57 protein-coding genes, 2 tRNA genes, 3 pseudogenes and 1 other annotated feature (1 of these 63 cut by a window edge) are annotated in these 57671 nt (G+C 36.3%); of the genes and pseudogenes, 53 read left to right on the plus strand and 9 right to left on the minus strand.

What is annotated here, in order from left to right; genetic code table 11:
* The 4 genes in view from CN288_RS12225 to CN288_RS12240 are tightly spaced (at most 51 nt apart) and all read left to right on the plus strand, a layout consistent with a single transcriptional unit that may run on beyond the window.
* Positions 1-853: the 3' portion of a carbohydrate ABC transporter permease gene (locus CN288_RS12225; protein ID WP_098302324.1), read on the plus strand. Its footprint begins 92 nt before the window's first position; the window shows 853 of its 945 coding nt (coding positions 93-945); its start codon lies beyond the left edge, outside the window; it ends in the stop codon at positions 851-853.
* A 23-nt stretch (positions 854-876) separates the two neighbouring features.
* Positions 877-1704 carry a carbohydrate ABC transporter permease gene (locus CN288_RS12230; RefSeq protein ID WP_026593553.1) on the plus strand — a complete coding sequence of 276 codons (828 nt, stop codon included), beginning with the start codon at positions 877-879 and terminating at the stop codon, positions 1702-1704.
* A 49-nt stretch (positions 1705-1753) separates the two neighbouring features.
* Positions 1754-4840 (plus strand): glycoside hydrolase family 2 TIM barrel-domain containing protein, encoded by a 3087-nt coding sequence (locus tag CN288_RS12235; protein ID WP_098302325.1) that lies wholly within the window; start codon positions 1754-1756, stop codon positions 4838-4840.
* Positions 4841-4891: 51 nt separating this feature from the next.
* Positions 4892-6613, plus strand: coding sequence for an amylo-alpha-1,6-glucosidase (locus CN288_RS12240; RefSeq protein ID WP_026593551.1), 1722 nt, complete (start codon positions 4892-4894; stop codon positions 6611-6613).
* A 32-nt stretch (positions 6614-6645) separates the two neighbouring features.
* Here CN288_RS12240 and CN288_RS12245 read toward each other — a convergent pair whose 3' ends face one another.
* Positions 6646-6831: a PspC domain-containing protein gene (locus CN288_RS12245; RefSeq protein ID WP_026593550.1), complete on the minus strand. Its 186-nt coding sequence runs from the start codon at positions 6829-6831 to the stop codon at positions 6646-6648.
* 209 nt (positions 6832-7040) lie between these two features.
* Positions 7041-8864, minus strand: coding sequence for an APC family permease (locus CN288_RS12250; RefSeq protein WP_026593549.1), 1824 nt, complete (start codon positions 8862-8864; stop codon positions 7041-7043).
* Between the two features lie 722 nt (positions 8865-9586).
* Here CN288_RS12250 and gerE point away from each other — a divergent pair.
* The 11 genes and pseudogenes from gerE (at position 9587) to CN288_RS12310 (ending at position 15877) form a co-directional block, all read left to right on the plus strand.
* A complete protein-coding gene (gene gerE / locus CN288_RS12255; RefSeq protein ID WP_000659494.1) occupies positions 9587-9811 on the plus strand; it encodes a spore germination transcription factor GerE in 225 nt (74 codons plus the stop codon).
* 206 nt (positions 9812-10017) lie between these two features.
* On the plus strand, positions 10018-10815 hold the full coding sequence (gene racE, locus CN288_RS12260) for a glutamate racemase (protein WP_243765168.1): 798 nt from the start codon (positions 10018-10020) through the stop codon (positions 10813-10815).
* Between the two features lie 151 nt (positions 10816-10966).
* Positions 10967-12013 (plus strand): GerMN domain-containing protein, encoded by a 1047-nt coding sequence (locus tag CN288_RS12265; protein ID WP_026593547.1) that lies wholly within the window; start codon positions 10967-10969, stop codon positions 12011-12013.
* Positions 12014-12142: 129 nt separating this feature from the next.
* A complete protein-coding gene (gene rph, locus CN288_RS12270) occupies positions 12143-12880 on the plus strand; it encodes a ribonuclease PH (RefSeq protein WP_098302326.1) in 738 nt (245 codons plus the stop codon).
* A gap of 10 nt (positions 12881-12890) precedes the next feature.
* On the plus strand, positions 12891-13502 hold the full coding sequence (locus CN288_RS12275) for an XTP/dITP diphosphatase (protein ID WP_026593545.1): 612 nt from the start codon (positions 12891-12893) through the stop codon (positions 13500-13502).
* A 13-nt stretch (positions 13503-13515) separates the two neighbouring features.
* Positions 13516-14022, plus strand: coding sequence for a metallophosphoesterase (locus tag CN288_RS12280; protein WP_026593544.1), 507 nt, complete (start codon positions 13516-13518; stop codon positions 14020-14022).
* A 101-nt stretch (positions 14023-14123) separates the two neighbouring features.
* A tRNA-Gly gene (locus CN288_RS12285) sits at positions 14124-14197 on the plus strand.
* A 1-nt stretch (position 14198) separates the two neighbouring features.
* Positions 14199-14272, plus strand: a tRNA-Arg gene (locus tag CN288_RS12290).
* A 109-nt stretch (positions 14273-14381) separates the two neighbouring features.
* Positions 14382-14993, plus strand: a pseudogene (locus CN288_RS12295) (tyrosine-type recombinase/integrase); the annotation flags it as partial.
* Positions 14994-15106: 113 nt separating this feature from the next.
* Positions 15107-15643 (plus strand): annotated as a pseudogene (locus CN288_RS30010) (hypothetical protein).
* A gap of 33 nt (positions 15644-15676) precedes the next feature.
* The gene (locus tag CN288_RS12310; RefSeq protein WP_090687702.1) at positions 15677-15877 is read left to right on the plus strand and encodes a cytoplasmic protein; all 201 of its coding nucleotides are present in this window, start codon (positions 15677-15679) and stop codon (positions 15875-15877) included.
* 482 nt (positions 15878-16359) lie between these two features.
* On the opposite strand, the gene CN288_RS12315 is transcribed toward CN288_RS12310, so the two are convergent.
* The 3 genes from CN288_RS12315 to CN288_RS12325 all read right to left on the minus strand — a co-directional run bounded on the left by CN288_RS12315 (position 16360) and on the right by CN288_RS12325 (position 19870).
* The gene (locus CN288_RS12315) at positions 16360-17748 is read right to left on the minus strand and encodes an MFS transporter (protein ID WP_098302328.1); all 1389 of its coding nucleotides are present in this window, start codon (positions 17746-17748) and stop codon (positions 16360-16362) included.
* 634 nt (positions 17749-18382) lie between these two features.
* Entirely contained in the window at positions 18383-19123 is a 741-nt protein-coding gene (locus CN288_RS12320) for a GntR family transcriptional regulator (RefSeq protein WP_098302329.1), read from the minus strand.
* Between the two features lie 132 nt (positions 19124-19255).
* Positions 19256-19870, minus strand: a complete 615-nt coding sequence (locus CN288_RS12325) for a PH domain-containing protein (RefSeq protein ID WP_026593541.1) — start codon at positions 19868-19870, stop codon at positions 19256-19258.
* 325 nt (positions 19871-20195) lie between these two features.
* Between CN288_RS12325 and CN288_RS12335 the strand changes: the two genes are divergently transcribed.
* The 15 genes from CN288_RS12335 to ysxE all read left to right on the plus strand — a co-directional run bounded on the left by CN288_RS12335 (position 20196) and on the right by ysxE (position 39149).
* Positions 20196-20444, plus strand: a complete 249-nt coding sequence (locus tag CN288_RS12335; protein WP_026593540.1) for a hypothetical protein — start codon at positions 20196-20198, stop codon at positions 20442-20444.
* Between the two features lie 195 nt (positions 20445-20639).
* Complete coding sequence (locus CN288_RS12340) at positions 20640-21638, plus strand: hypothetical protein (protein ID WP_026593539.1); 999 nt, start codon at positions 20640-20642, stop codon at positions 21636-21638.
* A gap of 335 nt (positions 21639-21973) precedes the next feature.
* Positions 21974-23257, plus strand: a complete 1284-nt coding sequence (gene tig / locus CN288_RS12345; RefSeq protein ID WP_026593538.1) for a trigger factor — start codon at positions 21974-21976, stop codon at positions 23255-23257.
* A gap of 270 nt (positions 23258-23527) precedes the next feature.
* On the plus strand, positions 23528-24787 hold the full coding sequence (gene clpX, locus CN288_RS12350; RefSeq protein WP_098302330.1) for an ATP-dependent protease ATP-binding subunit ClpX: 1260 nt from the start codon (positions 23528-23530) through the stop codon (positions 24785-24787).
* Positions 24788-24893: 106 nt separating this feature from the next.
* Complete coding sequence (lonB, locus tag CN288_RS12355; protein WP_141527957.1) at positions 24894-26564, plus strand: ATP-dependent protease LonB; 1671 nt, start codon at positions 24894-24896, stop codon at positions 26562-26564.
* Between the two features lie 227 nt (positions 26565-26791).
* The gene (gene lon / locus CN288_RS12360; RefSeq protein ID WP_026593535.1) at positions 26792-29122 is read left to right on the plus strand and encodes an endopeptidase La; all 2331 of its coding nucleotides are present in this window, start codon (positions 26792-26794) and stop codon (positions 29120-29122) included.
* Positions 29119-29715, plus strand: a complete 597-nt coding sequence (gene ysxC / locus CN288_RS12365) for a ribosome biogenesis GTP-binding protein YsxC (RefSeq protein WP_026593534.1) — start codon at positions 29119-29121, stop codon at positions 29713-29715. The genes lon and ysxC overlap by 4 nt, the downstream gene beginning before the upstream one ends.
* 690 nt (positions 29716-30405) lie before the next feature.
* A complete protein-coding gene (hemA, locus tag CN288_RS12375; protein ID WP_098302332.1) occupies positions 30406-31743 on the plus strand; it encodes a glutamyl-tRNA reductase in 1338 nt (445 codons plus the stop codon).
* A 16-nt stretch (positions 31744-31759) separates the two neighbouring features.
* Positions 31760-32593 (plus strand): cytochrome c biogenesis protein, encoded by an 834-nt coding sequence (locus CN288_RS12380; RefSeq protein ID WP_026593532.1) that lies wholly within the window; start codon positions 31760-31762, stop codon positions 32591-32593.
* 15 nt (positions 32594-32608) lie between these two features.
* Positions 32609-33538, plus strand: coding sequence for a hydroxymethylbilane synthase (gene hemC / locus CN288_RS12385; RefSeq protein WP_098302333.1), 930 nt, complete (start codon positions 32609-32611; stop codon positions 33536-33538).
* Positions 33539-33540: 2 nt separating this feature from the next.
* On the plus strand, positions 33541-34299 hold the full coding sequence (gene hemD, locus CN288_RS12390; protein ID WP_026593530.1) for a uroporphyrinogen-III synthase: 759 nt from the start codon (positions 33541-33543) through the stop codon (positions 34297-34299).
* Positions 34300-34329: 30 nt separating this feature from the next.
* Complete coding sequence (gene hemB, locus CN288_RS12395; protein WP_026593529.1) at positions 34330-35319, plus strand: porphobilinogen synthase; 990 nt, start codon at positions 34330-34332, stop codon at positions 35317-35319.
* Positions 35319-36608: a glutamate-1-semialdehyde 2,1-aminomutase gene (gene hemL, locus CN288_RS12400; protein WP_026593528.1), complete on the plus strand. Its 1290-nt coding sequence runs from the start codon at positions 35319-35321 to the stop codon at positions 36606-36608. Before hemB ends, hemL begins: the two co-directional genes overlap by 1 nt.
* Before the next feature lie 168 nt (positions 36609-36776).
* Entirely contained in the window at positions 36777-37799 is a 1023-nt protein-coding gene (gene spoVID / locus CN288_RS12405; protein WP_026593527.1) for a stage VI sporulation protein D, read from the plus strand.
* 324 nt (positions 37800-38123) lie between these two features.
* Complete coding sequence (gene ysxE / locus CN288_RS12410) at positions 38124-39149, plus strand: spore coat protein YsxE (protein WP_098302334.1); 1026 nt, start codon at positions 38124-38126, stop codon at positions 39147-39149.
* A 26-nt stretch (positions 39150-39175) separates the two neighbouring features.
* Here ysxE and CN288_RS12415 read toward each other — a convergent pair whose 3' ends face one another.
* Positions 39176-39370: a hypothetical protein gene (locus tag CN288_RS12415; RefSeq protein ID WP_081811105.1), complete on the minus strand. Its 195-nt coding sequence runs from the start codon at positions 39368-39370 to the stop codon at positions 39176-39178.
* Between the two features lie 278 nt (positions 39371-39648).
* Positions 39649-39880: a binding site (T-box leader), on the plus strand.
* Between the two features lie 38 nt (positions 39881-39918).
* Between CN288_RS12415 and CN288_RS12420 the strand changes: the two genes are divergently transcribed.
* From CN288_RS12420 to CN288_RS12440, 5 genes and pseudogenes are all read left to right on the plus strand, one after another.
* The gene (locus CN288_RS12420) at positions 39919-42564 is read left to right on the plus strand and encodes a valine--tRNA ligase (RefSeq protein ID WP_098302335.1); all 2646 of its coding nucleotides are present in this window, start codon (positions 39919-39921) and stop codon (positions 42562-42564) included.
* 114 nt (positions 42565-42678) lie between these two features.
* A complete protein-coding gene (locus CN288_RS12425; protein WP_098302368.1) occupies positions 42679-43980 on the plus strand; it encodes a bifunctional folylpolyglutamate synthase/dihydrofolate synthase in 1302 nt (433 codons plus the stop codon).
* A gap of 164 nt (positions 43981-44144) precedes the next feature.
* A complete protein-coding gene (locus CN288_RS12430) occupies positions 44145-45104 on the plus strand; it encodes a stage II sporulation protein B (protein ID WP_098302336.1) in 960 nt (319 codons plus the stop codon).
* Between the two features lie 223 nt (positions 45105-45327).
* On the plus strand, positions 45328-45903 hold the full coding sequence (locus tag CN288_RS12435; protein WP_026593522.1) for a Maf family protein: 576 nt from the start codon (positions 45328-45330) through the stop codon (positions 45901-45903).
* 47 nt (positions 45904-45950) lie between these two features.
* Positions 45951-46337, plus strand: a pseudogene (locus CN288_RS12440) (UPF0758 domain-containing protein); the annotation flags it as partial.
* 15 nt (positions 46338-46352) lie between these two features.
* On the opposite strand, the gene CN288_RS12445 reads toward CN288_RS12440, so the two are convergent.
* Complete coding sequence (locus CN288_RS12445; protein WP_098302338.1) at positions 46353-47744, minus strand: recombinase family protein; 1392 nt, start codon at positions 47742-47744, stop codon at positions 46353-46355.
* A 73-nt stretch (positions 47745-47817) separates the two neighbouring features.
* Positions 47818-48504 (minus strand): helix-turn-helix domain-containing protein, encoded by a 687-nt coding sequence (locus CN288_RS12450; RefSeq protein WP_098302339.1) that lies wholly within the window; start codon positions 48502-48504, stop codon positions 47818-47820.
* Positions 48505-48646: 142 nt separating this feature from the next.
* Here CN288_RS12450 and CN288_RS12455 point away from each other — a divergent pair, with 142 nt between their 5' ends.
* Genes CN288_RS12455 through CN288_RS12460 form a run of 4 tightly spaced genes read left to right on the plus strand, consistent with a single transcriptional unit; the run spans position 48647 to position 49423 of the window.
* Positions 48647-48901, plus strand: coding sequence for a helix-turn-helix transcriptional regulator (locus CN288_RS12455; RefSeq protein ID WP_098302340.1), 255 nt, complete (start codon positions 48647-48649; stop codon positions 48899-48901).
* Positions 48879-49022: a hypothetical protein gene (locus CN288_RS28755; protein WP_176527666.1), complete on the plus strand. Its 144-nt coding sequence runs from the start codon at positions 48879-48881 to the stop codon at positions 49020-49022. The genes CN288_RS12455 and CN288_RS28755 overlap by 23 nt, the downstream gene beginning before the upstream one ends.
* The gene (locus tag CN288_RS28760; RefSeq protein WP_176527667.1) at positions 49019-49186 is read left to right on the plus strand and encodes a hypothetical protein; all 168 of its coding nucleotides are present in this window, start codon (positions 49019-49021) and stop codon (positions 49184-49186) included. The genes CN288_RS28755 and CN288_RS28760 overlap by 4 nt, the downstream gene beginning before the upstream one ends.
* Positions 49187-49423 carry a hypothetical protein gene (locus tag CN288_RS12460; protein WP_098302341.1) on the plus strand — a complete coding sequence of 79 codons (237 nt, stop codon included), beginning with the start codon at positions 49187-49189 and terminating at the stop codon, positions 49421-49423.
* A 10-nt stretch (positions 49424-49433) separates the two neighbouring features.
* Here the strand turns inward: CN288_RS12460 and CN288_RS12465 are convergent, their stop codons facing one another.
* Positions 49434-49811 (minus strand): DUF2513 domain-containing protein, encoded by a 378-nt coding sequence (locus CN288_RS12465; protein WP_098302342.1) that lies wholly within the window; start codon positions 49809-49811, stop codon positions 49434-49436.
* A gap of 58 nt (positions 49812-49869) precedes the next feature.
* On the opposite strand from CN288_RS12465, the gene CN288_RS12470 reads away from it, so the two are divergent.
* The 14 genes from CN288_RS12470 (at position 49870) to CN288_RS12535 (ending at position 57468) form a co-directional block, all read left to right on the plus strand.
* Entirely contained in the window at positions 49870-50220 is a 351-nt protein-coding gene (locus tag CN288_RS12470; protein ID WP_098302343.1) for a YqaI family protein, read from the plus strand.
* An 89-nt stretch (positions 50221-50309) separates the two neighbouring features.
* Entirely contained in the window at positions 50310-50519 is a 210-nt protein-coding gene (locus CN288_RS12475; protein WP_098302344.1) for a hypothetical protein, read from the plus strand.
* Positions 50516-50866 (plus strand): hypothetical protein, encoded by a 351-nt coding sequence (locus tag CN288_RS12480; RefSeq protein WP_098125247.1) that lies wholly within the window; start codon positions 50516-50518, stop codon positions 50864-50866. Before CN288_RS12475 ends, CN288_RS12480 begins: the two co-directional genes overlap by 4 nt.
* Before the next feature lie 11 nt (positions 50867-50877).
* A complete protein-coding gene (locus CN288_RS12485; RefSeq protein ID WP_441296555.1) occupies positions 50878-51063 on the plus strand; it encodes a hypothetical protein in 186 nt (61 codons plus the stop codon).
* Entirely contained in the window at positions 51056-51256 is a 201-nt protein-coding gene (locus CN288_RS12490) for a hypothetical protein (protein ID WP_141527959.1), read from the plus strand. Before CN288_RS12485 ends, CN288_RS12490 begins: the two co-directional genes overlap by 8 nt.
* On the plus strand, positions 51253-51444 hold the full coding sequence (locus CN288_RS12495) for a hypothetical protein (RefSeq protein WP_098302346.1): 192 nt from the start codon (positions 51253-51255) through the stop codon (positions 51442-51444). Before CN288_RS12490 ends, CN288_RS12495 begins: the two co-directional genes overlap by 4 nt.
* A gap of 5 nt (positions 51445-51449) precedes the next feature.
* Entirely contained in the window at positions 51450-52151 is a 702-nt protein-coding gene (locus tag CN288_RS12500; RefSeq protein WP_098125249.1) for an AAA family ATPase, read from the plus strand.
* Complete coding sequence (locus CN288_RS12505; RefSeq protein ID WP_098302347.1) at positions 52151-52630, plus strand: DUF669 domain-containing protein; 480 nt, start codon at positions 52151-52153, stop codon at positions 52628-52630. Before CN288_RS12500 ends, CN288_RS12505 begins: the two co-directional genes overlap by 1 nt.
* A 73-nt stretch (positions 52631-52703) precedes the next feature.
* Positions 52704-55046, plus strand: coding sequence for a phage/plasmid primase, P4 family (locus tag CN288_RS12510; RefSeq protein WP_098302348.1), 2343 nt, complete (start codon positions 52704-52706; stop codon positions 55044-55046).
* A gap of 320 nt (positions 55047-55366) precedes the next feature.
* Positions 55367-55795 carry a hypothetical protein gene (locus CN288_RS12515; protein WP_098302349.1) on the plus strand — a complete coding sequence of 143 codons (429 nt, stop codon included), beginning with the start codon at positions 55367-55369 and terminating at the stop codon, positions 55793-55795.
* A gap of 2 nt (positions 55796-55797) precedes the next feature.
* On the plus strand, positions 55798-56169 hold the full coding sequence (locus tag CN288_RS12520) for a YopX family protein (protein ID WP_098302350.1): 372 nt from the start codon (positions 55798-55800) through the stop codon (positions 56167-56169).
* Complete coding sequence (locus CN288_RS12525; protein ID WP_098302351.1) at positions 56166-56705, plus strand: ERCC4 domain-containing protein; 540 nt, start codon at positions 56166-56168, stop codon at positions 56703-56705. Before CN288_RS12520 ends, CN288_RS12525 begins: the two co-directional genes overlap by 4 nt.
* Position 56706: 1 nt before the next feature.
* Positions 56707-56979 carry a hypothetical protein gene (locus CN288_RS12530; protein ID WP_098302352.1) on the plus strand — a complete coding sequence of 91 codons (273 nt, stop codon included), beginning with the start codon at positions 56707-56709 and terminating at the stop codon, positions 56977-56979.
* Positions 56980-57030: 51 nt separating this feature from the next.
* Positions 57031-57468 (plus strand): hypothetical protein, encoded by a 438-nt coding sequence (locus tag CN288_RS12535; RefSeq protein WP_098302353.1) that lies wholly within the window; start codon positions 57031-57033, stop codon positions 57466-57468.
* Positions 57469-57671: the final 203 nt, after the last annotated feature.

Raw genomic sequence — 57671 nt, forward strand, 5'->3', positions numbered from 1 at the left:
TATATTTCCGTGGGTATTTGGCTTTATAGCCTTTACCCTTGGTCCTCTTTTATTTTCACTGTTTATTAGTTTTTTTGACTGGCCGCTTATTGGAGAAGTTCAATTTATTGGATTAAAAAACTATCAAGATATGTTTCTAAATGATCCGATGTTTTGGAATTCGCTATGGATTACAGTGAAATTTGCAGCATTATTTGTTCCATTTAATTTAATCATTGCTCTATTTTTAGCGATTTTGCTGAATCAAAAGGTAAAAGGACATGCGTTTTTTCGAACATTTTTCTATTTGCCAAGCGTTATTTCTGGTGTGGCTTTAGCGATGATTTGGGCATGGGTATATAACGGAGAGTATGGTATTTTGAATTATTTTCTATCGCTTGTGGGTATAAAAGGACCAAATTGGTTAAGTGATCCGAACTGGTCACTCATTGCGATGGTAATTGCTAGTTTATGGGGACAAGGCACGCTTATGCTCATCTTTTTAGCTGGATTAAAAAATATTCCGCAAAACTTGTATGAGGCTGCTTCCATTGATGGAGCTGGAAAAGTGCAGCAATTTTTCAAAATTACATTGCCGATGTTAACGCCGACAATTTTATTTAATTTAATTACAACAATTATCGGTGCGTTTCAACAATTAACATTAGCGCTTGTATTAACCGGCGGAGGTCCATTAAAGTCCACCTATTTTTACGCGATGTATGTATATGAAAATGCATTTAAGTATTTTAAAATGGGCTATTCATCAGCGAATGCTTGGTTTATGTTTTTAATCATTTTAGGGTTAACATTACTTGTTTTTAAATCATCAGCAGCGTGGGTTTATTACGAAAATGAGATGAAGTCAAAGTAGAAAATGAATAAGGAGGATACGGTGTGAGAACGAAGAAGCGCATATATCGAATTGTAGTGTACGCACTATTAATAGGCTTTTCTATTTTATTTTTATTGCCCTTCTTTTGGATGATTACAACATCTGTGAAATCACCAGAAGAATTATATTTATATCCACCAAAGTGGATTCCATCTGAGTTTAAATTTAGTAATTTTGCAAAGGCGTGGACAAGTCAACCATTTAATACTTTTTTATGGAATTCAATTGTTGTAACAGTGCTTTCTACAATCGGGCAGTTAATATCATCTTCTTTAGTAGCGTATGGTTTTGCGCGTTTTAAATTTAAAGGGCGGGATATTTTGTTCATGATTGTACTAGCAACGATGATGATTCCGTGGGAAGTAACGATGATTCCGCTTTATATGGAATTTAATGCTCTAGGCTGGATTAATACGTTAAAACCTTTAATTATTCCATCTTGGTTTGGCGGTGCGTTTTTTATCTTTTTAATGAGACAATTTATTATGTCTGTTCCGAAGGAGCTAGATGAGGCTGCAAGGATGGATGGTGCGAACGCATTTCAAGTTTACTACCGTATTTATTTACCGATTATGAAACCGATTTTAATTCTAGTTGCTGTTTTTAATATTTTAGGATGTTGGAACGATTATCTAGGACCGCTTATTTTCCTAAATGATCAAAGCAAATATACATTAACGCTAGGCTTAGCGCAGTTTAAAGGTATGTTTGGCGTTGATATGGAAGGGATTATGGCGGTGACATTGTTAATTAGTATTGTACCTCTTGCGCTCTTCTTTTTTGCACAGCGATATATTGTGGAAGAGTCGGGACATACAGGTCTTAAATGATAGAGTGTAGAAATGGTGAGACAAAGTGAAAGCAAAAAGGAGGATCGATATGGAACGTAACATGTTAGCGGACTTAGGAAATGTTCAAGTAACAGGGCGAAATCGTATGGAGGGAAGGGCGCATTTTATTCCATTTCAAACGGAACAAGCGGCTCTATCTTTCACGCGTGAAAGCTCTTCTTATTACAAGTTGCTGAATGGAATGTGGAAGTTTTTGTACTTAGAATCCCCAAAGCAACTTCCAGAAAATTTTTTCTTAAGTGAATTTGATTGTAGTGAATGGGATACGATTCATGTACCTGGGCATTGGCAATTGCAAGGATACGGAAAGCCTCATTATACCGATTTATATTATCCGTTTCCGCTTCAGCCACCCCATGTTCCATTTGAAAATCAAGTCGGTTGTTATAAAAATGAATTTTATATACCGGAAAGTTGGAACGGTGGATGTATTCGTATTCGATTTGAAGGTGTGGATAGTGCCTTTCATTTATGGATAAATGGAGAAGAAGTGGGATATAGCCAAGGAAGTCGTTTGACGGCAGAGTTTGATATTACATCGTTTGTTCATATGGGAAAAAATACGATGACAGTATGTGTGTATAGATGGTGTGATGGATCTTATATAGAAGATCAAGATATGTGGTGGTTAAGTGGCATCTTTCGTGATGTGTACATTGTGCATGAACCTGCTGTGCATATTTATGATATGACGCTATGTACAACACTAGATGAAAATTATGAAAATGGTGTGTTACAACTAAGTACAAAGATTTGCAATGAACAATTACTGAATACAAATTATGTACTAGAGTATAAATTTTGTAATGAGCATGGGGAAGTATTAGATCAACATATATCGTATCTGAACTTACAAGGGACAAGTGTTATAGAGGATACACATTCGTTTTTTGTCAAAAAGCCACAGAAATGGTCTGCAGAAGAACCGTATTTGTATATTGTATTGTTCACGATTCGAAATGAAGATGGTGAAGTTGTAGAAGTGGTTTCACAGAAGATTGGTTTCCGTATGATTGAGATGAAGGATAGGAATCTGCTTGTTAATGGTATTCCCATTATATTTAAAGGGGTGAATCGTCACGATCACAATCCGGATACAGGAAGGTATGTCACATATGAAACAATGAAGCAAGATGTAATACTTATGAAGCAGCACAATATTAATGCGGTACGAACGGCACATTATCCGAATGATCCGCGTTTTTATGATCTATGTGATGAGTATGGTTTATATGTAATTGATGAGGCTGATTTGGAATGCCATGGATTTGAGTTAATTGGTAATGCAAACATATTAAGTGATGATCCTGAATGGGAAAATGCTTATGTAGATCGTGTGGAACGTATGGTACTTCGGGATCGCAACCATTCCTCCATTATTATGTGGTCACTCGGAAATGAATCCGGGTTCGGTTGTAATTTTATTGCAATGGCGAATAAGTGTAGGGAATTGGACCAAACAAGAATTATTCATTATGAAGGTGATCGAGAAACGAAAGTCACTGATATTTTTAGTACAATGTATTCTTCAGTCGAAAAGATTATTGGTTATGCAGAAGAAGAAAATTGGGAAAAACCTCATATTTTATGTGAGTATGCCCATGCGATGGGAAATGGACCAGGTGGATTAAAAGAATATTGGGAAGCGATTTATAGTCATAAAAGATTGCAAGGTGGCTTTGTTTGGGAATGGATTGATCACGGATTACGTCAAGTGAATGAAGGTGGAGAAGAGTACTTTGCATACGGAGGTAACTTTGGAGATACTCCGCATAATAGTAATTTTTGCATTGATGGACTACTCTTGCCAGATCGAACGCCATCGCCAGCGTTGTTACAATACAAGAAAATAATTGAACCTATTAAAGTAGGAGAAATAGACATTCGAAGTGGTAGGATTTCAATACAAAATATATATGATTTTCGCTCGTTAAGAGGGCATCGTGTGCAGTGGACTGTAAAAAAAGAAGGAAAAGTAATTGCGAGTGATTCTATAGATGCCCCGCCTTTGTTACCGAAAGAGAGTTGTGAGATTCAGCTGCCTTTTATAGATGATATAGCCCTTCATACAGAAGAGGATTGCTATGTAACCGTGTCGACTGTACTAGGAACAGATACAAATTGGGGAGTCGCAGGCCATGAAATAGCTTGGGAACAATTTTGTATTCCAGCTTTGCAAAAGGTAAGAAGAAAAAAAGATTCGCAGTTATACGGACCATTAACTTTACATGAAACAAAGGAGGAAATTCGCGTTACTGGTGAAAATTTCGCGGTTTCTTTTCACTCTGTAACAGGGCGTATGAAAAACTGGACCTTTAAAGGAAAATTGCTTATGGAGGAAGGACCGAAATTAAATATTTGGCGGGCAACAATTGATAATGATATGTATACAGTTAAAAAATGGAAAGAGCAATATGTACACCTTGTGAAGCATGATGTAGAAAATATAGAAGCTCTGCAACTTGAAAATGGAAATGTTGAAGTTGTTGTGACAGGATCTATTGCTCCACTTGTTATGAACTGGAGAATTGCCGTTACTTATACGTATGAAATTGAAAGAAGCGGGGCTATGAAAATAGAGACAAGATTGAATCCAAGTGGAACTTTACCAGAGACACTTCCGCGAATGGGGCTCGAGATGCGTTTGCCAAAACAATATCAAAATGTAAGTTGGTTTGGACGTGGACCAGGCGAATCATATGCGGATAGTAAAGAAGCAAACAAAGTAGATTTATATGAAATGGCTGTAAAAGACTTATTCTTCCCGTATGTTTTTCCGCAAGAGACGGGAAATCGAACAGATGTAAAGTGGGTTTCGCTATATGATCAATATCATGTAGGGTTTGTTGCGTATAGTAGGCAAGATTTTAATTTTAGCGCCTTACCTTATACAACAGAAGATTTAGAGAAAGCAGAGCATTTGTATGAATTACAAGAAAGAGAGTTTGTTACATTTCATCTAGATTATAAGCAAAATGGTTTAGGAAGCGCGAGTTGTGGACCGGCTCAGCTTCCGGAGTATCAATTGAAGCCAGAGCCGTGCTGGTTTGAGGTGTACATTGTCCCTTTTAATGGGGATCATAAACGAGCTTTTGAGATTGTAAAAGAATCATAAATTACAAGAGGGCTCTTCTATTGGTGGGGCTCTTTCCTAGGGGGGATATAAATGTTTGATTTACAACAAGTTCCATTTAGCCGGTATGGTTCTTTTTTAGTGATTTCTTTAAACTATGATAACGGATTACTGATTCGAAATATTCGCGGTGGTGACGATGATTTTGGTGAAGTGTTTAAAATAGAGGTATTAAATCGGAAAGGACAGGTTATACCATGTGAAACGAAGATGTCGCCATCTTTACTAACACTTCAGACTGCAGAAGGTGATGTGAAGATTTGTTTTTCTCATTCTGATACAATTCGCTTTTCTTCGGATCGATTGCATCTACGTTTTATTGGGATTACAAGTTCGTATGATTACTGTATTCCAAGCGAACAAGGTGGATGGGAAATTAATAGCTTTTCAAAAGAAATGAGATTTCATTTATCTGCTATAGAAGGGGTTATGCATATGGATGCCCCGTTTGAGGAGCTTCGTTGTAAACATATTATTGTTGATATTTGTGCGCAAGATGAAAAATCAGGGATTGATGTGGAACTAACAGAATATAAAACAGTATTACAGAAGCCGAAGGAGACGAAGACATTCACAGAGGCAGTAGATGCTACTGAGATGAATTTTGTAAATTGGTTACGCCATACATTGGCTGTCCCGAAAGACTTATTGAAAGGGAGAGAGTTAGCGGCTTATATTACATGGTCTTGTATGGTAGAAGCGGAAGGGTATTTGCCGCGAAAAGCGATGTATATGTCAAAAAACTGGATGACGAATATATGGAGCTGGGATCATTGTTTTAATGCGATGGCATTAGCGATGCATCAACCGACAGTGGCGTGGGATCAATTTATGATTTTCTTCGATAAGCAAGATGCGTGTGGTGTATTACCAGATTATATTAACGATAAAAGTGGGCTGTGGAATTGTTGTAAACCACCTATTCATGGGTGGACGCTGAAATGGATGATGGAACATGCAGATTTTATAACAGAAGAGCATTTACAAGAAGTGTATGAACCGTTATGCAAATGGACAGATTGGTGGTTTACATATCGAGATGATGATGGGGATGGGATTCCTCAATATAATCATGGGAATGATAGTGGTTGGGATAATAGTACGATTTTTCACCGCGGTGCTCCTATTGAGAGTCCAGACTTAAGCTCATTTCTTATTTTACAAATGGAAGTATTAGCGGAGGTTGCGGAGAAACTTGGGCTTGAGGAAGAGGCAAAGCAATGGGGAGAGCGAGCAAATACAACGCTTAATCGTATGATTCAACATTGTTGGAGAGAAAACCGTTTTATTGCCCCGCAATCTGGGAATCATTCATATGAAGTATCAGATAGTCTCGTGTTATATATCCCCCTCATTTTAGGAAAAAGGTTACCTAAAGAAATTATTGAAAGCTTACTTACAGAATTGAAAAAAGAAAATCACTTTTTGACAAAACATGGATTTGCTACAGAGAGTATAAGAAGTCCCTATTATCGAGATGATGGATATTGGCGCGGACCAATTTGGGCACCGACAACATTTATTATGACTGAGGCTTTACAAGCAGTTGATCAAAATGAGTTTGCGAAGGATATTGCCTCTCGTTTTTGTATGATGGCAAATAAAAGTGGGATGGCTGAAAATTTTCATGCACAAACCGGGCAAGGATTGCGTGATTTAGCGTTTACATGGACTTCTAGTGTGTTCCTTATTTTAGCAAATAAGTATTTGTTAACACGAAAAGAAAGTATGCTTCATCAAAAAGCGACAAGATGAAAGAAAGGCACCGAATTGGGCACCGGTGCCTTTTAGTAAGAACGTGGCATAAGCAATAAACAAACAAGGTAAGCTAAAAAACCTGTACCGAAGCATAGAATCGCAATCACCCAAAGTATGCGAATCATACTAGCGCTTATATCGAAATATTCTCCTAAACCACCGCATACACCAAATAACATTTTATCAGTTTCAGATCTACGTAACTTTTTTTCCATTATAAAATCCTCTCCTTTTTTAATCACCATGTTATTTGTTATGCAATGATGATTCTTTATACTTTTATCTTACATGGAAAAGAATATGGAAACTATCGAATTATATTACATTTTTATGGTGGGAGATTACATTTTTGTAAGGCATTTTTGATGGTTATGCACCTAAAAGAAAGGGGGAAAACAAACCTCTATTTAGGTGCATAATGTTCTTATTTTCGAAATCGATAAGGAACAGTCGTGACAATGACGTTTTTCTTATATAGAAGGTAGACACGTAGTAATACGCTCGATTGGTTGTGTAAAACGTTATGCCAGTTCTTTTTGGTAATGAACTGCGGAATTAAAACAGTAACAAAACGGTTGTTCTCTAGTGCTTTATGTTGAATAATCGTAATTAATTTTGCGATAGGTCGCATTAAGCTTCGGTAAGATGAGACAAATGTAACGAGACGAATGTTCGGTTGCCATTCTTTCCATTTTTCCTGCATACGTAGTTCACTCTCTTTATCAAAAGCTACATATACAGCGATAACTTGATCGCTAATGGTTTCTGCGTAATTGATGGATTGTTCGACTACTTTTGTAATGCCGGCGACGGGAACAATTACGACATTACCAGTTACTTTTTCAGGAATTTTATTGAAATTGACACGCAACTGTTCACCTACTGCAACATAGTGATTGTGGATACGATGAAAGATGAAAACAATGATAGGTAGAAAGATAAGAATGGACCATACTTGTGCAAATTTTGTAATAAAGAAAATGAGAAGAACAGTTAATGAAATAAGAGCGCCTAATAAGTTTGTAAGTAATTTAGGTAGCCATCCTTGTGGCTTTTCTCGTAACCATTTTATAATCATACCTGTTTGTGACAATGTAAAAGGAATGAAAACACCTACTGCATATAGCGGAATTAATTGTTCGGTTTTACCCTGAAAGGCCAGAATTAGCAAGATGGAACCGATGCCTAGTGTAATAATTCCATTTGAATACCCTAAACGATCTCCGCGCATTAAATACATACGCGGCATATATTTATCTGATGCTAAATTAAATGCTAATAATGGAAATGCTGAAAAACCTGTGTTTGCAGCTAGTACTAAAATAAGCGCAGTTGTTCCTTGAATAAAGTAGTATACAAAATTCCTTCCAAATATATTTGAAGCAATTTGGGACACGACAGTTTCATTATGTTTTGGGGCAATTCCATACCAATAGGCTAAAAATGTGATACCCGTAAATAAAATAGCAAGAATTGTTCCCATAATGACTAATGTTTTTGCTGCATTTTTCGCAGCAGGTTCTTTGAAATTTGGAATCGCATTGGAAATTGCTTCTACCCCTGTTAAAGCGGAACAGCCCGATGAAAATGCCTTTAATAATAAGAAGAGTGTGATGCCAGGCACGACAGTTCCGATTGGCGTATGTAAATTAGCGGGTGCTTGACCGGAAGTGATCTTAAATACACCAACAATAATTAAAACAACAAGTGCGAAAGCGAAGAGATAGACAGGATAAGCTAGAATCGATGCTGACTCCGTTACGCCCCGCAAGTTCAAAATTGTAATAAATAAAACGAGTATGACTGCGATTGGAACTGTGTATGTGTGCAAAGTCGGAAAAGCTGATGTAATAGCATCGGTTCCAGCTGAAACACTTACAGCTACAGTAAGGATATAATCAACAAGTAGCGATCCTCCTGCAATAAGTCCAGCATTTGTACCTAAATTTTTTTTAGAAACAACATAAGCACCTCCGCCGTGCGGATAAGAAAAAATGATTTGTCGGTATGATAAAATGAGCGCTGTTAATAAGATTAAAACGCCAACTGCGATTGGAATGGAATACCAAAAGGCGATTGCTCCAAATGCAGCAAGAACAATTAAAATTTGTTCTGTTCCGTAAGCAACAGAAGAAAGTGCATCCGAAGAAAGGATTGCGAGTGCTTTTAGTTTATTTAATTTTTGTTCTCCTAGCGCTGTTGATTTAAGCGGTCTACCGATTAAAAATCGTTTGAAATTCGAAAACATAATGACACCACCAATACATAAAATTTTGCGTACAAAGCAGATTGCTATAAATACATACATCTCTATTAGGTAGTATTGGCGCCTTTTCGATGAATCTTTCTGAAAAGAAAGAGGTAATAAATGGAGTGAAGTAATTTGGGGAGAGAACGGCAATTATATTTCAAATGGATTAAGAAGAAAATCCAAACAACATAGTGGAATCCTATGTCGTTTTATTTTTTTCAGCTGAAGAATTTTTGGAATGAGGAGAGGAAGAAAAAATACGAATAGGAGTATGCAATCTTCCGTTATTATTCTTTATTTTAATTCTAAAACTGATTTCATTATATGGAAAATACTAAAACCTTGTAGTATATCCATTGAAATGGCAACCCCTATTGTGGATAGTGACAAAATTATAGAGATTAACATAAGTTTCATGTCATCACCATAGTATCCATTTATCTTTTGAATAAATGGATACTTGTTCTATTGAGTAAGTGGCGACAAATTAATTAAGAAATGAATAGTTATATGTAAGCGCATTTATGTTGTTTGATTTTTATAGAAGCTACTTTTTATAGCATGTGATTGAATTACATACAGAATGTAAATAACATATGCAAATTAGCCCATTTTCATTCACCACCTGCACATTTCGTTCATACAATATCTTGACTAAATAAACACCCACCCAACTTACAAACGTACAGCTCTGGCTTAAGCAAGGAGGGTTATACCAGTTGAAGGAAAAAGCATATCAATCTAAACCGTTACTCACAAAAAGAGAGAGAGAAGTATTTGAATTACTAGTTCAAGATAAAACAACGAAAGAAATTGCAAGTGAACTTTTTATTAGCGAAAAGACCGTACGCAACCATATATCAAATGCAATGCAAAAGCTAGGGGTTAAAGGACGTTCGCAAGCGGTTGTTGAGCTTCTTCGTATGGGAGAACTCGAATTATAACAGGTGAAGCCGACTTTTTATAAAAGGTCGGCTATTTTTCTGTCTTGCAAATTGTGAAGAAAAGGAGCAAAATAAAAAAGTCCCTGGTCTATACAGGTACATATTAGAAATCTATTAAAAAGCTACTTTAGTTTTATCAGATCTAAGGTATGTGATATATAATGATATGTAAAAAAATAAGGTAATGAATAAGAAAACGGGTGATTATGTTGAATAGAGCGATTGGTGTCATTGATTCGGGAGTCGGAGGATTAACAGTAGCGAAAGAATTAATTCGCCAGCTACCAAAAGAGCGTATTATATATTTAGGAGATACAGCACGTTGCCCGTATGGTCCGCGTTCTCGTGAGGAAGTGCGTCAATTCACATGGGAAATGACGGAGCATTTATTGGCCATGGATATTAAGATGTTAGTTATTGCTTGTAATACGGCAACTGCGGTTGTGTTAGAAGAGATGCAAAAGCAATTACCAATCCCGGTAGTGGGTGTAATTCACCCGGGTTCGCGTACGGCTTTAAAAGTGACCAATACGTACCATGTTGGTATCATTGGAACAATTGGAACGGTAAAAAGTGGGGCGTATGAAGAGGCTCTGAAGTCTATTAATAACCGTGTTATGGTAGACAGTTTAGCGTGTCCGCCGTTTGTTGAACTTGTAGAAAGTGGAAACTTTGAGAGTGAGATGGCTTATGAGGTTGTGAGAGAAACGTTGCAACCGCTGAAAGCTACTGAAATCGATACGCTGATTTTAGGGTGCACACATTATCCAATTCTAGGTCCGGTTATTAAGCAGGTAATGGGAGATAAGGTGCAGCTAATTAGTTCTGGAGATGAAACAGCTCGTGAAGTGAGTACGATTTTGTATCATAGTAAGATGTTAAATGAAGGGGAAGAACAAAGCGATCATCTCTTCTTGACAACAGGGAAAATAGATTTATTTAAAGAAATTGCATCTAAATGGTTTGGGCAACCGATTGAAAATGTAAAGCATATTAATTTGTAACCAAATTAATAGTATATTCATAAAAAAACTTCTGAGAAATCAGGGGTTTTTTTATTTAATAAATTGTAAGATAGGTTGTCATTGCTTGTTCTAAAATGATAAAAAGATCGTATACATAATAGTACAAACTTAGATTTTAGGGGGAAATGGTATGCCTAAATCCACTTTTAAATGGCTTGTTTGTGTTACGGTAAGCGCTGTTTTACTAACGGGTTGCGGTTTGTTAAATCAGGAGAAAGAAACAGAGCAAATTGATCCGCCGAAAAAAGTCACGTATACAGATGGTGAGAAGAAAGACAGTGCAAAGAAAGAAAAGCAGGGACAAACGATACAAAGAGAGTTATACCTTGTTGATAAAAATGGATATGTTGTACCGCAAACAATAGCAATGCCTGTTCCGAAAGAAAATGAAGTTGTGAAACAAACATTAGAATATCTTGTGAAGGATGGGCCGGTAACAAATCTGCTTCCAAATGGATTTCGAGCTGTTCTTCCAGCGAATACAACTTTGTCAGTTGATGTGAAGAAAGATGGCACGGCGGTTGTTGATTTCTCAAAAGAAATGAAAAGCTATAAAAAGGAAGAAGAGCGCCAAATTATTGAATCTGTAGCATGGACATTGACGCAATTTAAGAACATTAAGCAAGTCAAATTTCAAATTAATGGTGAAAAATTAGCAAAGATGCCTGTCGGAGGTACACCGCTTGGGGAAAGTGTGAGCCGTGCTGATGGTATTAACTTTGATGATGAGCAAGTGGCAGATGTTACGAATACGAAGTCAGTTACACTTTATTTCTTGGCGCAAAATAATAAAAAACAGTATTACGTGCCGGTAACACGCCGCGTGGCAGAAGGAAAGGGAAATGAGATTGCAACAGTTGTGAATGAGCTTGTAAAAGGGCCATCGGGTTCATCTTTACTTAATGATTTTAATGCTGATGTAAAGCTCGTTAGTGAACCGAAATTGCAGGATGGAAAAGTTACATTGAATTTCAATGAAAATATATATGCTAATAAAGGGAAAAGTGTGATTTCAAATTATGTACTGCAATCGCTCGTTTTATCTTTGACAGAAAAGCAGGATGTAAAAAATGTTTCTGTCGAAGTAAATGGAAAAGCAAATCTTGTTACTGAGAAAGGTGAGAAACTAACAAAACCTGTTAATCGTCCGCAAAACGTGAATACAGGTAGTTTTTAATCATAAATAATTTGATATACTTATATAAGAAAGGGGAATTTCTTTTTGAGTTCCTCTTCTTATTGTTATACATATCAGAATTTGAAAATGGGCTATACTAACAGGTAGCAGTTACTAGGGGGTTATTTTATGCGAGTAGATGGTAGACAAGCGGCAGAACTACGCCGTATACATCTTTATACAAATTATTTAAAGCATCCAGAAGGATCTGTACTCATTGAAGTTGGAGATACGAAGGTGATTTGTTCGGCAACGATTGAAGAACGTGTACCGCCATTTATGAGAGGCGAAGGAAAAGGATGGGTAACGGCGGAATACGCGATGATTCCGCGTGCAACAGAACAACGTACAATTCGTGAGTCTAGTAAAGGGAAAGTAACTGGTCGCACAATGGAAATTCAACGTTTAATTGGACGAGCATTACGTGCGGTTGTTGATTTGGAAGCACTTGGGGAAAGAACAGTTTGGATTGACTGTGATGTAATTCAAGCAGATGGCGGAACAAGAACTGCGTCTATTACGGGTGCTTATGTTGCGATGGTATTAGCATTTGAAAAGTTATTACAAGCAGAGAAAGTATCTAAAATTCCAGTAAAAGACTATTTAGCTGCAACATCTGTAGGAATTGTTGAAGGCCAGGGTGTAGTCTTAGATTTAAACTATGCCGAAGATTCTAAAGCTGATGTTGATATGAACGTCATTATGACAGGAAAAGGTCAGTTTGTTGAAGTACAAGGAACTGGAGAAGAAGCGACATTTAGCCGTGCGGAATTAAATGAATTACTTGATGCAGCAGAAAACGGGATTTTACAACTCGTTGAAAAACAAAAAGAAGCATTAGGCGACATCGTATCTTACATAGAATAGAGGTGGACAAATGAAACAAGTTGTTGTAGCAACGAAAAACATGGGGAAAGTACGTGAATTTGCCGAGTTATTTGAGAGATTTGATTTAGAAGTAAAATCTCTTCATGACTTTCCTCACATCGAAGAAGTCGAAGAAACTGGTGAAACATTTGAAGAAAATGCAATTTTGAAAGCGGATAGTTTATGTAAGCAGTTAAATTCAATTGTCATTGCAGATGATTCTGGACTTATTATCGATGCGTTAAATGGAAAACCTGGTGTCCGATCTGCTCGTTATGCAGGTGAACCAAAAGATGATCAAGCGAATATTGATAAAGTTTTAACAGAATTAGAGGGTACTCCGGCGGAAAACTGTACAGCGCGTTTTTATTGCGCGTTAGCGGTTGCTTTTCCAGAAGAGAATAAGAACCCGGTTATTGTAAATGGTACATGTGAAGGAAAGATTTTAAATCAACCTCGTGGTGAAAATGGTTTCGGATATGACCCAATCTTTTATGTAGAAGAATATAAAAAAGCTATGGCCGAGCTAACTTCAGATGAGAAAAATGAAATCAGTCACCGCGGGCGTGCTCTTCGTAAGTTAGAGGAGAAAATTCCAGCGTGGTTTTTAGAAGAAGAGTGAGGGAGAGAGACCGATGAGAGCTTTAATTGTAAGCGATAGTCACGGTTCTACGAAAGAATTACAGCAATTAAAAGAAACATATGAGGGAAATGTAGATGTTATGATTCATTGTGGTGATTCAGAACTAACACCGGATCACCAGGATTTGCAAGGATTCCAAGTAGTAAAAGGAAATTGCGATTTCTATAATGGTTTTGAAGAAGAAATTATTATTGATGTAGATGGAATGCGCTTTTTGGTCACACATGGTCATCGGTATAATGTTAAAATGACTGTGCAAACACTTCTGTATCGTGCGAAAGAAGTGGAAGCGGATATAGTATGCTTTGGACATTCACATATGTTAGGTGCGGAATTTATTGATGATATTTTATTTATCAATCCTGGAAGCATTGTATTGCCGCGTTCCCGTAAAGAAAAAACATTTACTTTGTTAGAAGTAAATGAAAATAACATTGAAATTCGATTTGAAACATTAAATGGAAAAGTTGTTGCACATAAAACTTTTCAAAGAGGATAAGAAAAATTATCCTCTTTGAAAAAAAGTATTGACTTTATCCCTGTGTGCAAATATAATAAACCTTGTCGATAAGATATCAAGTAAAAATAAAAACAAAATATGCGGGTGTAGTTTAGTGGTAAAACAAGAGCCTTCCAAGCTCTGGTCGAGAGTTCGATTCTCTTCACCCGCTCCATGTCCCAGTAGCTCAGCAGGATAGAGCAACGGCCTTCTAAGCCGTCGGTCGGGAGTTCGAATCTCTCCTGGGACGCTAAAAAACCTTTGCGGTGACGTCAAAATCCGCAATATATAAGCCTTCTAATTCGTAAGTTGAATCGTACAATGTGCGGTCGCTAACGAGTTAGGAGGCTTATTTTTTTATGTCCAAAAGACGTGATTCTTTAAGAATTAGCGAAGACTTAACGAATGTTTTTAGTGATAGATTGAAAAGTGATCCGCGGAAAAGAAAGACCGCAGAGGGTCGTTATACATTTAATTTAACAATCGACAAAGCACTCGAAATAGTTGTACGTCAAATAAAGGCAACAGGCTTACGTGAGCGTACGATAAATGACTACTATTTACACGTTAATCACTTTACGAAGATAACAGATACGCAATACTTAGAAGAATTAAACGTTAATCATATTTACGAGTGGTTATCGTCTATGAACGTTAGTAATCAAACGAAATTAACTCGTTTGAAGTGTCTAAAGGCATTTCTAGGACGTTGCCACGATAACGGGTGGATTGATATTAACTTTTGGCGCAATGTGAAGATAAAGGTGGATACGCCTGTTAAAGAAGGTGCAACAGACCGTGAAATTAATATCTTGTTATCGGTACTCGATTTAACACGATTCTTAGATTTACGAGATGCTACCGCTATCTTACTTATGTATCAGACAGGAATACGTGTCGGCACATTGGCGCAATTAGAACATAAACACGTTGATTTAGAAACGAAAGTATTAAGTGCTGACGGCGGTATGACTGCTTATGAAGCTCGAAGAGGATGTGACGAAGATATGGCGATTTTTGGCGTGGCTTAATAGCTTCGTACTTTTTATTCATCTATTTATGAAGATAGAGAGGGAGAACTAAAATGACAAAGAAAAAAATGAAGCAATGTACATACTGTAGAAAGATGAAATCAACTGCGGGCGGTTTCCACAAAGAGGCGAAATCATCCGACGGGCTGCAATCACGATGCAAGCCATGTAACGTAAAGGCACGCAAAACTGGCGAATATACCGTGACGGAATTTATCGAGATAGACGGTAAGGAAATCGAAGTAAAGCAATGTAAATCCTGCGCAGAAAAGTTCCCGCTAGATAGCTATTATCGAAATGGGCGTGGGGGATTTAAGCCGATTTGCAAGTGATGCTATGAAGATAAATACGATAGAGCTAGAGCCGTAAAACAAACGTTAGATAAATCACATACAAACAAAATGCAGCGGCAAGGAATCGCATCGTTTAGCGTAACTGCCGTCGGCTCATTCACATTCGAAGAAAATAACGTTTCTAGTGCGATTAAGCAGCTATTATCGGAACTTATCCCCGACAGTGTGTTATAATTAATGGAAGCGGAAAACGAGAATCTCCAATTGACTGGACGTGTGATTGGTTGGACAGTTTAAGAAGGTTGTATAAAAAAGGGAGATGGCGCAAAGATGGCGAGATCAAATGAGAATGATTTAACGGAGAAATTGGCAGAAGGTAACCGAAAATATGGTGACGGCAACTTTACAGTACAGAATATCGGCGATGAAACTAACCCGAATTGGACTGTTGTAAAAAATGTGAGGAAGGGATCGGCAGGTATTCGCGAAGAGAAAGATATATTAAGACTGCGATCAAAATATATAAAATAGTGCGGAAAGGTACGCCGAGATTCGCATTTTAAGCCGATTATTTTTTATTCCGTGGATAAGGGATTCATCTAAATGCGTCAGAAATTCCGCTAGGGAATTGATAGAACAAAAAGGCATTCAACATTGACGTAGAACTACTATATAGCGTATAATATTAATTAACAAAAACGGTCAGTTGACCGCCCAAATGAACGTTCAGCAAACGATGAAAGAATCGTTTATATATCGTAGGTAATTGACGGGTCGGGAGTTCAAATCTCTCCTGGGACGTCTTTTAAAACCGTTAAGTTCATTATGGACTTAACGGTTTTGTGTTTTTAGGTAATAATAAAACGATTCTACCTTTGAAGAAATCAACTTCCTAAATATAGTTTAGGGAGTTTTTTTGCGACTAAAAAAAGAAGTGTTTTGAGGTTTTATTTAATAAAAAAGAACCCTAAAATTTTGGTCTTAGGGTTCTCACATTTAAGGTTATTATAAATCTATTTTGTCGCTTTTCGGCCCACTAATATCCAGTACAGAGATAAACTGAAAAGGGTAATGAGTACGAGGATAAATAGGATATTACTAAACATGGAAGCATCCGAATTGTTTATAATCCCTAGGAAATTTTTTCTCAATGCAGAATGGTCCATCATTGCGGCTGTATAGGCAATTCCGATTGACATAGCGACATTAAGTGTTAAATTATAAAATCCGATTGCTGTTCCTGTTTTTTCTTTTTCAATCGTACAAATGCAAGAATCAAGTAATGGTGCATACATGAATGCAAATGAACTAGAGAAAAGAACCATAGATATTACGAATACAATAACAGAAGTTTTTATAAAGAATCCGCCTAATAGCAAGCTGATCATAATGCTAACCATAGCGATTGTAATACATTGCTTGCTTCCCATAACCTTCGCAATTTTTCCAGAAAGAGCCCCGACTATCGTAGCTGCTATATAGCCAGGAATCAATAATAGTGAAATGGTATCTAGCTTCAAACCATACATCTTTTCAAGCAAGAATGGAAATAAGAAAATATATGCTAACTGTACAGAGTAAATGATAAAAGCAACGCCAAGCAATGAGATAAACTGTTTATTTTGAAAGAAGGATATACCGATAAAAGCCTTTGAGTTCTTGCTGATATAAGTAAGGAACAAGGCAATTGCAACAATAAACAAGAGAAGGTACATCCAATTGAAATCGGTAATATATAGTAGTAGGGATGCTGAAATCGTTCCTACTAGAAATAATCCTAATACATCTACATGACTGTTTGTCGCTTCTTCCTTAGGAAGATATTTTAAAATAAAAGGAAGAGTGAAAAGTGTTACTAAAGAAATTAAAAATAGAGTTGTCCAGTGGAAGTATGTTGAAACATAACCTCCAGTTAATGCCCCGATAAGCTGTGAAAGAGCAAAACTACTTGTACTTAATCCTAAAAATTTCTTTTGTTCATCTGCAGGTAAATGCTTTGTAACAAATATTACATATAACGTTTCAGCTGATGCTAAACCGGCAGTTTGGATAATACGTGAGATAACAACTAGTATAAACGAGTGTTGCAAAATATATCCCATAGCGGAACCAACGCAGATTAAAATGATCCCAACAGTAAAAAGTTTTCTAAAACTAACAGAATCCGCTAAAGCAGCGTAAACGACTGCCCCAATTCCAATCACAAGACCAGCTAATGTTGCCTGCCAGCTAACAGTTGTCGCTGAAATGTGAAAATCCTTTGCCATATCAACAGAAATAATCTTAAATGAATTGTCAATTACTAAACATAATAGAAATAACAGTAAGGTAAAAGGTACTGCTTTTTTAGCGCTAAATTCCTGCGTTTTTTTCGTGCTTACATCTGCACTTATTGTAGACATAGTTATATTCCTCTCTTCTTGTTATTTAGGGAATGGTCTTCCTGGGTCATGATTGTTTGGCCTTTAACTACCAATTAATTCTTTTGTAAAAAGATGGTTTCAGTAATTTCTAAACCATTTGTTTCATATGCGGGGGTTCCTTGTGCACAGTTGTACCCATTTTTGTTCGTTTCTTCTTATGATGCTTAAAAGGAAACGTTCTCATAAACAACCAAAAGCATCTTTCTTTTTGATTGTGTTTTCATGATGATGCATAATAATTTTTTGAACTATATAATATTGTCTGTTTATCTAAAAACTTGTATGCGCCTTAATAATGAAAAGGATACCTGTCCTTTTTACGAAGTTAATAAGGAAACGTTTTCATGAACAACCAAAAAATATTTCACTCAGTGATTACGCTTTCATGATTGTGCATGATAACTCTGTTGAATATACAATATTATCTAGTTGTCTAAAAACTTGTACGCATCTGAACAATGAAAAGGATATCATACCTTTTCTTTGTTCACAACCTATCTTTCTTTTGGAATTTGTCTTTTTTGTTACAAAAAAAGCGATGTATTTCGTATGAAATACATCGCTTCCAAATTAAATATAGAACTTTATAAGAGATGATGAATTATTCATTCGGTTATTTAGATGTTTTAATCCTAATTTGACTGAATTCTATTGGTATATAGTATTTATTATAAACCACAGGGTATTTATCGCTGATATATACACTTTCTAAAATTAAATCAAATTCCTCCCCGTGGAAAATTTGATATTTTAATGATGGGGTATTGGCGGAATTAGAACGTTTAATTTCAATGGTAGAGGAATTAGCAAGTTCATATACTTTCTCCTCCAACATTTCCAATACTTGCTTCTCGTTATGCAAGTCAAGGTCTAATTTAGAAACGGCTTCTATTGGCATCATGGTAAAAGCAAACGCTACTATCTTATCGTGATTTTTATACCATCGTTCCAATGCAACCACCGCGGTCATCTCTTGATTTAATACTTGCATTGCATAGTCCGTTACTAGGTCAATTCGGAAATTAAGTTCGATAGCATCTATTTTTTCTGCATAGCATTTATATAAGGGATTCCCCAACTTCTCCAAGCCATCGCTACTTTCATTATGATGAAATTTTGTAATGAAATTTCCTTTTCCATGGATATTTTTAACCAATCCATCTTCCTGTAAAAGTGCTAACGCGTGTCTTAATGTCATTCTGCTTACACCAAAGATTTTAGCCAATTCAGGTTCTGTTGGAAGTTGACTGTCTAAAGGAAATGTTCCATCCATAATTAATTTATATAATTGGTCATACACAGTGACGAATAGTGGTTTTTTTTGTTTATTGAGTTCGTGAAGTTTATTGTCCATGTTTTTATACCTCTATAGTTTTTCCAGTTTATGACTATAAAGTCCGTTTCGTCTCGTTTATGGTAGATTATTTTCATTTTCTATATTCAACGACCTTTTAGGACGGCTTCTTCGCTTTTATTTGTTTTCCAATTAGTTGTTAATAAATTTTTCAAACACAAACCCATAATCTTTCACGTTATATTGTTTTTTCGTGTCAACAAGCCAGTTGAAGGCAATTTGATTCATTTCTTTAAATTGCTCTGCTAAATTAAGTTGGGCGTTTGTAATACGGCTAAATGTATTCGAAGCCATGTCTAAGCTTTTTTGAGCGTATTGTAATGTAATATCATTTTCATAGGAAATTTCCTCAATTTTGTGAAGTGCTTTATATAAGTCTTTAAGCTCTTCGATGTGCTTTTTATGAACATCAATTGAGTAATATTCATCTCCCATATGAAATTTAATTTCTACATCTAAATCAATGGTACCAGCAGTTTCTAACGTTACATTTCTAATTTGATATTTGCTATAGCTAAAGCGTCGTAGTGTGCGTTTTTTACTCGTTGCACTCGTGCCATCTAAGTGAATTAACCCTTTGTTTGTAAAACAATACTCATCTGATTTTGATTTAATGAGAAAATAAATCTTTTCACCATCTTCATGCATAACATAATCGTCGGCATCGACTTTATCGTAATCTTTCGGTGTAATCACAGAACCTACATCGCTTAATCCGAGAACATCAGCAGCTACTTTTTTGAACATAGGTATCATCCCCTTCAGTTTTTGAATTCTGAATTGCATGAAATTATTTTAACATGATTGAAAGAGGAGCGTTTAAGTTTTATTTTGTAATCTTACAATTCTGTAAGGTAAGTGTAAGGAAGTTCGATGGTAACAATTGGTCAGTTCTTTATAATAGAGGTAACAAAGATGAAACGAGGAGGAAGAAAACATGAAAGGATTAATTGTAACAGCTTTAACGGTAGCTTTTGGGTTTGTTGCATATGAGAAGTTAACAGATGTAATTGATGTTGTAAAACATTTAATGGCATAGAGAGAATGGTTATGAGAGGGAAAGGGTAGATGAATGGAATGGTTATTCGGAATTATAGGTATCTGTAGTGTTATACTATTGTTATTTGTTCCTAGCGGAATACTGAGTTCTACTACAAGTTTATTTTTTATGTGTGTACTTATCTGCATTATGCTTATTATTATGTTTCTTATGAAACAAAGTAAGCCGATCTTCTTTTTTAGTATGATTGTTGTTACAATTATTGTTCTCCAAATGATTACTCTTTTCTTATATCCTACAATTATAAAAGCTTTCCATTAATGCGAAAATCCTCTGCGTCATTTGCTGAGGTTTTTTTTATATAATAAAGATTTTCTAGTGTGAATTTTTTATTTTAATCATAAAAGTTAAATATTTTTATATTTCAAACAAATGTGTTTGGAAAGTTGTTTTCTTAACAGTCATTTGTTATATTTACTTTGAAGAGATTTAAAATCTAAAAAAAGAGGCGGACGTATGGATAAAAAAGAAAATACGGTCGTATTGTTTCCACAGTTGTCAGAGCGTTATATTGACCAAGGGTTTATGGCGCTGCGGGAGCGGAAGTTCGAGGATGCATTGCGCTGTTTTGAAATATTACGTCAGTATAATGGAGAAACAGAACAAACAGAATTAGCTTCGGTTATTTGTTTATTAGAATTAAAGCGAATGGAAGATTCAAAAGAGCGATGTGAGAAGTTGCTTGAAACAGGAACAGTTTTGTTTGGGGATATTCTTGAAACATACGTGACAATTTTAGTTCAAACAAATGATTATGTAGGTGTAATTGAAACTGTTGAAGAAGTTTTGCAGAAGAAAGAATTGACCGTAGAGCAAAGAGAGAAATTAGCACAGCTTGCCCAGTTTGCGGAAAGTATGCTAAACGGCGATGAAACAACACTGATAGAATCCGATTTTGATCTGGAAGAATTTTCGGAGAATCTATTTGTGGAAAGTTTTGGGCAGCAATTGCAGGTAATTAATGCTCTTTCAATTAAGAACCTCGAAAAAGCTTTGCCAGCTTTACAGAAATTTCTTATTGATAGCACGCGACATCCGTATTTAAAAACTTCTATTATATACAAAATGGTAGAAAAGCGTATAGAAGAAGAAATAGAAGTAGAGAAATTTGGCGAAAAAATAATGGTTATCCCAGCTCATTTGGGTCATAATGATGAGTGTTCGAAGCGGGTTATACATATATTATCTAATCGATTAGAAAATGATCATCCAGATATATTTGAGGCAATTATTACATATTGGAGAGAGATGCAAACTAGTATTTTCCCGTTTCCATTACTAATGGATAAGCACGAAGTGTGGGCAGCTGTTCTAGAGCGGATCGGGAGAAAACGTTTCGGATTGATCATCGATGAAGAGGCCCTTATGGCAGCGTATAATATTACTGTTGAAGAGTTTCATATTGCTTATCAATGGTTTTTACGCGTGGAGAGGGAAGGGCATTTACCCGTATAATTATGAAAAAGAATCGTTCAGTTATTGAAACGAGAATATTCTATGTTATAATGTAAGGGTTGCAAAAGGCAGAGTTCTGCCTGTTTGTAAGAGAAGAGGAGTGCAATTCTCTTACTTAATATGTTTCATATTATTCTCGAACAAAATATACCGTGTTTGTCTTATAGACAAATAATAGATTGAGATCTCGCATGTCTTAAGGCTTATTGCTAGAAGATTAGAAAGCCTGAATAAATTGGCTTTCATGCTTTTTGTTGTTTCTAAAAAAGAAATAATAGGAAACTCAATCTGTAGAGGTATGTGCATACATTATTATAGTTGGAGGGAAAGAATAAATGGCTGCAAAATGGGAAAAATTAGAAGGTAACGTTGGCGTTTTAACAATTGAAGTTGATGCTAAAGAAGTAAACAACTCTATCGACGCTGCGTTCAAAAAAGTAGTAAAAACAATTAACGTACCTGGTTTCCGTAAAGGAAAAATGCCTCGTCCGTTATTCGAACAACGCTTTGGTGTGGAATCTTTATACCAAGATGCTTTAGATATTATCTTACCAAAAGCATACGGTGAAGCAATCGATGAAACTGGTATCTTCCCAGTTGCTCATCCTGAAATCGACATCGAGAAGTTCGAGAAAAATGAAAACTTAATCTTCACTGCAAAAGTTACTGTTAAACCTGAAGTAAAATTAGGTGAATACAAAGGACTAGCAGTAGAAAAAGTTGAAACAACTGTAACTGACGAAGATGTAGAGAACGAATTAAAATCTTTACAAGAGCGTCAAGCTGAGCTTGTTGTTAAAGAAGAAGGTACTGCTGAAAACGGCGATACAGCTGTAATCGACTTTGAAGGTTTCGTTGATGGCGAAGCATTCGAAGGCGGAAAAGGCGAGAACTACTCTCTAGCAATCGGTTCTGGTACATTCATCCCTGGTTTTGAAGAGCAATTAATTGGTCTAAAAGCTGGCGAGTCAAAAGACGTTGAAGTATCATTCCCAGAAGAGTACCATGCGGAAGAACTTGCTGGTAAACCAGCAACATTTAAAGTAACAGTTCATGAAATTAAAGCAAAAGAACTTCCTGCTTTAAATGATGAGTTCGCTAAAGATGCAGACGAAGAAGTTGCAACTCTTGATGAGTTAAAAGCAAAACTTCGCACAAACTTAGAAGAAGGCAAAAAGCACGAAGCTGAGCACAAAGTTCGTGACGAAGTAGTAGAAAAAGCTGCTGCTAACGCTGAAATCGAAATTCCAGAAGCTATGATTGAAACTGAGTTAGATCGTATGGTTCGTGAATTCGAGCAGCGCTTAAGCCAACAAGGTATGAACCTTGAGCTTTACTACCAATTCACAGGTACTGATGCTGACAAGTTAAAAGAGCAAATGAAAGAAGATGCACAAAAACGTGTAAGAATCAACCTTGTTCTTGAAGCTATCATTGAAGCTGAAAAAATCGAAGTTACTGAAGAAGAAGTAACTGCAGAAGTTGAAAAAATGGCTGCAATGTACAACATGCCAGTTGACGCTATCACACAAGCTCTTGGAAGCTTAGATGCTTTATCTGAAGACCTTAAAGTTCGTAAAGCTGTAGACTTCTTAGTAGACAACAGCAAAGCTGCATAATAAAATAACAAGGCGCGATTTTTTGATCGTGCCTTGTTTTGTAAATATAGCTATAAATATATTTACAAAACTTTTCGATGAAGAAGGAAATGATCCTTCTAAAGTCGAATATACATATTTCAAAAGTTTTAAAAATTTTTTATTTGTACATAACTAGTCATATTATTTGTATTTCTCGCCACGTAGTGACATAATATGTATTTACATACGATACATTTATCGTGTACATACGAGGGCAAGAGATTAGCACTTTGTAAGGGGTGTGAAAATATGTTTAAATTTAATGATGAAAAAGGACAATTAAAATGTTCTTTCTGTGGTAAAACACAAACGCAAGTCCGAAAGCTTGTTGCTGGTCCAGGTGTTTACATTTGTGATGAATGTATTGAGCTTTGTACAGAGATTGTGCAAGAGGAGCTTGCGAAGGACGAAGAAGTAGAATTCAAAGATGTACCGAAACCGGTAGAGATTCGTGAAATCTTAGATGAGTATGTCATCGGACAAGATAATGCGAAGAAAGCATTATCGGTAGCGGTATATAATCATTACAAACGCATCAATTCTAACAGCAAAATTGATGATGTAGAATTAGCGAAGAGTAATATCGCCCTTATCGGGCCAACGGGTAGTGGTAAAACATTACTAGCTCAAACGTTAGCGCGTATTTTAAATGTTCCATTTGCAATCGCAGATGCAACATCTCTAACAGAAGCTGGATATGTAGGTGAAGATGTAGAAAACATTTTACTAAAACTTATCCAAGCAGCTGATTACGATGTGGAGAAAGCGGAAAAAGGAATCATTTATATTGATGAGATTGATAAAGTGGCACGTAAGTCAGAAAATCCATCAATTACACGTGATGTATCTGGTGAAGGGGTACAGCAGGCACTTCTGAAAATTTTAGAAGGTACTGTAGCAAGTGTACCGCCTCAAGGTGGCCGTAAACATCCGCATCAAGAGTTTATTCAAATTGATACAACGAATATCTTATTCATTTGTGGTGGTGCGTTTGATGGCATTGAGCCAATTATTAAACGTCGCCTTGGTGAAAAAGTAATTGGATTTGGTTCAGAGAAGAAAAATGCTGATGTAAATGAAAAGCATGTTTTATCTCACGTATTACCAGAAGACCTTTTACGCTTTGGTTTAATTCCAGAATTTATTGGTCGTCTGCCAGTTATTGCGAACCTAGAACCACTTGATGAAGGTGCTCTTGTTGATATTTTAACAAAACCGAAAAATGCGCTTGTAAAACAGTTCCAAAAATTATTGGAGCTTGACGATGTTGAGTTGGAATTTGAAGAAGGAGCACTGATTGAAATTGCGAAAAAAGCAATTGAACGTAAAACAGGTGCCCGTGGACTTCGCTCTATTATTGAAGGCTTAATGCTAGATGTAATGTTCGAGCTTCCATCTCGTAAAGATATCGAGAAGTGTATTCTTACAAAAGAAACAGTAGTGGACAATGCACCGCCAAAATTGGTGTTACAAGACGGTACTGTACTTGATACAAAGACATCTGCATAGTGAAAAAGAGAAACAGCAATTTTTATAATTGCTGTTTCTTATTATGTTTAGCACCTTTCCTCCCAGGAAATACTAAATGGTAAAACATAGCGGGAGGAAATGAATTATGAGCTGGACAAATATATTCTTACTTGTTCAACTTGTTTTTGGTGTAATTGTCGGATTGTATTTTTGGCATTTGCTCAAAAACCAGCGAACACAAAAAGTTTCAATTGATCGAGAATCGAAAAAAGAATTAGAACAACTTCGCAAGATGCGCGAGATTTCTTTGACAGAACCGCTTGCTGAAAAAGTACGTCCTACGTCTTTTTTAGATATTGTTGGGCAAGAGGATGGGATTAAATCATTAAAGGCAGCACTTTGTGGACCAAACCCACAACATGTTATTATATATGGACCTCCTGGAGTCGGAAAAACAGCGGCAGCACGTCTGGTGTTAGAAGAAGCAAAGAAAAACCAAAAATCTCCATTCCGTATGAATGCAACATTTATTGAACTGGATGCAACAACCGCTCGATTTGATGAACGTGGCATTGCTGATCCGTTAATAGGATCAGTGCATGATCCCATTTATCAAGGTGCAGGTGCAATGGGACAAGCGGGAATTCCTCAGCCGAAAAAAGGTGCTGTAACAGATGCGCATGGCGGCATTTTATTTATTGACGAAATTGGTGAATTGCATCCAATCCAGATGAATAAAATGTTAAAAGTATTGGAAGATCGCAAAGTGTTTTTGGAAAGTGCATACTATAGTGAAGAAAATTCAATGATTCCAACATACATACATGATATTTTTCAAAAAGGATTACCAGCAGATTTTCGCTTAGTTGGAGCAACGACTCGTTCTCCGGAAGACATTCCTCCTGCCATTCGTTCTCGTTGTTTAGAGGTTTTCTTCCGTGAACTTGATACGGAAGAAATTCAAAAAGTAGCAAAGAATGCGGCTGAAAAAGTAAAGATGGAAATTGGAGAGCAAGGTATTGAACTGATCGGAATGTATTCAAGAAATGGAAGAGAGGCCATTAATCTTGTACAAATTTCTGCAGGGATGGCAATAAATGAGGGACGCTCATTTATTAAAGATGAGGATATTGAATGGGTCGTTCATTCTAGTCAGCTTACTCCGAAATATGAAAAGCATATTTATCCAATTCCGAAGATTGGTCTTGTAAATGGTCTTGCAGTATATGGACCGAATACAGGGGCACTATTAGAAATCGAAGTAACGGCAATTCCAGCTACGGACAAAGGTACGATAAATGTTACAGGAATTGTGGAAGAAGAAAGCATTGGTAATCAAACGAAATCAATTCGTCGTAAAAGTATGGCGAAAGGCTCAGTTGACAATGTTTTAACAGTTCTTCGTTCTCTCGACTTGTTACCAGAAGGGTACGATATACATATTAATTTTCCTGGTGGTGTTCCAATTGATGGGCCGTCGGCAGGAATTGCAATGGCAACAGGGGTATATTCAGCGCTTCATCAATTGTATGTGAATAATGAAATAGCGATGACTGGAGAAATAAGCATTCATGGAGAAGTCAAACCAGTAGGCGGCGTATATGCAAAAGTGAAAGCAGCGAAAAAGGCAGGAGCAAAAAAAGTTATCATTCCTGCTGAAAACATGCAACCATTTCTATATACGATAAAGGGTATTGAGATTATTCCTGTTCGAAAACTAACAGAAGTTTTTGCGTTAACATTCGTTCAGGAAAAATTACATCGTGAAATCGATGTGCATCGCAAGCTAGATGAAGGTGATGTGCAATCGATGTAAAATGAAATAGGATTCTAAGAAGTGATTTCTTTTTGGATAAATGCGAAATAGAACATATAATATTTGCCAGACTTCGTTTAAGTTTGTATGCTTAAGCGAGGTCCCTTTTTTCTTTTATGGAAAGGAAAAACAGGAGATTTGCAATTGCAAGGAATCTCTGTAATTGCATCAAGGTGTATTGTAATATAAAATAGTTGAACAGGAGTTTAATTTATTATGGAGGTGCTATGTCTAGTATGAATACGAACGAAAGAATTGTGCCCCTCCTACCATTAAGAGGCGTTCTCGTATATCCAACGATGGTTCTGCATCTTGATGTAGGACGTGATAAATCGATACAAGCACTAGAGCAGGCAGCAATGGATGAAAATATCATCTTTTTAGCAATGCAAAAAGAAATGAATATCGATGATCCAAAAGAAGATGACATATATAGTGTGGGTACAGTAGCGAAAGTAAAGCAGATGTTAAAGTTGCCAAACGGTACGCTTCGTGTCCTTGTAGAAGGTTTACATAGAGCAGAAATAGTAGAATTTATTGAAGAAGAAGATGTAGTAAAAGTTTCGATTCAAACAGTAACAGAAGAAGAAGAGGGCACTCTAGAGGAAAAAGCTCTTATGCGCACGTTGCTAGAACATTTCGAGCAATATATTAAAGTTTCGAAAAAAATATCGAATGAAACATTTGCAACAGTAGCAGATGTGGAAGAACCAGGTCGCTTAGCTGATTTAATTTCTTCCCATTTACCAATTAAGACAAAGCAAAAGCAAGATATTTTAGAAATTATATCAGTAAAAGAAAGATTACATACACTTATTTCCATTATTCAAGATGAACAAGAACTACTTAGTTTAGAAAAGAAAATTGGACAAAAAGTGAAACGTTCAATGGAGCGTACGCAAAAAGAATATTTCTTGCGTGAACAAATGAAGGCAATTCAAACCGAGCTTGGTGATAAAGAAGGTAAAGGTGGCGAAGTAGAAGAACTTCGTGAAAAAATCGAAGAGGCAGGAATGCCGGAAGAGACGAAAAAAGCCGCTTTAAAAGAATTAGATCGTTATGAAAAGTTACCAGCAAGTTCTGCAGAGAGCGGTGTTATTCGCAATTATCTAGATTGGTTATTAGCACTTCCGTGGACAGAAGCAACAGAAGATATGATTGACTTAGCACATTCTGAAACAATTTTAAATAGAGATCATTACGGTCTTGAGAAGGTGAAAGAGCGTGTGCTAGAGTATTTAGCTGTTCAAAAGCTAACCAATTCTTTAAAAGGACCAATTCTTTGCTTAGTTGGCCCTCCAGGTGTTGGAAAAACATCTTTAGCACGTTCTATTGCAACATCGTTAAATCGTAATTTTGTCCGTGTCTCTCTTGGTGGTGTTCGTGACGAATCTGAAATTCGTGGTCACCGTCGTACATACGTTGGAGCAATGCCGGGCCGTATTATTCAAGGGATGAAGAAAGCGAAAACAATCAATCCAGTCTTTTTATTAGATGAGATTGATAAGATGTCCAATGATTTCCGTGGTGATCCATCCGCTGCGTTACTTGAAGTATTAGATCCAGAACAAAACCACAACTTTAGCGATCATTATATTGAAGAGCCTTATGACTTATCTAAAGTAATGTTTGTTGCAACGGCAAATACACTTGCGAGCATTCCAGGCCCGCTTCTTGATCGTATGGAAATTATTTCGATTGCTGGTTATACAGAGATTGAAAAGGTGCATATTGCTCGTGAACATTTATTACCGAAGCAATTAACAGAACACGGTTTGCGAAAAGGAAATTTACAAATTCGTGATGAAGCACTTCTTGAAATTATTCGTTATTATACACGTGAAGCGGGTGTTCGTACGCTAGAGCGTCAAATTGCAAAGGTTTGTCGTAAAGCGGCAAAAATCATTGTTACAGAAGAGCGTAAACGTATTGTTGTAACGGAAAAAAATATTACAGACTTACTTGGGAAACATATATTCCGTTATGGGCAAGCTGAAACGAAAGACCAAGTTGGAATGGCAACTGGTTTAGCGTATACAGCCGCTGGCGGTGATACATTGGCAATTGAAGTATCTGTTTCACCAGGAAAAGGGAAATTAATTTTAACAGGGAAACTTGGGGATGTTATGAAAGAATCCGCACAGGCTGCATTTAGTTATATTCGCTCTCGTGCAGAAGAACTTCATATTGATCCAGATTTCCACGAAAAGAATGACATCCATATTCACGTTCCAGAAGGAGCAGTTCCGAAGGATGGTCCATCAGCAGGTATTACGATGGCAACAGCTCTAATTTCTGCACTAACAGGTGTACCTGTAAGTAAGGAAGTAGGGATGACCGGAGAAATTACGCTACGTGGTCGTGTATTACCAATTGGTGGTTTGAAAGAAAAAACATTAAGTGCTCACCGCGCGGGCTTAACAAAAATTATTTTGCCAGCCGAAAATGAAAAAGATTTAGATGATATTCCAGAAAGCGTAAAAGAAAACCTTACGTTTGTGCTTGTGTCTCATTTAGATGAAGTATTGGAGCATGCATTAGTAGGAGTGAAACAATGAAAGTAACAAAAGCAGATATTGTCATTAGTGCTGTTAAACCAGAACAATATCCAGATAGCGACTTACCGGAAATTGCATTAGCAGGTCGTTCTAATGTTGGGAAGTCTTCCTTCATTAATAAAATTTTAAATCGTAAAAAGTTAGTACGTATTTCTTCTAAACCAGGAAAAACGCAAACACTTAACTTTTTCTTAATTAATGAAATGATGCACTTTGTTGATGTGCCTGGTTATGGATATGCGAAAGTATCGAAATCAGAGCGAGCGGCATGGGGTAAAATGATCGAAACATACTTTACAACGCGTGAGCAATTAGATGCGGCTGTATTAGTAGTTGATTTACGTCATCCGCCAACAAACGATGATGTCATGATGTATGATTTCTTAAAGCATTATGAAATCCCAACGATTATTATCGCAACGAAAGCTGATAAAATTCCGAAAGGGAAATGGCAAAAGCATTTGAAAGTTGTAAAGGAAACTCTTGATGTCGAGGCTGGCGATGAAGTCGTTCTATTTTCTTCAGAAACAGGACTTGGAAAAGAAGAGGCGTGGAAAGCAATTCATAAATTTACAAAAACAAAAAACGTGTGACGATTTGTCGCACGTTTTTTTGTTTATTTATAGTACAGGTTCAAAAGGGAAGATATAGAGTGCGAAGAAATGCGAAAGCTATCTTTACCGGACTTTTTGGACATCCTCTTACAGTACGTTTAATGTGATTTCAAAATTTCCTCTAGTTGCTTTTGAATATGGGCATACGTCGTGTGCAATATGAAATAATTTGTTACATTTTGGAACAATCATACATATTTTTCTGTATGATGAAAGAAGATAAACAAAGATAGTTTTTCTATTTCCTATGGAATAGTTTCCATCACTTGATTCTGACAAATTTTTTTGGTAACGTACAAATAGAGTTGTTATTTTATAATGATTATAAAGTAAGATGTACATACATTTTGATTTTCCAACATATAAGTTGCTACTATAAAGAGCAAAAGATGATCTTTACTTACTTGCTCTTTTGTTTTTACTTGGTATTAGAAAGAGGTTCTGATTGCTTCTATGCATGGCCGGATGCTCTCACCCACCTAAAGGTTAGGTTTTTATGTCGGTTTTTCAATTTGTATTTATATAGTTAGCTGAGTAACGTATTTCTTACTAGATGTGAAAATCCGAAAAATAATTTGTCGATGTTCACACGATTGTCAGATTCATAACAGGAAAGTTGTATTATGATAGTAGATAAAGTGATAAAAAGGTTGAAGGGGGACATGCTGCGTGCATATTCTTGTTGTTGGTGTAAATTATCGAACAGCCCCTGTAGAATTTCGTGAGAAACTAACATTTCAGACAGCAGAGTTAGAGCAGGCAATGACAACATTACAAAATCAAAAGAGCGTGTTAGAAAACGTCATTGTATCAACGTGTAACCGCACAGAAATCTATGCTGTCGTCGATCAATTACACACGGGACGATATTACATTAAGAAATTTTTAGCTGATTGGTTTCAGCTTGAGATAGAAGAAATTTCACCATACTTGTCTATTTTTGAACAAGATGGTGCGATTGAACATTTATTCCGTGTAACGTGCGGATTAGATTCTATGGTAGTTGGTGAAACGCAAATTTTAGGTCAAATTCGAAATAGCTTCTTAGAGGCACAAGAGGTAAAAGCAACAGGGACAGTTTTTAATGAATTGTTTAAACAAGTCATTACATTAGCAAAGCGCGCTCATTCAGAAACAACAATTGGTGAAAGTGCAATGTCTGTTAGTTATGCAGCTGTTGAGCTTGGAAAGAAAATTTTTGGTGATTTAACAGATTGTCACGTGCTAATTCTTGGTGCTGGAAAAATGGGTGAACTTGCACTACAAAATTTATACGGAAGCGGGGCTCATAAGGTAACGGTAATGAACCGCACACTTACGAAAGCGGAAACAATGGCCGAGAAGTATATGGGACATGCGAAGCCGTTAAGTGAATTGCAGTGTGCATTATTGGAAGCGGACATTTTAATTAGTTCAACTGGGGCGTCTGACTATGTAATCACGAAAGAAATGATGACACGGGTGGAGCGTATGCGCTCAGGTCGTCCACTATTTATGGTTGATATTGCAGTACCTCGTGATATTGATCCCGCAATTGATGAGTTAGAAGGTTCGTTCTTATACGATATTGATGACCTGCAAGGTGTAGTAGAAGCGAATCGTGCTGAGCGTTTAAAAGAGGCGGAAAAAATTCAACTTATGATTGAAGAGGAAATCGTTATATTTAAGGCATGGTTAAATACACTTGGTGTTGTTCCGTTAATATCAGCTCTTCGTGATAAAGCACTAGCAATTCAAAGTGAGACGATGCAAAGTCTTGAAAGAAAAATTCCAACGCTTAGTGATCGTGAGAGAAAAGTGATTAGTAAGCATACAAAAAGTATTATTAACCAAATGTTGAAAGATCCAATTTTAGTAGCAAAAGAGTTGGCTACTGAAGAAGAGGCTGCAGAAAAGCTTGCTTTATTTGCAAAGATTTTTGATTTAGAGGTACAAGAAGAGACTGCGAAACATATAGAAGAGCCGGAACAAAAACGAGTGTGGACAGCATCCGTTCCATCTTTATAACTGGAAGGATGATCGGATGGGCTTTTTAAATAACAGTATTATTTATCATATTGCAATTATTTTATATGCTTGTAGCATTAGTTTATATTTTATAGATTATTTCCAAAGTAACCGAAAGGCGAATCGAATTGCTTTTTGGTTACTTGCGATTGTATGGGTATTACAGTCTATTTTCATGTTACTTCGGGCCACGGAATCAGAGACGAATCCGATTTTAACATTATTGTCAGGAATTTATTTTTACGTGTGGTTATTAATTACAATGTCACTCGTAATCAATCGATTTATGCGCATTGACTTTTTAGTTTTTTTTACAAATGTCATTGCTTTTGGCGTAAGCGCTTTTTCTATTTTCACCCCGCTCGGAAAAATGTCGCCGGTACTTGCGCATCAATTAGTTTCAGAGCTTGTATACGTACATGTAGGAATGGCGATTATTTCTTATGCGGCGTTTACAGTGTCGTTTATTTTTTCCATTATGTACTTATTGCAATATCGATTGTTAAAACAGAAAAAATGGAATGCGAGATTAAGGCGGTTGGGAAATTTACGGAAGCTTGAGTCGATGTCATATGGATTAAATTTATTTTCTGTTCCGTTTTTTCTATTAGCTATTTTGCTTGGATGTATATGGGGATATACCAAACTAGATAATTTTCATTGGTATGACACGAAAGTAATCGGGTCTTTTGTTGTTTTATTTGCATATTGCATGGGTTTATATTTACGAGGATCAGACATATTGCAAGGTAAGAAGATTATAAGTTGGAACATTGGAGCCTTTCTTGTTATGTTAATCAATATTTTTCTATTCAGCAGTTTATCCAATTTCCACTTTTGGTATTTATAATGAGGAGAGAAAATTATGCGCAAAATTATTGTAGGTTCAAGAAAGAGTAAGCTAGCATTGACGCAAACAAATTGGTTTATTGATCAGTTAAAAGCGCTTGGTTTGCCATATGAATTTGAAGTGAAAGAAATTGTTACAAAAGGCGACGTTATTTTAGATGTGACGCTTTCCAAAGTAGGTGGGAAAGGTTTATTTGTAAAAGAAATTGAACATGCACTGCTTACAAAAGAAATTGATATGGCTGTACATAGTATGAAGGATATGCCAGCTGTACTTCCGGATGGATTAACAATTGGATGTATACCAAAGCGTGTAGATCCGCGTGATGCGTTCATTTCAAAAAATGGGGAATCATTTGAGGATTTAGCAGAAGGTGCGATTCTTGGGACAAGTAGTTTACGACGAAGTGCACAGCTACTAGCTGCTAGACCAGACTTACAAGTAAAGTGGATTCGTGGAAATATTGATACGAGATTACGTAAATTAAAAGAAGAAGACTATGATGCAATCATCTTAGCGACAGCTGGTTTAGAGAGAATGGGCTGGGCAGATGATGTTATTACAGAGCACTTAGATGAAAAGGTATGCGTGCCAGCTGTTGGACAAGGTGCATTAGCAATTGAATGCCGTGAGGATGATCAAGATTTATTACGATTATTATCACATATCAATGACTCTGTCACAGAGCGAACAGTCGCAGCAGAGCGAGTATTTCTTCATAAACTTGAAGGCGGTTGCCAAGTACCAATTGCTGGTTATGCAACACTTGGGGAGAGAGATGAAATTGAATTAACAGCGCTTGTCGGTTCTATGGATGGTTCCATTTTGTTAAAAGAAATTGTCACAGGTGTGGATCCGGAGCAAGTTGGTTTAGAGGCAGCGAATCGTTTAATTGAGCAAGGAGCAAAAGAACTCATTCTCGCTGCAAATAAGGAGCAACATTAATCATGGATGCCCTTGCTGGAAAAACAGTACTAATTACGCGTGCCCAGCATCAAGCAAAACAAATGAGTGAAGCGGTGAACAAACAGGGCGGAATTCCATTGGAAATTCCGCTTTTGCATATAGAAGGCGTATCTCAGCAGGAATTTCAAAATGTATCTCAACAGCTTAACACATATGACTGGGTTATTTTTACGAGTAAAAATGGTGTGGAATGTTTTTTAGATGGTTTGTATAAGAGAATTCCCTCTACTGTTCGCATTGCTGCAGTAGGCGTGAAAACAGGGCTAGAATTAAAAAAGCGAGGTTATGAGGTTCATTTTGTCCCAACGGATTTTGTTGCGGAAGCTTTCGCTAAAGAATTTGTAAGAGAGTTAAATGGGACAGAACGTATTTTATTTCCAAAAGGGAATTTAGCTAGAGATATTATTCCAAATAAGCTGCGTAAACTTGGTGTGTTTTTAGAAGAGTTTGTTGTGTATGAAACGAAAGCGAATCATGAGAAGCGGCAAGATCTCATCGCCAATCTAGAATCAGGTAAGATAGATATTGTTACATTTACGAGTCCTTCTACCGTTACTAGCTTTGTGAAATTACTTGAAGGCACAAACTGGAGAGAATGGATAAAAAAATGTACAATTGCTTGTATAGGACCAATAACAGCGCAAGAGGCAAGTCGTTATTTCTCTGATGTAATTGTTCCGAAAGAATATACAGTAGAAGCGTTAATACAATGCATTTCAACATATAATCAAAATGCATAATTTAAATAAAAGAATGGGAGATAGAAATCTATGAATTCTTTACAGTTTAATCGTCACCGTCGTTTAAGACAAAGCGGAAATATGCGTGCACTTGTACGTGAAACATTTTTACATACAGAAGATTTTATTTATCCTATTTTCGTACTAGAGGGAGAGAATGTTCGTAACGAAGTTCCTTCTATGCCAGATGTATATCAAATTTCTTTAGATCTTCTGCAAGCTGAAATGCAAGAAGTGGTAGATTTAGGTATTCGATCTGTTATCGTATTTGGCTTGCCTGCTGAAAAAGATGAAGTTGGATCTTCTGCATTTTGTGAGCATGGTATTGTACAACGTGCAATTAAACAAATTAAAGAACAGTTCCCAGAGTTAGTAGTAGTTGCAGATACATGTTTATGTCAATATACAAGTCATGGACATTGCGGTGTTATTGAGGATGGAATCATTTTAAATGATGCATCGCTAGAAGTTCTTGCGAAAACAGCGGTAAGTCAAGCGAAGGCAGGAGCGGATATTATTGCCCCATCTAACATGATGGATGGATTTGTAACGGCGATTCGCCATGCATTAGATGAGAACGGTTTTTCACACGTGCCGGTTATGTCATATGCTGTGAAATACTCATCTGCATTTTACGGTCCATTCCGCGATGCAGCACATGGTGCACCACAATTTGGCGATCGTAAAACGTATCAAATGGATCCAGCAAACCGTATGGAAGCATTCCGTGAAGCGGAATCAGATGTAATGGAAGGAGCAGATTTCTTAATTGTAAAACCAGCTCTTTCTTACTTAGATATTATTCGCGATGTAAAGAACAATTTCAATTTACCAATTGTTGCTTATAATGTGAGCGGAGAATATTCGATGATTAAAGCAGCAGCGCAAAATGGTTGGATTAATGAAAAAGACATTGTACTTGAGAAATTGTTAAGCATGAAACGTGCAGGGGCAGACTTAATCATTACGTATCATGCAAAAGATGCAGCACGATGGTTACAAGAAGGAGGCGCACAATAATGAAAAAGTTTGATAAGTCGATTGAAGCATTTGAAACAGCACAAAATTTAATGCCTGGTGGTGTGAATAGTCCGGTTCGTGCATTTAAATCCGTTGGTATGAATCCGCTCTTTATGGAGCGCGGGAAAGGTTCTAAAGTGTACGATATCGATGGGAATGAATATATCGACTACGTATTATCATGGGGACCACTGATTCATGGGCATGCCAATGATCGTGTTGTAGAATCATTAAAGGCTGTTGCGGAAAAAGGAACAAGCTTTGGTGCGCCAACAGAAATTGAAAATAAATTAGCGCAGCTTGTAATTGAGCGTGTGCCGTCTATTGAAATTGTACGTATGGTAAACTCTGGAACAGAAGCGACAATGAGTGCGCTTCGTCTAGCACGTGGTTATACAGGGCGTAATAAAATTTTGAAATTTATCGGTTGTTATCATGGGCATGGCGATTCCCTATTGATTAAAGCTGGTTCTGGTGTTGCGACGCTTGGTTTACCAGATAGCCCTGGTGTACCTGAAGGTGTAGCACAAAATACAATTACAGTAGCTTATAACGATTTAGAGAGCGTAAAATATGCTTTCGACCAATTCGGTGACGACATTGCTTGTGTGATCGTCGAGCCGGTCGCTGGAAATATGGGTGTTGTGCCACCTCAGCCAGGATTTTTAGAAGGACTTCGTGAAGTAACAGAGAAAAATGGTGCTTTGCTTATCTTTGATGAAGTAATGACAGGGTTCCGTGTTGCTTATAACTGCGGACAAGGGTATTACGGTGTAACGCCTGACTTAACTTGTTTAGGAAAAGTAATCGGCGGTGGTCTGCCAGTAGGAGCATATGGTGGTAAAGCGGAAATTATGCGTGAAGTTGCACCGAGCGGACCAATTTATCAAGCAGGTACATTATCCGGTAATCCTTTAGCGATGACTGCAGGTTATGAAACGTTAGTACAATTAACGCCAGAGTGTTATCAAGAGTTTGAACGTAAAGCTGAAATGCTAGAAAATGGTCTGCGTAAAGCGGCTGAAAAACACGGTATTCCGCACCATATCAACCGTGCCGGTTCTATGATTGGTATATTCTTTACGAATAAACCAGTTATTAACTACGATGCGGCAAAAACTTCAAACTTAGAGTTCTTTGCAGCTTACTATCGTGAAATGGTAGAGCAAGGTGTATTCTTACCACCTTCTCAATTTGAGGGCTTATTCTTATCAACAGCACATAGTGATGCTGATATTGAAGCAACGATTGCAGCGGCAGAAATTGCAATGTCAAAATTAAAAGCATAAAGTAAAAAGGTTGTCAGGGATCATATCCTGGCAACCTTTTTTTATATATAGCTGAAAATTATGGGGATATTGTTGGAAAGCTGATATATGAAAAAAATCAATCAGAATCCCATGTATGCAGTTCGATTTTTTTACTCATAAAATGACTCTCATGCACATAAATCTGTAATGACATACAGTTTGGGAGGGGGAAAAAAAGTGACAACAAATCATTCGTTACGTTTTTCATTGAAAGAATCGGTTTGGTTCCAAAAAGGACAGGAAGTCGAAGAACTTTTGTCAATTTCGTTAGATCCAGACGTTGAGATAGAAGAGCTTGAATACGAAGTGATTGTGAGAGGGCAATTAGATTTAACAGGGGAATATGTTGCAAGGAAAGATGAGGTTGAGTTTTCATTAAGAGACGTATCTCCAGCGAAATCCATTGATTATGTAGAAATGAGAGAAGATGGTGTCAACGAACTTGTACACTCTTTTCCGTTAGAAATTTCGATTCCGCGAAACCGAGTGAAACAAGTTGAAGAATTGTATGTTTCCATTGAGGAATTTGATTATGAATTAAAAGAAAATGGTTGCTTGCAACTATTAGCAGATATATCGATTTCTGGTTTATGCGAGGACGAGAGAATGCAGTATGAAGTACAAGAGGAAGAAATGGAGAATGTGGAAGTTGGTAGAGCTGAGGAAACAAAAGTGGTGGATGAGGATAAAGGATCAGTGGAGGAAGTAGTAGTTCATACAGAATCAGACGGATGGGAAGATTATGCATTTGAGCCGTTTCAATTAGAGGAGCGCAAAGAACAAGAATTAGAAGAGGAAGAACATCTACTAGAAGGACATGAAGAAGAAAGGGAAGAAGTGAAAGAAACTACCCCACAGTTTGAATTGTTCGGCCGGAAGGATTTTAAGAAAAAACAAGCAGAGAAATTACAAGAAGAGCAAGAGGAAGCATCCTACTCGCAACGAGATGAAAATGCATTATACTTAACAAAATTATTTACGAAAGAGCCGGAAGAAGAGTTTACGAAATTACGTATGTATTTTGTGCAAGAAGGGGATACAATTGAATCGGTCGCGGAGCGATATGAAACGACTGTCCAGCATTTACATCGCGTGAACCAAACAGATGATGTGTATTTAACTACAGGACAAATTATATATATACCTGTGCCAAAAGCAAAGACAAAGTGAGTGAAGAGGATTCTTCACTCACCTCTTTTCTTTCGTCCTAGTTTATCCTGCTATGAGCGGGCAGTAAGATCCTCACCTCAAGATTTAGATGGAAATGAGGAAGATAGCGTGAGGGTCCCCAGCAGGAGGATGAATCCCCACTTATCTTCACCTTTTGTTCTCACGTGGTATGGGGCGAAAAAAGGAACTGACCGCTTCTAATGCTTTCTTCCACTTAAAGATTAGGCTTTATGTCGGTTTTTCAATCTGCATTTCTATAGAAATCGGTTATTCCAGTTAAAAGGAATTTTATTTTACGTTTTTGAATGAGAAAGGATCATTCGTATGGATATAGAATTACGGGATCGTTATGCACCGATCGTACAGCGGTATCAATTAGATGTCCAACATATGGAAGAGCACGGAAGTATCATAAAAATTTATACGAATCAAGGGCCATATGCATTAAAAAAATTACCATCTCATCGATTGAAGCGAAATCATTTAATGTATCATATTCAATATTTACGTGAAAAGGGATTTACACATTATGCACCCATTTACCATGCAATAGATGGGAATCACATTTTGAACGATGAAACATATAGTTATTATTTAATGCCCTGGCTGGAGCGAGCTGAAGGAAGTGGAGAGGACAATGATCAATATCACAAAATGTTTCAGACGTTAGCGCTGCTTCACCAAAGGACGGTAAAAGAAGAATCATATACGGAAGAAACGTTAGAGAAGCATTATAAAAATGTCTCTGAGCGTTGGGAGGAAGATGGGGATTTCTTAGAGAAATTTCTTTTAGAATCTGAGGCGAAATGGTATATGTCTCCGTTTGAACTACAGTATTGTACGTATTTTCATCACGTGATGAGAGCACGTGAATTTGCAACGAAACAGCTTTCAGAGTGGCATGAAGTGATGAAAGAGAAAGAAAAAACACGAGTTTCTTTTATCCATGGTAATGTATCAATGAAGCATTTTTTATTCGATTATGAACGAAATGGTTATTTTATTAGTTTGGAAAAATCTCAGTTTGCGACACCAGTTCAAGATCTTGTCCGTTTTTATTCCCGCTCACTGAACACATACCCAATGGCGAGAAACGATCGTTTTGAATGGTATCAGGTGTATCAAAAGAATTTTCCGTTTACGAAAGAAGAGCAACTTCTTATGTTTGCTTATCTAACATATCCTTCTCCATTTATTCGGCAAATTCAATCTTATACAAGCAAACAGCAGAGTCGTAGTGAAAAGCAAGAACTTCAAGGTGTGAAAATGTTACAACAAGCGCATTGGCTTGTAAGTAATATAGAATATTTTATTTCACAATTACAAGCAGCGCAGCAAGGGAATGAGTAACAGCCGTAGTCTCAAGTATCTTGAGGCTACGGCTGAAAATGCAAGCGAATCGTAGCTACAACAAAGATGATAAGGATGATAAAGTCTAAAAAGGTAGGAAGTAGTAAAGTGCGAATTCCTTGGAAAATAGTAAGTGGAATTGCAAAATCAGCGAATATGGTTTGCAAATTTCTAACCCATGAAGGGGCTGAAAAATTATAGGTGCGTTTGTAACGTCGCATAATCATTCCTCCGTATAGAAAGGCTATTGCCGTACATGAATCTTAAAAGATGAAGGGGTAATATTACAGTATGCGGGGTAATTACCTAAGGTGCTTGTGCTGCAGACTTTCATATATATTACAGAAAAAATAGTTAAGCTGATTGATGATTATAGGTTGTTTTTATCAAATAGGAAAGTATAGCATCTATCCATTGTAGAAAAATGCTGAAAAATATTTTTATCTTGACGAATATGGTTTCGTTTTTTACACTATTGTATATAATAAATAACAATTATATAAATGCGTTGAAGGGGAAGAGTATAACATTAAACGTCTGCAGAGAGGAGAATTATTAGCTGTGAGATTCTCTAGATAGTCATGTTAGAAGGTAGCCCTGGAGCATCTTTTCTGAACGGATTCATTCTCATTAGGAAAAGACGGATCTGTCCGTTATCAAATTAAGAGTATAAGCAAATTTTGAATTTGTTTGTAAATAAAGGTGGTACCACGATGTCCCTCGTCCTTTTTGGATGAGGGACATTTTTTATTCTTAAGGAGGGAAAATAATGTCAAACACGGAAAAGAATTTACCAACTAAATATGATCATATGTCCGTTGAAGAAGGCCGCTATAAATGGTGGCTTGATGGCCAATATTTCGAAGCAAAAGGAGATGCGGAAAAACAGCCGTATACAATTGTAATTCCACCTCCAAACGTAACAGGTAAGCTACACTTAGGTCATGCTTGGGATACAACACTTCAAGATATTTTAACACGTACGAAGCGTATGCAAGGTTACGATGTATTATGGCTTCCTGGTATGGACCATGCGGGCATCGCAACGCAAGCAAAAGTAGAAGCGAAACTTCGTGAAGAAGGTATTTCACGTTACGATCTTGGCCGTGAGAAATTCCTTGAAAAGGCATGGGAATGGAAAGAAGAGTATGCTTCTCACATTCGTCAGCAATGGGGAAAAGTTGGTTTAGGATTAGATTATACGCGTGAGCGCTTCACATTAGATAAAGGTTTATCTGATGCGGTTAATAAAGTATTCGTTCAATTATACGAAAAAGGTTTAATTTACCGCGGTGAGTATATCATTAACTGGGACCCAGCAACACGCACAGCTCTTTCTGATATAGAAGTAATTCATAAAGAGGTTCAAGGTGCATTCTACCATATGAACTATCCGTTAACAGACGGTTCTGGTCATATTCGTCTTGCAACAACTCGTCCAGAAACAATGCTTGGTGATACAGCAGTAGCAGTTCATCCGGAAGATGATCGTTACAAACATTTAATCGGAAAAACAGTTACACTTCCAATTGTAGGCCGTGAGATTCCGATTATTGCTGATGAGTACGTAGAAAAAGATTTCGGAACAGGTGTTGTGAAAATTACTCCAGCTCATGATCCGAATGACTTTGAAGTAGGTAACCGCCATGACTTACCACGCATTCTTGTAATGAACGAAGATGGTACAATGAATGAAAAAGCTGGTAAATATAACGGTATGGATCGTTTTGAATGCCGTAAAGAATTAGTAAAAGACTTGCAAGAAGCTGGCGTATTAGTAGAAATCGAGCCTCATATGCATGCGGTAGGTCATAGTGAGCGTAGCGGAGCAGTTGTTGAGCCTTACTTATCAACACAATGGTTCGTAAAAATGGCACCACTTGCAGAAAAGGCTGTTGCTCTGCAACAAAAAGAAGGAGAAAAAGTAACGTTCGTACCAGATCGTTTCGAGAACACATACTTACGCTGGATGGAAAACATTCATGACTGGTGTATTTCTCGTCAATTATGGTGGGGACATCGCATTCCAGCTTGGTATCATAAAGAAACTGGTGAAGTATACGTAGGTACAGAAGCACCAGCAGATATCGAAAACTGGAATCAAGATAACGACGTACTTGATACATGGTTTAGCTCAGCGTTATGGCCATTCTCAACACTTGGTTGGCCAAATGAAAATGATGAAGACTTCAAACGCTACTATTCTACAGATGCGCTTGTAACGGGTTATGATATTATTTTCTTCTGGGTATCTCGTATGATTTTCCAAGGTTTAGAGTTTACAGGAGAGCGTCCATTTAAGGATGTATTAATTCATGGTTTAGTTCGTGATGAGCAAGGGCGTAAGATGAGTAAATCCCTAGGTAACGGTATTGATCCAATGGATGTTATCGATAAGTACGGTGCAGATGCAATGCGTTTCTTCTTATCGACGGGAAGTGCACCAGGACAAGATTTACGCTTTAGCATGGAGAAAGTAGAATCTACTTGGAACTTTATTAATAAAATTTGGAATGCATCTCGTTTCGTATTAATGAACATGGATGATATGCAATATGAAGATATCGATTTAACTGGTGAAAAATCTGTTGCAGATAAGTGGATTTTAACTCGCTTAAATGAAACGATTGAAAGTGTAACACGTAACATGGATAAATATGAATTCGGTGAAGCTGGCCGTGCGTTATACAACTTCATTTGGGATGATTTCTGTGACTGGTACATTGAAATGGCAAAACTACCATTATACGGTGAAGATGAAGCAGCGAAGAAAACAACTCGTTCTATTTTAGCTTATGTACTAGACCAAACGATGCGTCTATTACACCCATTCATGCCGTTCGTAACAGAGAAAATCTGGCAACACTTACCGCATGAAGGTGAATCTATTACAGTAGCTGCATGGCCAACAGTTCGCGAAGATTTACAAGATGAAGAAGCGGCAGCTGAAATGCATCTTCTAGTTGATATCATTCGCTCTGTTCGTAACATCCGTGCAGAAGTAAATACGCCAATGAGTAAAAAAGTTCAAATGCAGATTAAAGCAAAAGACGAAAAAGTTTTAGCTCAGCTTACGAAAAACAGTTCTTACATCGAGCGTTTCTGTAATCCAAGTGAATTAACGATTAAGACGGATTTACAAGCACCAGAAAAAGCAATGACTGCAATCGTATCAGGTGCAGAGTTGTTCTTACCGTTAGCTGATTTAATCAATCTTGATGAAGAGAAAGCACGCCTTGAAAAAGAACTTGAGAAGTTCGATAAAGAGGTAGAACGTGTACAGAAGAAACTTGCAAATCAAGGTTTCGTAGCAAAAGCTCCAGCAGCAGTTATTGAAGGAGAGCGTGCGAAAGAGCAAGATTACTTAGAAAAACGCGAAGCAGTTCGCCAACGTCTAGCTGATCTTCAAAAATAAAAGTTTTTCCAAAGAGACTCACTATATTGGTGAGTCTCTTTTATTTGCGTATAATAGAGTTAAGGTGATTTCTTGCCTTGGTTCTTTTTTGGATTTGAAAGGGGAATGGCACAAGTGGTACATACATACGAAGAAGCAATAGGTTGGATTCATAGCCGATTAAAGTTTGGTATTAAACCAGGATTAGAGAGAATGCAGTGGATGTTAGAAGAGCTTGGAAATCCAGAGCGTCATATAAAATGTGTTCATCTTGCAGGAACAAATGGAAAAGGTTCAACTTTAACATATATGCGTTATATGTTGGAGGCAGAAAAATATAAAGTTGGGACATTTACGTCTCCATATATTGAAACATTTAATGAACGAATTAGTGTGAATGGGACACCAATTGCAGATAAAGAAATTACTGAGCTTGTAAACATGGTAAAACCAATTGTTGAAAAGTTAGATGAAACAAATTTAGGAGAAGCAACAGAGTTTGAAATTATTACGGTCATGGCAATCTGCTATTTCGGTAAAATAAACTTCTGTGATATCGTCTTGTTTGAAACAGGGCTTGGAGGTCGTTTTGATTCTACAAATGTTATTCATCCAGTACTAACGATGATTACAAATGTCGGTCATGATCATATGCATATTTTAGGTAATACGCTAGGAGAAATTGCATATGAAAAAGCAGGGATTATTAAATCAGGTGTTCCTGTTATTACGGGCGCACAGGATGAAGAAGTACTTGGGGTTATTCAGAAGGTTGCCAAAGAAAAAAATGCAAACCTTTATGAAATCGGAAAGCAATTTACAGCAGTGCATCAGCGTTCTGATGAAGATGGAGAGCTCTTTGATTTCTCTTGTCCGTTCTCTTCTTTTGAGGAAGTTCGGATTTCAATGAAAGGGCGTCATCAAGTAGGAAATGCGGCATTGGCGCTGATGGGAGTTATGTACCTTAAAACATATCTATCATTCTTAATGGGGGAAGAGCATATTCGCGAAGGATTAAGTGAAGCATATTGGATTGGTCGATTTGAACGACTACAAAGTAAACCTGACGTAATTATAGATGGTGCACATAATCCCGAAGGAATTGCAAGTCTTGTAAAAACAGTTGAGGCTCATTATAGCGATAGAAATGTCATTGTTTTATTTACGGCTCTTGGTGATAAGCAGCTGAATAACATGGTAGGACAATTAGAAACAATTGCAGATGAAATGATTTTTACAACATTCACATTTGATCGTGCGATTTCTGCTAAGGAGCTTGCTTCTTATTCAAGTAAGGAAACAAAACAAATTTTTGAGAATTGGAAAGAAGCTATTGATACGAAATTGAATGCTCTTCAAGAAAAGGATGTTTTCATCATAACGGGCTCTCTTTACTTCATTTCAGAAGTTCGAAAATACATTTGTGAAAGAAACTAGGGTAGCGGCTACCCTAGTTTTTTTGTTCTACAAATGAAGTCAAATGCATACATATAGGATAACTATATGGGACAATTTGACGAACCTCTCCGACAAATATCTCGTTTTTTTGTGAAGTGAATATGTTATGATGCGGACAATGATAAGAGGTGAGGTGTGAGGGTATGGACAAGCAATCACGAACAATCTCGGTTAAAGTAAATGGAACGGAAGCAAAGTATGAAGAAAAGAAGAAGGAAAAAGTTGAGTTTGATTGGATAGTAGTAGAGAGTGAAACACCGAAAAATGTAGTGCCGTTTCAAAAAAATAAGTTGCCATCTATCAGACAGCACCGGAAGAAATGGAATAATGCTTTTATTGTTATAGTTGCTACCGCGATCATTATTGGCACAGTGTTAGGGATGGGAATGCTTCACTTGTTAACGGGGCAAGGTACAGTTCGGGAAACTACGGTGACAAGTGGAGAAAAGAATCATGAAGCAGAGCGAAATGAAGTAACGGCTGAAGAGAAAAAAGCAGAAAAAACGAAAGAGGTAAATGCAGCTGCTTTAGAACCGATCACCTTATATTTCGTGCAAGGAGGTCTCTATTCTTCTGAAGAAAAAGGACAGGCAGCTACTCAGGAGTGGAAAGATAATGGAGGCGTAGCAGCGATTAAACCGATGGATGATAAATATTCACTTGTAGTTGGAATTTCTAGTGACGAGCAATCCGCAGAGAAATTGATTGAACAATATAAGAAAGATGGTATATCAGTTTTGAAAAAGAAATGGGAAATTACAGACCGGGCATTGCTGAAAAATGATAAAGAATCGGGTCCATTGTTAAGTAAGTTGCAGTCCTTATACATTCATTTTGTAAAATACTCGACTAGTATACAATCTGGAAGTAAAAGTAATCCGAAAGAAATAGAAGTGATTGAAAAGGAATGGAAGGCAATTGAAAAAGAGGGGAAATCAATTAAGCGTGAGGATGTAAAAAAAATATATACGTATGCATCAGTAGCTATGCAAACAATAAAAGAAGGACAAACTAATAAAGAAGCAGTAGCTAAATTGAATCAAGTTATCATTGATGGTTTGCTTTCTTATGAAAAAGTGGTTTCGCACAAAGCAAAAGAGTAAGATAATAAAATGAGAAGAAAGAAGTGCCGAGACTTCTTTCTTTTCTTTTGGATTGTATTTTAGATCAAAGTGCTTTTTTTGTGTACAGAATATAGTCGTATACAAAGGGAAGAGTCAATTTCCTGAAAAGAAAATGATATTTTTTTCAATTTGTGGGAAAGATATTCATTTGATACGATTAAGTTATATTTTTCTGTTACGTGCAAGAAAGAAAGGAGAAAATATGAAAAAACTTATTCTAGCTTCTGGCTCACCACGCCGGAAGGAATTACTTGAACTAGCGGATGTACCATTTGAAATTGTTGTGAGTGAAATAGAAGAAACAATCGGTGCGTATTCGTCACCTTCAGATATCGTGATGTCGCTTGCTTTGCAAAAAGCCTCTGCTGTAGCAGAAAATCATGAGGATGGTATAGTGTTAGGAGCAGACACGATTGTTACATATGAGTCACGTATTCTTGGAAAGCCTTCCGATGAGGCGGAGGCAAAGGAAATGTTGCAATTACTGTCAGGGAAAACACATGAAGTATATACAGGTGTTGCGCTCATTTCAAAAGAAAAAACGGTAACTTTCTATGAACGTACGGAAGTTACATTTTGGGAACTAACAGAAGAAGAGATTGATACGTATATTGGGACGAAAGAACCACTTGATAAGGCAGGAAGTTACGGTATTCAAGGGAAAGGTTCCATCTTTGTTCATCATATTCAAGGAGACTACTACAGTGTAGTGGGTTTACCAATTGCGCGTCTTATTCGTGAATTAAAACAGTTCGATAGTGATGCATCCCATGCTTAAAATTGCATGGGGTTTTCTTTGCGAAAAATTGAAAAAGGAGTGAACATATGAACGGTATTCGTGATGTTTTGAAAGAAGAACAACCACGGGAGCGTTTATTAGCAGAAGGAGCAAGTAATTTATCGAATCGGGAACTTCTTGCAGTATTACTTAGAACGGGTTCTAAAGAAGAATCTGTTCTAACATTAGCGGATCAAATTTTATATCATTTTGACGGATTAAGAATGTTGAAAGATGCTACAATGGAAGAGATGACAAGCATTCATGGAGTAGGAGTAGCAAAGGCGTCTCAGTTAATCGCTGCTTTTGAATTAGGAAGAAGAATGGTACGTTTAGAGTACCAAAACAGATATAGTATTCGGAGTCCAGAAGATTGTGCTAGTTATATGATGGAAGAGATGCGTTTTTTACAACAAGAGCACTTTGTTTGTGTAAATGTAACATAAATACTAAAAAAATACTATGTCTAAAACTTCTGTAGCTCCTTCTTCTTTATCAATTTTGATACTCTCGATAAACATATTCATAAATTGTCTTTTTTCAGTAGGGGATAGGTTTGACCAGTTATCTTTGATATTATTTATAGTTTCTTTTAGAATGTCATTATCTATCTCCTCGTTTTTATTAAGATTCAACGAATTTAGTTTTTCTTTGATTGCTTCTAATACACCTTTTGTTTCCTTCATTTGATTTGTAAACTCTTCATCTGTCATTAGATCATTAGACCAGGCTTTTTGGAATTTATCTCTTTGTCGTTCTACTTTAGCTAACTGTTTCTTTAAAATGTTGAATTCATCATCTTCTTTTTTTAATTGTGGAATTTGTTTGAAACGATATTTATAAATGTAATCTAAAAATGCTTTTTCAACCTTCTTTTCACTTGTAGCAAATGCTGCTTTTTTATTTAAAGCACATGCTTGACAACGATATTGGTTATTCTCCACATGTTTTTGATCTTTTTTTCTGTAATATATAGAACGTTCGCTAGCTAAACGATTACCACAGTTTGGACAGATTAATTTCATTTGATAGATAAAAACTGATTGTGTTTGTCGCTTTTTAATGTTTTGTCTACTCACTAAAATTTTTTGCAACTTCATAAATCTATCTTTAGTAATGATTCCTTGATGTGTTCCTTCGATTATTTCATCAGACCATCTTATAGCCCCGTACAAGGCGTTATTAGAAAGAATATCTAATATGGTACGTATATGCCATTTGTATCCTCTAATGGGCTTTACATGGCTATCTAAGCGCTCTGCAAGCTGTCTGATAGAATAACCTTCTTCAACCTTCTTTACCATGTCTAAAACAACTTTACTTTCTTTTTCATTTATAACAAGTCTGCTGTGGTCATTTTTATCAAAGCCAAATGGAGCCTTTGCTGAATATTCTCCTTGACGTGCCTTTTCTAATTGACCCATTCGAACACGTTCACCTAAATTTTCTCTTTCCCATTGTGCCAAAGCCGCAACAATTGTAATAAACATCCTTCCCATCGCTGTGGAAGTGTCATAAACTTCTGTGGCTGATTTAAAAGCGCAGTTATATTGATCGAATGTATCAAGTAATTTGTATAGATCCATAACAGAACGAGTTAAACGATCTAAACGATAAACGAGAACAGTAGTAATTAAGCCTTGCTTAATATGATTTAATAAAATATTTAATTGTGGTCGATTCGTATCTTTTGCTGATACACCTTCATCCACATAAAATTTAAAACTATCCCAGTCTTGTGCCACGCAATACGCTTTTAATTTCTCACGTTGAGCTGAAATAGAGAAGCCATCTCGTGCTTGTTCCTCAGTGCTTACTCTTATATAAATTCCAACAGTCACTATTTATCTCTCCTTTTAAAAAAGAGGACAGCTGTACGGGCTGTCCATTAAATTCCTAGCGCTAAGGATTTAACTAGTCTAACTCTACGATGTAAAGAACTACTTTTCCGTGTATCTTTAAGTTCTTAGCATTTTCATAAGAAACCGTGTAATCAAAGAATCTGTTATCGTATGAGTCAGGTCTAAATATTACACGCTCATTTTCTTTATCATGGAAAAATCTTTTAACAGAGTAGTCTCCGCCGTTACTAAAAACAACTATATCTCCATTTTTGAGATCTGATAACTCTACAGTTTTCACCACAATTATAGAGCAATGTGGGATAACTCTATTCATTGAATCACCATTAACTCTTGTTACGAATACATCGTTGTTTCCAGCCCATTTACCCATTAATGAATTTGGTATTGATATTTTTTCAAGTTCATTATCTGATATTGAATCAACACATAGTGGGAGACCGGCTGAAATTGATGTTGGAAAATAATTATATTGGGATTCATTTATTATATGAGCTGTTTTCTTAGTGGGCATATAAGGTTCCATTGTCGAAGGAAACAAGTCATTGATTGATACATCTAGTGCATTTGATATTGCAAATAGTGCATCTTGTTCAGGTTCATTTGTTCCATTTTCATAAGATGAAATTGTATTATGCTTTTTTCCAATTCGTAAACCTAATTCCTTTTGAGTCATCTTCTTTAGTTTCCTATAGTTCTTTATCTGTTGTCCTACATATTTAGAAATATCTTGTTTCATGAAGTTTCACCACCTCTCTAAATACATTATACCACATTTCATGAAGTTTTAAACAATAAATTTCATAAAACATGAAAATAATTGTTGAAACTTGTCATTTTTTCATGTATCATGAAGTACGTTAGCAAGGAGGTGAACAAAGTTGCAAGATAAATTAATATCTTTTCGTATGAGTAAAAGGTTGACTCAAAAAGATATGGCTGAATTATTGGGCATTGATAAAAGAACATACATAAACAAAGAACATAGTGTTACTCAATTTAAAGCCAATGAAATGTTCTTAATCGCTCAATATTTCGGTGCGGAGATCGGAGAAATTTTTTTACCAACAAACTTCATGAAACATGAAGTTTTAGGGGTGGAGGTAGTAGAAAGTGAAACGCACAATATTGGATAATCCGCCAAGCGAAGAAACAGCATTAAAAATGGCAGAGTTTTTTATGAAAACATCGGTACCTCGTATATTGGCTGCTCGTAAAGATAAAGAATCAGAAAAGAAAAGAGGTGATAAATCATGAATGGTGTTTTATCAGCAAGCAAATTAATGAAAGCACATGAGGTTGTAAAACAATGTGCTGAGGTTCGAAATAATCCAACGCAATTATTTGTAGTTGAGATGAGAAGAAAACGTAAGTTAAGTGAAATGAACCGTAAGGTTTCAACTCGAAGGGAGGTGAGTTAATTGGAGTACCATGTTCCGGAAGTAAACAAAGATAGGTATGTACATATCTCAATTGAAACTTATGAGATTAAAAATCCAACATCGTTTGATATCAGAAATTTAAAAGGAAAAGGAGAGAGCCATTTAACACTGGCCTTAGTGTTTGATAGCAATGACTACTCTCCAGATAAATTCACACACTTTTTTTATGCATTTAATAAATTCATGGATGAATTCAATGCAAAGAACCGATTATAAATTAATTAATTTATAAACCAAATTGTTGTTTTAAATAACTTGTTGCTAATGCTGACATGATGGAAATAGATACACTGGATAGCGAACTTGCGGCAGTCTTAGTCTTTGACCAAATTGCATTGTCACGAATGGTATCTAAGAACTGATGACCGTCCCATGATATAGAATCAATTGATAAATTAATTAATTCGTTACTTCCATATTTACAGCTTCCGTTCAGGTAATTAGCTTCAACTAGTTTTTTAAAACTATAGAATGTGTCATCAAATCCATGCTTTGAGACAGTATCTAGATTGTTGAAATGTGGTAATACAAAATAATCATTAATAGTAAGCTTCTCTTCTAATTCAAGAAGAAGATCTCTTACACAGTCTTGATTTAGTTTCATTGGTTAAACCTCCTTTCAAGGAAGATTATACCAGAATAGTAGATTAGAGGTGAGTTAATTGAAAGAAGTAACATTGGTTTTTAAATCAGGCGCAAAGGTTAGTTTTACGGCAGCACAATTTAAAACATTTAAAAATAACTTTGGATTTTTATCAACAATTGAATGGGAAGGTGCTACTGGAAAGGTTCCATTACATATTGGAGTTAGTAGTATCGATGCATTATTTGTGGAAGACATTGCTGAAAAGCAAACTATTAAGGAGTCTGATCATCCAATTGAAGATTTCTATGGTTGCGAAATTAAGCAAGATGATAAGTATTTTATGTTTGGACAGGATGCCGTACTTGAAGGGAATCTAACGAATTACTTAATTGCGGAACAAAACGTTGAATGCTTTCGAGCTGTATAAAAAAACCACCTGCGCCAACAGGTGATTTAGAAAAACAAAATTCAAAGTCATTATAGCATGAAATTTATTTGTGTAAAGGAGCGTCTTAAATGAATGAGCAATTTGAAGTGAAAACTTCATATTTGGTAATGGTAGGGAAACTGTTTGTCTCTAATGGTGTGTTTATTGCAAACTTCTCTAAAAATATAAATGATGCTACGGAATTTGATTACGATACAGCGAAGGAATTATCTTTCCAATATGGCGGTGTATTCGTTAGAAAAACTGTGGATTATGAAGTGGTGGGGGAACAGCAATGAAAAGAATTAATTTGTATGACGGAAAGTACACCGTTGTGAATGAATTAAACGAAGGTGGTAGTCTCCATGCACTTCGACACGGTGAAAAATGGCGTTCACTTGCTGGAGATGGCTTAATTTTAGCTATGTTTCACAAAATAGAAGAACTTACTAATCAAAAGGTTGATTATGAAAAGTCATTGATGGAAATAACAGCACAACATGATGATACATCAGGAAAACGATTAAAAGAAATTGCTAATAAAGCGTTAAATAAACATAACCCACACAGATCTTGTCCCAATTGTCATGATGATTGCATAGGTTGGATTCTTGAAGGACAACCATGTGGGAGGGATTTATCATAATTGAAAATACAATGATTATAGGGAATTCTCATGATTCAGCGATAAATAACGTTATGGATCATTGTCGAAGTTGTGGTAAAGAAATCTATTTCGGTGAAGAATACCGAGATATTGACGGTGATCACATACACGATGAAACAGAATGTATCCTACAATATGTAGAGTCGCATTCCACAAAGAGAGTGGCAGGTGAGTGATATGAACTTGCAAGACTGGATGTTGCAAGGAAAAATTGAATCTAAAATGCAGATCATAATGAATTTAATAGAACGGTATAAACACAGTGATGATCCACATGCTTCATTAATGATTGTCGCTTATGAACATGGGTTACAGGATCTTATGGAAATATATGAGCTCATTCAGCAGAAGGAAGTGATTCCATTTTGAATGCTGGTATTGAGGAATTAGAAAAGTCACTAGAAGTAGAGCAAAGAAGGCTAAGCGAATATCAACGGAATTTAGAAAGGTTAATAGAAAAGAAACCTATCGTTGAACAAAACATTCGGAATACTGAAAGTAAAATCTTTGACCTCGAAGGTTCAATTTTTGTTCTGAAAAGCATGGCGAAAGGGTGAATTAAATGGAAATCACAAATGCTTCTAGTATTACAACGGATAACTCAACATATTTAATTTATGGTAATCCTGGTATGCGTAAAACATCTACAGCGAACTATTTAGAAGGTAAGACACTTTATATTCCAATCGATAAAACACAAGCTCCATTATCAGGTAACTCGAATATTGATATTGTTCAATTTGATACTTATGAAGCTTGGACGAATTGGAATACACTCATGAAAGATTTATCCACATCTGACTTATCAAAATACGATACGATTTTTTTCGATAACATTTCAGAGTTAACTAGATCCATGCTTGCAAACTTAGGTCGCGAAGGGAATAACAATCGTGTTCCTTCACAAGCAAATTACCAGCAAATTGATTTTTTCATAATAGATAGTATTCGATTTATCCAAACGTTAGGAAAGCGTGTTGTGTTTACAGCATGGGAAATCACTGACAAGTGGGAATTACCTAGTGGTCAATCTGTCAATCGTGCTTATCCAGATATTCGAATCAAGATTTTAAACAACTTTATGGGTCTATGCCAAGTGGTTGCGAAATCAGTTATCAATGAAGAAACAAAAAATTATGGGTTTATTCTAGAGCCTTCACCTTACATTTTTGCAAAGAATCAACTGGATAATCGTAAGGCTTGTGCTCATGAAGATATTTTTAAAATTGGTTATGTACCAGAAAAACAAGGGGGAAATAAATAATGTCATTCTTTAAATTTGATGAAACAAACGTAAGCAAAGGTTTTGAGTTAGTAGCAGAAGGTAAATATGAAGCGACTATTATTAACGCAACAGCGAAATATTTTCAAGGTCATCCAACATTAGATTTAGATTTCGAAATTCGTTCAGATGTTCCACAAAATCACCAAGGAGAGAAAATTCGATATAACACATTCTATTTCCATAATGACAATCCGGAATTTAAGGAAAACAACATTAAAAAAATTAATAGCTTACTTGGAGCTTGTGCATTCCCTCATGACACTACATTTAACAGTGCAGAGGAAATGGCTAAACAACTTTTTAATAAGTCATTATTGATTACTGTTAAACATCAAGCGGATAAAAAGGATAAAACTAAAATATATCCTAAAGCAAAATTCTTCGATAAATCTAAAGTGAATTCACCAACACAAGTTGGTGAGCCAATTATTGTTGGTGATAGTGATTTGCCATTTTGATAATAACTAAATAGAGAGGTTGGTTTTACCGACTTCTCTTTTTTATACCCTAAAAAGTTAATTGGAGGGCGCAATGAAAGAAAATCCATACAATTTTAATGAAATTCCTGCTGAATTAAAAGCCCTTCCTCAATGGATTTTGTGGAGGTTTGAAAAACGAAATAATAAGCCAACAAAAGTGCCGTATCAAGTAGATGGAGAAATGGCACAGGCAAACAATAGACGTACCTGGTCGACATTTGCAACAGCAGTCAAATTCTATTTAGAAGGTGACTATGACGGCATAGGGTTTGTGTTTAGTAGGCAGGATAACTATATCGGAATTGATATTGATAAGTGTGTTGTAGATGAAAAAACAAATGCTTTTGCTACGGAAATTATTGATACCTTAGACAGCTATACAGAGTTTTCTCCATCAGGGAAAGGGATTCACATCATTATCAAAGGGAATCTTCCACAATCTGTTTTAGGTACTGGACGGAAAAATACTAAACATGGTTTGGAAATTTACTCATACGGTCGATTTTTCACTTTCACTGGAAATCGTGAAAATTCTAATGATGTATATGAACGTACGGATGAACTAGCTGAAGTGTTCGAAAAGTATTTTGATGATAGCGACATTCAAGGGCGTGTAAATTTAGCAGAATTTGAGAAAGACGAAATTAAAATTTCAAATGATGCTTTATGGGAAAGAATGTTTCGCAGTAAGAACGGTGATGAAATTCGTTCATTATACAATGGCAGCTTAATCAATGATGATCATTCGGCAAGTGATCTTGCTTTATGTAATCATCTTGCATTTTGGACAGGAAAATCGGCAACTCGAATGGATTCGATGTTTCGTGAAACAAGTCTTATGCGTGACAAATGGGATGTTATTCATTTCAGAGACACGAATGAAACTTATGGCGAAAGAACGATAGCAACCGCTATTTCATCAACTTCCACAACTATTTTAGACAACAAACAGCAATTCGAAGAATTCTCTTTTGATTTCCATAATGGAAATGCAGAAGAGGTTGTGGAGGACAAGCAAAAAAAGAAATTCCGTTTAACAGAGCTTGGAAATGCTGAACGTATCGCATATGAATATGGTCATGTAATCAAATATGTTAGCGACATTGGTTGGTTTATATGGGACGGAAAACGGTGGAAATTAGACACTAAGAAAGAGATTGAAAGAATTACAGCAAAAGTACTTCGCAGTCTCTATAAGTCAGAAGACGAATCTGAAATGAAATGGGCACGGATGTGTGAGCGCAGAAATATCCGAATGAATAGCATTAAAGATTTAATGCCGTTAGTACCAGGAGAACGTGAGGACTTTGATAGACATAAATATTTGTTCAATGTTGAAAATGGCATTGTTGATTTAAAAACTGGAAAGCTACAGCAGCATGATAGAGAAATTGGTTTAACCAAAATCACCAATATTGCATTTGATGAAAATGCGAAATGCCCAACATGGTTAGCGTTCTTAGATCAAATATTCTTAGGTGATAAAGAACTTGTGAATTATATGCAAAGGCTTATTGGATATAGTCTAACGGGTGATATTTCAGAGCAAATTATGATGTTCTTAGTCGGTGGTGGATCGAATGGTAAATCAACATTTATTAATACCATCAAAGATTTACTTGGTGAATATGGTAAACAAGCAAAGGCAGATACATTCATTAAGAAAAAAGATACAGGAGCCAATAATGATATCGCTCGACTTGTTGGAGCGCGGTTTGTAAGTGCGATTGAAAGTGAAGAAGGAGAAAAGCTTTCTGAGTCATTTGTTAAACAAATTACAGGTGGCGAACCAGTATTAGCACGATTCTTGAGACAAGAATATTTCGAGTTTATTCCAGAATTTAAAGTATTCTTCACGACTAACCATAAACCAGTTATTGGCGGTCTTGATGAAGGGATTTGGAGACGTGTTAAGTTAATACCATTTAATCTTAATTTACCAGCTCATAAGCGTGATAAACGATTACCTGAAAAGCTATCTTTAGAAATGCCAGGTATCTTGAATTGGGCGATTGAGGGTTGCATGAAGTGGCAGCAGGGAAGATTGAAAGAACCGAAGGTCGTAGCAGAAGCAACAGGGCAATACAAAGAGGATATGGATATTTTAGCCCCATTCCTTGATGAGGTTTGTTATATAGACGAGCCTGAAAATGAAGCGATTAAGATTGAAGCAAAAGAATTATATAACGTTTATGACAATTGGTGCTTTAAATCAGGTGAAAGAACCTTAGGAAATAGATCCTTCTATCGAATGTTAGAAACGAAAGGATTTGGAAAAATGAAGGGTTCTAAAAATAGAACGTTTCTTACAGGAATTACCTTAAATGAGCGTAAGCCTGTTACTAAAGGTGTTACTGAAAACCATGAAAATAGCAAATTTAAGGTCACTCAGTAACCTTTTTGTTATTTAAATAACCCTTTATGATTTTTAATAACCCTACCTAAATGCAGTAATATCAATGGTTTGAGTTATATCTTATAGTTGTTTTGTTATTTTTGTTATTGGGATTTTATATAAATAAAAAAATAAAAAATATAAATATATATATTAGGAGCAGTAATACCCAAACATTGATAACAAAAGTAACCCTTTTTGCTGAATCCCTTGGGGCTGTAAGGCTCAGTTGGGTTATTAAAGAAAATCTTTAGTAACATTTGAGGGTTTTTAAATAACTTTTTTATTTTTTAATAACCCGAAGGGAGTTTCTTCGAAAAATGAAAGTACTATTAATTTTAAGTGTGATTTGGAAATCAGGTGCAAATATCTATCTTGATGAAAAAGATAATCAAGTTGCGATAAAAAAACAAAATTTAATTCCAGCGGAAGTTATGAAGGCTGCCGAACAAAATTATCAAGCCATTTATGATTGGTTTAAATCTTGGAAGGATGCAAGCAATGAGAAGGTTACTATCTTGAAGATTGTTAATCAGTTTTGCGGATGGCAGCATAATCAAAAATTAAATGAATGGTTGCTTGCTGATACTGATTCATTACAAATGTTCTATGACTGGACGGTTGTTCTTGCTAAGAACGGTTGGACAGATATGTATGAGGATTATCGCCAATTTGAAAATGATGAATCGAATGCAATGGCTAGAAAGATATATGAACGGGCGGTTTTATATGCAAGGAAAGGGGCTTGAAGATGAGAGAAATTAAATTTAGAGCTTGGGTTTTAAGAGATTGGGCATTAGATGGATTAATGGAAAACATGATGGAATATGATGTTGAATCATTCCATGATCCATTATATGAGTACAAGCAAGGTAATATCATCTTAATGCAATACACAGGATTAAAAGACAAGAAAAATGTTCCGATTTATGAAGGGGATATTGTACAAATTAGTGGTCATCCATTCCAAGGTTCAATTGATATAGATGGAAATTATGAGGTTGGATATAACGAGTTAATGGAATTATGTTGTGGCGGTTGGTACCTTCACAGAATGAGACACTGGGCTGAAGTAATCGGAAATATCTATGAAAACCCAAAGTTACTGGAGGAATCAAAATGATTCGTTTTCATTACACAGATACAGAAATAAATAAAATTCTTAAAACACTCACAATCGTGATTGATACAAGAGAACAACAGAACCAACATATTCGTGATTACTTAATTCAAAAGGATATACCGGTAAAGATTCAAAAGTTAGATACAGGTGATTATGGTTGTATGATTCCCAAAAATGAAGAACTTGGAATACCACGAGATATCTATTTAGATCGTCGGATAGAAAGAAAAGCAAGTATTGATGAAATTACAAGTAACCTACAAAAAGATACGCAAACAAGATTTGAAAATGAGTTAATTCGTTCAAAAGATATTCCATTCACTTTAATTGTGGAAGATCCGCGTGGTTACGAAAAAATACTTACAGGTGATTATCAATCAAGATACAACCCAAAAGCATTACTCGGTAGGCTTAATACTTTTAAAGTGAAATATGACTTTGAAATTGTCTTTTTAGATAAAAAGTTTGTTGGTAATTGGATATATCATGTCCTTTATTACCATGCAAAACACTACTTGAAAACAGGAGCTTTTTAATATGACATATTCTCGTGAAGAGCAAGAAACTACACTGGTTTTCGATAATAGTACAGGTGAGTGGAACGTTTACTCTACTGTTCCTAAACACATAAGAAAACTAGCTAATTTATGTGAGTTACAAACCTTAGAGGAAGAGGATGGAAGGCCGACGGCTGTAAAAGGTGTTCTTCAAGAAAAACAAGTAACAATGAAAAATTTAAGAGTTATGACAGAAGAACAAAGACAGAAAGCGGCTGAAAGACTTTCTAAGGCTAGAAATGTACAGAAATAACAGAAAAACTTTAGTTCTAATATCAATCTAATACAAAAGGAGTCGGGAGACATGACCAATATAAAATTGAACGTTTTATTCAAGAAAATGCAAAAGGACGATAAAAAAGAAGTTTTAATGTTCCATGTACTAAGTGATGAATTACCACATGCTGATGAGTTGTTAAAAATGCCAGGTACTATTGTTCATTTAACTGTGGAGAAAAGTGATGTTGAACCAATCGGTGCTGAATTCGTATCTATTCAACGTGATAGCAAGAAAACGGTTCTTAAATTCAATGTAAAAGGTGATACAAAAGATAAAATCAATAAACTTTATCCATTCGCTGGGGAAAATGTTTCTATCATTCTTGAACCTTCTCAAATGTCGATTGATGAATTCTATGAAGAACCGCATGAAGGTGTTGAGTACAACGTTAATCCAGATGGAACAACGGAAGTTGCTCCTGGTCAATTAAAGATTGTTGATGATGAAAGTGTTGCGGAATAAGTATTTGTCCTGGGTTTCGGCTCAGGATATTAATACAATTTGAATTTTGTAGAAAAGTAGGTGAGTTATATGTACCATTGCGAAAAATGCTTAGAGTGTTTTGAAGATGAAGAAGAATATCTAATTCATTTACCGGAATGTGAATACTAATCCAAAAGCGTTACTAAATTTCAATCTGATGAAAAAATGGCTTTTCAGATTGA

The organism is Bacillus sp. AFS023182, from assembly GCF_002560575.1.
In the GTDB taxonomy this organism is placed as follows: domain Bacteria; phylum Bacillota; class Bacilli; order Bacillales; family Bacillaceae_G; genus Bacillus_A; species Bacillus_A arachidis.

Coding starts and splice junctions, on each gene's coding strand:
- CN288_RS12235 (WP_098302325.1), top strand. CDS start 1,754: ATGGAACGTAACATGTTAGCGGACTTAGGAAATGTTCAAGTAACAGGG.
- CN288_RS12240 (WP_026593551.1), top strand. CDS start 4,892: ATGTTTGATTTACAACAAGTTCCATTTAGCCGGTATGGTTCTTTTTTA.
- CN288_RS12245 (WP_026593550.1), bottom strand. CDS start 6,831: ATGGAAAAAAAGTTACGTAGATCTGAAACTGATAAAATGTTATTTGGT.
- CN288_RS12250 (WP_026593549.1), bottom strand. CDS start 8,864: ATGTTTTCGAATTTCAAACGATTTTTAATCGGTAGACCGCTTAAATCA.
- racE (WP_243765168.1), top strand. CDS start 10,018: ATGTTGAATAGAGCGATTGGTGTCATTGATTCGGGAGTCGGAGGATTA.
- CN288_RS12265 (WP_026593547.1), top strand. CDS start 10,967: ATGCCTAAATCCACTTTTAAATGGCTTGTTTGTGTTACGGTAAGCGCT.
- rph (WP_098302326.1), top strand. CDS start 12,143: ATGCGAGTAGATGGTAGACAAGCGGCAGAACTACGCCGTATACATCTT.
- CN288_RS12275 (WP_026593545.1), top strand. CDS start 12,891: ATGAAACAAGTTGTTGTAGCAACGAAAAACATGGGGAAAGTACGTGAA.
- CN288_RS12280 (WP_026593544.1), top strand. CDS start 13,516: ATGAGAGCTTTAATTGTAAGCGATAGTCACGGTTCTACGAAAGAATTA.
- CN288_RS12310 (WP_090687702.1), top strand. CDS start 15,677: ATGGCGAGATCAAATGAGAATGATTTAACGGAGAAATTGGCAGAAGGT.
- CN288_RS12315 (WP_098302328.1), bottom strand. CDS start 17,748: ATGTCTACAATAAGTGCAGATGTAAGCACGAAAAAAACGCAGGAATTT.
- CN288_RS12320 (WP_098302329.1), bottom strand. CDS start 19,123: ATGGACAATAAACTTCACGAACTCAATAAACAAAAAAAACCACTATTC.
- CN288_RS12325 (WP_026593541.1), bottom strand. CDS start 19,870: ATGTTCAAAAAAGTAGCTGCTGATGTTCTCGGATTAAGCGATGTAGGT.
- CN288_RS12335 (WP_026593540.1), top strand. CDS start 20,196: ATGGAATGGTTATTCGGAATTATAGGTATCTGTAGTGTTATACTATTG.
- CN288_RS12340 (WP_026593539.1), top strand. CDS start 20,640: ATGGATAAAAAAGAAAATACGGTCGTATTGTTTCCACAGTTGTCAGAG.
- tig (WP_026593538.1), top strand. CDS start 21,974: ATGGCTGCAAAATGGGAAAAATTAGAAGGTAACGTTGGCGTTTTAACA.
- clpX (WP_098302330.1), top strand. CDS start 23,528: ATGTTTAAATTTAATGATGAAAAAGGACAATTAAAATGTTCTTTCTGT.
- lonB (WP_141527957.1), top strand. CDS start 24,894: ATGAGCTGGACAAATATATTCTTACTTGTTCAACTTGTTTTTGGTGTA.
- lon (WP_026593535.1), top strand. CDS start 26,792: ATGTCTAGTATGAATACGAACGAAAGAATTGTGCCCCTCCTACCATTA.
- ysxC (WP_026593534.1), top strand. CDS start 29,119: ATGAAAGTAACAAAAGCAGATATTGTCATTAGTGCTGTTAAACCAGAA.
- CN288_RS12380 (WP_026593532.1), top strand. CDS start 31,760: ATGGGCTTTTTAAATAACAGTATTATTTATCATATTGCAATTATTTTA.
- hemC (WP_098302333.1), top strand. CDS start 32,609: ATGCGCAAAATTATTGTAGGTTCAAGAAAGAGTAAGCTAGCATTGACG.
- hemD (WP_026593530.1), top strand. CDS start 33,541: ATGGATGCCCTTGCTGGAAAAACAGTACTAATTACGCGTGCCCAGCAT.
- hemB (WP_026593529.1), top strand. CDS start 34,330: ATGAATTCTTTACAGTTTAATCGTCACCGTCGTTTAAGACAAAGCGGA.
- hemL (WP_026593528.1), top strand. CDS start 35,319: ATGAAAAAGTTTGATAAGTCGATTGAAGCATTTGAAACAGCACAAAAT.
- spoVID (WP_026593527.1), top strand. CDS start 36,777: ATGACATACAGTTTGGGAGGGGGAAAAAAAGTGACAACAAATCATTCG.
- ysxE (WP_098302334.1), top strand. CDS start 38,124: ATGGATATAGAATTACGGGATCGTTATGCACCGATCGTACAGCGGTAT.
- CN288_RS12415 (WP_081811105.1), bottom strand. CDS start 39,370: ATGCGACGTTACAAACGCACCTATAATTTTTCAGCCCCTTCATGGGTT.
- CN288_RS12420 (WP_098302335.1), top strand. CDS start 39,919: ATGTCAAACACGGAAAAGAATTTACCAACTAAATATGATCATATGTCC.
- CN288_RS12430 (WP_098302336.1), top strand. CDS start 44,145: ATGGACAAGCAATCACGAACAATCTCGGTTAAAGTAAATGGAACGGAA.
- CN288_RS12435 (WP_026593522.1), top strand. CDS start 45,328: ATGAAAAAACTTATTCTAGCTTCTGGCTCACCACGCCGGAAGGAATTA.
- CN288_RS12450 (WP_098302339.1), bottom strand. CDS start 48,504: ATGAAACAAGATATTTCTAAATATGTAGGACAACAGATAAAGAACTAT.
- CN288_RS28760 (WP_176527667.1), top strand. CDS start 49,019: ATGAATGGTGTTTTATCAGCAAGCAAATTAATGAAAGCACATGAGGTT.
- CN288_RS12465 (WP_098302342.1), bottom strand. CDS start 49,811: ATGAAACTAAATCAAGACTGTGTAAGAGATCTTCTTCTTGAATTAGAA.
- CN288_RS12475 (WP_098302344.1), top strand. CDS start 50,310: ATGAATGAGCAATTTGAAGTGAAAACTTCATATTTGGTAATGGTAGGG.
- CN288_RS12480 (WP_098125247.1), top strand. CDS start 50,516: ATGAAAAGAATTAATTTGTATGACGGAAAGTACACCGTTGTGAATGAA.
- CN288_RS12485 (WP_441296555.1), top strand. CDS start 50,878: ATGATTATAGGGAATTCTCATGATTCAGCGATAAATAACGTTATGGAT.
- CN288_RS12500 (WP_098125249.1), top strand. CDS start 51,450: ATGGAAATCACAAATGCTTCTAGTATTACAACGGATAACTCAACATAT.
- CN288_RS12505 (WP_098302347.1), top strand. CDS start 52,151: ATGTCATTCTTTAAATTTGATGAAACAAACGTAAGCAAAGGTTTTGAG.
- CN288_RS12510 (WP_098302348.1), top strand. CDS start 52,704: ATGAAAGAAAATCCATACAATTTTAATGAAATTCCTGCTGAATTAAAA.
- CN288_RS12515 (WP_098302349.1), top strand. CDS start 55,367: ATGAAAGTACTATTAATTTTAAGTGTGATTTGGAAATCAGGTGCAAAT.
- CN288_RS12520 (WP_098302350.1), top strand. CDS start 55,798: ATGAGAGAAATTAAATTTAGAGCTTGGGTTTTAAGAGATTGGGCATTA.
- CN288_RS12525 (WP_098302351.1), top strand. CDS start 56,166: ATGATTCGTTTTCATTACACAGATACAGAAATAAATAAAATTCTTAAA.
- CN288_RS12530 (WP_098302352.1), top strand. CDS start 56,707: ATGACATATTCTCGTGAAGAGCAAGAAACTACACTGGTTTTCGATAAT.
- CN288_RS12535 (WP_098302353.1), top strand. CDS start 57,031: ATGACCAATATAAAATTGAACGTTTTATTCAAGAAAATGCAAAAGGAC.